The sequence below is a fragment of the Acidovorax sp. GW821-FHT10E04 genome, from assembly GCF_059415185.1.
Map to the genome: position 1 here is coordinate 112234 of NZ_JBWKMT010000008.1, position 54307 is coordinate 166540.

Genomic DNA, 54307 nt, shown 5'->3' on the forward strand with positions numbered 1-54307 from the left:
AGGCTGGCCACGTCGCCCAGCACCGCCTGGACGGCGGGGCCGCCGCCGCCAAAGGGCACATGCAGCACGAAGGTGCCGGAGCGGCGCTTGATGTCCTCCATCACCAGGTGGTTCATCGAGCCGAGGCCGGTGGATGCGTAACTGTATTTGCCGGGCGCCTTGGCGGCCAGGTCGAGAAAGCCGCGCAGGTCCTTGGCCGGCACGGAGGCGGCGGCGCCGATCACCAGCGGAAACCGCAGCGCCAGCGAGACGCCCGCGAAATCCTTGAAGGTGTCGTAGGGCAGCCGGGGCTTGGCGATGGGGTTGATGGCGTGGGTGTCGAAGCTCACCAGCACGGTGTTGCCGTCCGGGGCCGACTTGGCCACGTACTGCGTGGCGATCTGGCTGGCCGCGCCGGGCCGGTTCTCCACGACCACCGGGCGGCCCGCCTTCTCGGCCAGGCGGGGCTGCAGGATGCGCGCCGCGATGTCGGTGCTGCCCCCCGGTGGAAAGGTGATCACCAGCTTGAGGTTGGCATCGTTGCTGGCCAGCGCGGGGCCGCCCAGCCCCAGGGCGGATGCAAGGGCGGCCGCCAGGATCTGGCGGCGGGACGCGGTGCGGGTCATGGAAACTCCTCTTCAAGTGAATCAGCGGCGGGCGCCAAGGCTGGCGCCCGAGGACATGCCGGGGGGCGGGCCTCAGCCCATCCACTGGCTCACGGGCACGGCCGTGTCCTGCAGTTCCTGCGAGACCACATCGACCAGCGCCGGGCCGTCGTGCAGGAGGGCCGCCCTGATGGCGCCCTCGAGGTCGGCGGGGTCCTCCACCTGCCAGGCCTTCACGCCGAAGGCCTCGGCCACGCGCGCATGGTGGGTGCGGTTGAAGTCCACGGAGAAGTAGCGCCCGTCGTAGCCGGTTTTCTGGCTGGCCTTGATCCAGCCATAGACCGCATTGGAGAACACGATCATCTTCAGGGGCACGTTGCGGCGCACGATGGTCTCCAGCTCCCCGCAGGTGAAGCCGAAGCTGCCGTCGCCCATGACGGAAACCACCACCGAGTCCGGCTGCCCGAACGCCGCGCCCACGCCGGCCGACATGGCGAAACCGAGCGCGCCGTGCGCCCGGTTGGTGATGAAGTGGCGCCCTGATTGCGGTGCGTTGAAGTAGGCGGTGAAGTAGGGGCAGGGCGTGCCGGGGTCGGCCACCACGATGGCGCGGGGCGGCAGCAGCCGGTTGAGCACGTCCACCACGCGCTCGGGCTTGATGGGGCGGTCCAGCGATGCCGCCAGCGGTGCGAAGAAGGCCTGCTTGCGGGCGCGTGCCTCGCCGGCCAGCGCCCTGCCATCGGCCGCGTGGGCGGGGCGGCGCCCGATGCGCGCCTGCACCGCGGCGTGCAGCGCCTGCAGGCCGAGCAGGGCATCCCCGACCAGCGCCACGTCGGTGCGGTAGTTGGTGCCGATGGTCATCGCATCCACGTCAAGGTGCAGGATGGTGACCTTGCGGGACGGCATCTGCCAGTGCTCGGTGGTGGTGGAGCCCGCGCGCGCGCCAATGAACAGGACGAGGTCGGCCTGCGCCACCACGGCGCGGGTGGCATCGATCCCGCCATTGGTGCCGACCACGCCCGCGTTCAGCGGGTGCGTGTCGGCCAGGCTGCCCTGGCCGCTCACGCTGGTGCAGACCGGCGCGTTGAGCAGCCTGGCCAGGGCGTCGAGCGCCGCGCTGGCGCCAGCGATCACCACGCCGCCGCCGCAGATGAGCACGGGCGACGTGGCCGCCACGAGGCGGTCGGCGGCCTCGTCCACCGCCGCGGGGTCGGGTGCCGAGCGGTGGGCGGGAAACTGGCCATGCCCTGGCTGCGCCCACACCTCCGCGGGGTCGATGGCATGTTTTTGCACGTCGTAGGGCAGGCAGATGTGGGCCGCGCCGGGGCGGCCCGTGGTCATGGCACGGAAAGCACTGCGCACGGCATGCGGAATCTGGTCCACCCGGTCGATGGTGGTGTTCCATTTGGTCAGGGGGCGGTAGAGCGCCTGCTGGTCGAGTTCGGTCAGCGGGAACTTGCCGCGCGCGCCCACCGACACATCCGAGGTGATGCCCAGCACCGCCACGGAGGACTCGTTGGCCTCCACCAGCCCGGGCAGCAGGTAGGTGGCGCCCCCGCCGCTGGGGCCCTCGCACACACCCACCTTGCCGGTCACGCGGGCGTAGGCGTCGGCCATGTAGCCGGCGCTGCGCTCGTCGCGGGTGAGGATGTGGTCGATGCCGTGGTCCAGGCGCGCCAGAGCGTCATAGAACGGCAGGCTGGTGTCGCCGCACAGGCCGAAGATGTGCTTCACGCCGTTGTGCTGCAGCATGCGCACCATCGCATCGGCGCCATTGAAAGGGGTCGTCATGTCGGAGGGCCTTCGTCGGGTTGGGGTGATTCGCGAGAATTCATTTAAGTATACTTAAATGAATTCTGAAAGAGCGCGTGCACAATACACCCCCATGACAGCCCCCATTGCCAAGATTCGCCGCGAGAGAGGTTCCAGCGTCTACAACACGCTGCGGCACATGGCGATTGCCTACCAGTTCAAACCCGGAGAGCGCCTGAGCGAAATCGAGCTGGCCGAGCGCTTGGGCGTGAGCCGCACGCCCGTGCGCGAGGCCCTGGGACGGCTGGTGACGGAAGGGTTCCTGCAGCCGGCCACGCGGGGCTACATGCGCCGCCCGCTCGACGTGCAGGAAACGCTGGACCTGTATGAAGCGCGCGTGGCGATCGAGCGCGAATGCATGCGGCTGGCGATCGAGCGGGCAACGGACGCCGAGGTGGAAGAGGCCCGTGCCTACCTGGAGGAGAGCCGGCGCGTTCCCGCCGCGGCTGCGGTGCAGCGGCTGGTGGAGCTGGACGAGGGTTTTCACATGCGCATCGCGGACATGGCGGGCAATTCCGAATTGCGGCGCATGCTGCTGAGCCTCAATGAACGCATCCGGTTCATCCGCTGGATTGACATGGAAAACGTCGGGCGCGATTCCACCCAGCATGAGCACCAGGACATCCTGCAAGCCCTGCGCGCGCGGGACCCGGCCCTGAGCGAGCGTCTGCTGTCCGCGCACATCGCATTGCGGCGCGACCAGATCGTGGACGCGATCACGCGGGGGCTGGCGCGCATCTACCTGCCGCAGGAGCAGGCGCAGCCGCCCGGGGCCATGCCGCCCGCGGCCTGAAGGCGGTGAGCCTGCCTATGCGGCCGTGGTCTGCCGCACGGCGTGTTCCCAGTTCGCCATCAGCTCCTGCGCGCGCGCGCTGCCCAGCGTGGGAACGAAGCGGCGGTCGGCGCGCCACAGCTGCGAGAGTTCGTCCGTGCTGCGGTACACGCCGCTCGACAGCCCCGCCAGATAGGCCGCACCGAGGGCCGTGGTTTCGATGACGGCCGGGCGCACCACCGGGATGCCCAGCAGGTCGGCCTGGAACTGCATCAGCAGGTCGTTGATGCAGGCGCCGCCGTCCACGCGCAGCTCGCTGACCGGTGCGCCGCCGGCGACCACGGCATCGCGGCTCATGGCCAGGAGCAGGGCGGCGCTCTGGTAGGCGATGCTTTCCAGCGCCGCGCGGGCGATGTGGCCCAGCGTGGTGCCGCGCGTGAGGCCCGTGATGGTGCCGCGCGAATCGGGCTTCCAGTACGGGGCGCCCAGGCCCGTGAAGGCGGGCACCATCATCACGCCGCCCGAGTCGGGCACGCTCTGCGCCAGCGACTCGACCTCGTTGCTGGTGGAGATGGCGCGCAGGCCGTCGCGCAGCCACTGCACCACGGCGCCGCCCACGAAGACACTGCCCTCCATGGCGTATTCGGGCGCCGTGCCTGCCTGCGCCGCGCTGGTGGTGAGCAGGCCGTTCTGGCTGGTCTGGAACACGCCGCCCGTGTGCATCAGCATGAAGCAGCCGGTGCCGTAGGTGTTCTTGGCCATGCCGGCCGTGAAGCAGGCCTGGCCGAACAGCGCGCTTTGCTGGTCGCCCGCCACGCCGCCGATGCGGATGGAGTGGCCCAGCAGGTCGGGGGCGATGTCGCCAAAGTGGGCGCTCGACGGCAGCACTGCGGGCATCAGCGCCCTGGGAATGCGCAGCAGCGCCAGCAGCTCGTCGTCCCACTGGTTGGTGTGCACATTGAAGAGCATGGTGCGCGAGGCGTTGCTCACGTCCGTCACATGCACCTGGCCATGGGTGAGTTTCCATATCAGCCAGCTGTCCACCGTGCCAAAGGCCAGGTCGCCGCGCTCGGCGGCTTCGCGCGCACCGGGGACATGGTCCAGCAGCCACTGCAGCTTGGTGCCCGAGAAGTAGGCGTCCACCAGCAGCCCGGTCTTGGCCTGGATGGTGGCTGCGTGGCCTTGTTCGCGCAGCTGTGCGCAGGCGGGTTCGGCACGCCGGTCCTGCCAAACGATGGCGTGGTGCACGGGCTGGCCGGTCCTGCGGTTCCACAGCACCGTGGTCTCGCGCTGGTTGGTGATGCCCACCGCGCGCACGGCGCTCGCTGCTATGCCCGCCTTGGCAAGCGCATCGCGTGCCGTGGCCAGCTGGGTGCGCCAGATCTCCAGCGGGTCATGCTCGACCCAGCCGGGCTGTGGGTAGATCTGCGGCAGCTCCAGCTGCGCCTGCGCCACGATGTGGCCGCCTTCGTCAAAAACGATGCTGCGGGAGCTGGAGGTGCCTTGGTCGAGGGCGAGCAGGTAGGTCATGGTGACGAGGGGCTCCGAAATGTATGAATCCACGTAGTGTCCACGGCGGTCGATCAGCGCGCGGCCCAGGCCAGCGGACGCCGAGCAAGGGCCGCCCCGCAGCGAGGGCGTCGTCCCCCACCGGGGGAAGGCGCCGCAGGCGACTCAGGGGGGCCTTCTGTCATGCAGCGACCGTGCAGATGACCTCGGCGTCCTGGAGCAATACGGGAAAGGGCTCGGGCGGTGGCGCATCGGTGAACAGGCGGTCGATCTGCTGCAGCGTGGCCAGCTGCACCATGGCCGGGCGGTTGAACTTGCTGTGGTCGGCCGCCAGCCAGACCTCGCGCGACTGCTCGATGATGGTTTGCGCCACCTTCACCTCGCGGTAGTCGAAGTCGCGCAGCGAGCCGTCGGGCTCGACGCCCGAGATGCCGATGAGCGCGATGTCCACCTTGAACTGGCGGATGAAGTCCACCGCCGCCTCGCCCACGATGCCGCGGTCGCGCGCGCGCACCACGCCGCCGGCCACGATGACCTCGCACTCGGGGTTGCCGCTCAGGATGGCAGCCACGTTCAGGTTGTTGGTGATCACGCGCAGGCCACGGTGGTGCAGCAGCGCCTTGGCGATGGCTTCCGTGGTCGTGCCGATGTTCAGGATCAGCGAGCAGTCGTTGGGCACCTGTTCGGCCACGGCGCGCGCTATGCGTGCCTTGCCTTCGGCATGCAGCGTCTCGCGCTGGGTGTGGGCCAGGTTCTCCACCGTGGAGCTGGGCACGCGCACGCCGCCATGGAAGCGCGTGAGCAGGCCGGACTCGGCCAGGCGCTGCACATCGCGGCGCACGGTCTGCAGCGTCACGCCCAGCGTGTCGGCCAGTTGTTCGACCGTGGCGGACTTGCGCGCGCGGACTTCTTCGAGAAGCAGCAGTTGTCGGGGGTTCGTATTCACGCGAATCAGTGGTCTGAGGATTGGAGATACTTTAAATCGAACAAAAAGGAACCTGTTAAGGGTAAACCTTGATTCAATACGATCAAAAAAGAACAAAAATGAACGCAATCGAAAACGAGGCGTTTTGCTGCGTGCGCGGCAGGGAGCCAGATCCACCCGGCCCTCAGGGGCCCATTAGAAAGGTTGCGTGATGCAGCTGGCACTGGACAGCATCAGCAAGAAGGTTGGTCCGCAGACCTGGCTCCATGACATGAGCCTGGCGCTGCACAGCGGCGCCGTGACGGTGCTGCTGGGCGCCACACAGGCCGGCAAGACCAGCCTCATGCGCATCATGGCCGGGCTGGACACGCCGACCGCGGGCCGCGTGACGGTCGATGGCGTGGATGTGACCGGCATGCCCGTGCGCGACCGCAACGTGGCCATGGTGTACCAGCAGTTCATCAACTACCCCTCGATGAAGGTGGCGGCCAACATTGCATCGCCGCTCAAGCTGCGCGGCGAAAAGAACATCGACGCCCGGGTGCGCGAGATCGCCAGCCGCCTGCACATCGACATGTTCCTGGACCGCTATCCTGCCGAGCTGTCGGGCGGGCAACAGCAGCGCGTGGCGCTGGCCCGCGCCCTGGCCAAGGGTGCGCCCCTGATGCTGCTGGACGAACCCCTGGTGAACCTGGACTACAAGCTGCGCGAAGAGCTGCGTGAAGAACTCACGCAGCTGTTTGCTGCCGGCCAGTCCACGGTGGTCTATGCGACCACCGAGCCGGGCGAGGCCCTGCTGCTGGGCGGCTACACCGCCGTGCTGGACGAGGGGCAGCTGCTGCAGTACGGCCCGACGGCGGAGGTGTTCCATGCGCCCAACTCGCTGCGCGTGGCGCGTGCCTTCAGCGATCCGCCCATGAACCTGATCGCCGCATCGGCAACCCCGCGTGGCGTGCGCCTGGAGGGCGGCGTGGAGCTGGCCGTGCCGCTGCCGCAGGGTGTGGCCACGGCCGCGGGGCTCACCGTGGGCGTGCGCGCCAGCGCGCTGCGCGTACATGCCCGCCCTGATGACATCAGCGTGGGGGGCGTGGTGGAACTGGCCGAGATTTCCGGGTCCGACACTTTCGTGCACGCCACGACGCCCTGGGGTGACCTGGTCGCCCAGCTGACGGGGGTGCATTACTTCGAACTGGGCACGCCCCTCACGCTGCATCTGGACCCGGCGCAGGCCTATGTGTTTGGCGCTGACGGCCGGCTGGCATGGGCGCCCGCGCGCCAGGGAGGGCGCTGAAATGGCTCGCATTAGTCTGGCTCTGGCGCATTCTTACAAGCCCAACCCGCAGCAGGACAGCGATTACGCGCTGCTGCCGCTCAAGATGGAGTTCGAGGACGGCGGTGCCTATGCGCTGCTCGGCCCCTCGGGCTGTGGCAAGACCACCATGCTCAACATCATGTCGGGCCTGCTCGTGCCCTCGCACGGCAAGGTGCTGTTCGATGGCCGCGACGTGACGCGCGCCAGCCCGCAGGAGCGCAACATTGCGCAGGTGTTCCAGTTCCCCGTGATCTACGACACCATGACGGTGGCCGAGAACCTGGCCTTCCCGCTGCGCAACCGCAAGGTGCCCGAAGACCAGATCAGGCAGCGCGTGGGCGTGATCGCCGAGATGCTGGAGATGAGTGGGCAGCTCAACCAGCGCGCGGCCGGCCTCGCGGCCGATGCCAAGCAGAAGATATCGCTGGGCCGTGGCCTGGTGCGCGCCGATGTGGCGGCCGTGCTGTTCGACGAGCCGCTCACGGTGATCGACCCGCACCTCAAGTGGCAGCTGCGCCGCAAGCTCAAGCAGATCCACCACGAACTCAAGCTCACGCTGATCTATGTGACGCACGACCAGGTCGAGGCACTGACCTTTGCCGACCAGGTGGTGGTGATGACGCGCGGCAAGGCGGTGCAGGTGGGCTCGGCCGACGCGCTGTTCGAGCGGCCCGCACACGTGTTTGTGGGCCACTTCATCGGCTCGCCCGGCATGAACTTCCTGCCCGCCCAGCGCGATGGAGCCGCGTTGTCGGTGGCGGGCCACCGCCTGGCCGCGCCGGTGGACCGCGCCCTGCCCGAAGGTATGTTGCAGGTGGGCGTGCGGCCCGAGTACCTGGCCCTGGCCGAGCCCGGCCAAGCCGGTGCGTTGCCCTGCACGGTGGTGCAGGTGCAGGACATCGGTACCTACCTGATGCTGACCGCCAAGGTGGGTGAGCACACGCTCAAGGCGCGCTTCAGCCCGGAAGCACGGCTGCCTTCCGCGGGGGATGCCGTCTGGCTGCAGGTGCTCGGTGAGCACACGTGCTTCTATCAAAACGAGGAGCTGCTGGCATGAGCACCACCACCAAGCCCGTGAACCAGAAGGCCTGGTTCCTGATCCTTCCGGTCATCATCTGCGTGGCTTTCTCGGCCATCCTTCCGTTGATGACGGTGGTGAACTACTCGGTGCAGGACATCATTTCGCCCGAGCGCCGGGTGTTCGTGGGCACCGAGTGGTTCGCCGCCGTGATGCGCGACGAGGAGTTGCACGCCGCGCTGTGGCGCCAGATCACGTTCTCGCTGGCGGTGCTGGCGGTGGAGATCCCGCTGGGCATCCTGCTCGCGCTGTCCATGCCCGCGCAGGGGTGGAAGTCGTCCGCCGTGCTGGTGGTGGTGGCGCTGTCGCTGCTGATTCCCTGGAACGTGGTGGGCACCATCTGGCAGATCTATGGCCGCGCGGATATCGGCCTCATGGGGCGCCTGCTGCAGGAGGCGGGCATCGAGTACAGCTACACCGGCAACGCCGCGCATGCATGGCTCACGGTGCTGCTCATGGACGTGTGGCACTGGACCCCGCTGGTGGCGCTGCTCGCCTTCGCCGGCCTGCGCTCCATCCCGGATGCGTATTACCAGGCCGCCCGCATCGACGGTGCCAGCAAGTTCGCGGTGTTCCGCTACATCCAGCTGCCCAAGATGCGCGGCGTGCTCATGATCGCGGTGCTGCTGCGCTTCATGGACAGCTTCATGATCTACACCGAGCCCTTCGTGCTCACGGGTGGCGGGCCGGGCAATGCCACCACCTTCCTGAGCCAGTACCTGACGACCAAGGCCGTGGGCCAGTTCGACCTGGGCCCCGCTGCAGCGTTCTCGCTGATCTATTTCTTCATCATCCTGCTGCTGTGCTTCATCCTCTACAACTGGATGCAGCGCGTGGGCACCGCCAGCAACGAAGGAGCCGGCCATGAATGAAAAACGCTTCCACAAGCGGTCGGTGTTCCTGATCGCCTACCTGGTCTTCGCCGTGCTGCCCATCTACTGGATGGTCAACATGAGCTTCAAGACCAACGCGGAGATCCTCTCGACGTTCTCGTTCTTTCCCCAGAACTTCACGTGGGACAACTACAAGACCATCTTCACCGACGAGTCCTGGTACTCGGGTTACATCAACAGCCTGATCTACGTGGCCATCAACACGGCGATATCGCTGACCGTGGCGCTGCCGGCGGCCTATGCGTTCTCGCGCTACCAGTTCCTGGGCGACAAGCATGTGTTCTTCTGGCTGCTGACCAACCGCATGACGCCGCCGGCCGTGTTTTTGCTGCCGTTCTTCCAGCTCTACACCACCGTGGGGCTGATGGACACGCACATTGCCGTGGCGCTGGCGCACCTCTTGTTCAACGTGCCGCTGGCGGTGTGGATCCTGGAAGGCTTCATGAGCGGCATTCCGCGCGAGATCGACGAGACGGCCTATATCGATGGCTACAGCTTTCCGCGGTTTTTCATGACGATCTTCTTGCCGCTGATCAAGGCCGGCGTGGGCGTGGCGGCGTTCTTCTGTTTCATGTTCAGCTGGGTGGAGTTGCTGCTGGCGCGCACGCTGACCAGCGTGAATGCCAAGCCCATCGTGGCCACCATGACGCGCACGGTGAGCGCGAGCGGCATGGACTGGGCCACGCTGGCCGCCGCCGGCGTGCTGACCATCGTGCCGGGTGCCATCGTGATCTGGTTTGTTCGGCACTACATCGCGAAGGGTTTCGCGATGGGCCGGGTTTGAGGAGATATCGCCATGTTTGAGTGGATGGCTTGGACGCTGCCCGTGGCGGTGTTCTTCATTTGCATCGTACTGATGCTGATTGGCATGACGGTGTGGGAGATCAAGTCGCCCACGACGATGCGCAAGGGCTTTTTGCCGCTGGAGACGACGCGCGGTGATCGGCTGTTTATTGGGCTGTTGTCAGCGGCCTACGTGAATCTGATTTTTGTGGGCATCAGCGGCAAGCTGGCCCAGTGGTTCAGCCTTCAGGGCGATCCTTCGATCTGGATCAGCTTCGTGCTGTCGATGGCGCTGCTGGCGCTGATCCTGCGCAAGGGGTAGCGCGTTCGCAGGCAGCTTTCATTCCGTTGGTTCCCGTCGCGCGGCTCAACCCTTCCCCGGAGCCGGGCGACCCTTGCATCCAAAAGGGGAGATGACTATGAGGAGACAGGCACTATGAAGACGCGGTACACAGCGCTGGCATTGGCAGTTGCGGTCATGACGGGCCAGGCCGCCATGGCGGGCGAGGCGGAAGCCAAGAAGTGGATTGACAGCGAGTTCCAGCCCTCCACGCTGAGCAAGGACCAGCAGATGGCCGAGATGAAGTGGTTCATCGATGCGGCCAAGAAGCTGCAGGCCAAGGGCGTGAAGGAAATCTCGGTGGTGTCTGAAACCATCACCACCCACGAATACGAATCCAAGACGCTGGCCAAGGCGTTCGAGGAAATCACGGGCATCAAGGTCAAGCACGACCTGATCCAGGAAGGCGACGTGGTCGAGAAGCTGCAGACCTCCATGCAGTCCGGCAAGTCGATCTATGACGGCTGGATCTCGGATTCGGACCTGATCGGTACGCACTACCGCTACGGCAAGATCATGAGCCTGACCGACTACATGGGCGGTGCGGGCAAGGAATTCACCAACCCCGGCATCGACCTCAAGGACTACATCGGTACCAAGTTCACGACCGGCCCGGACGGAAAGATGTACCAGCTGCCCGACCAGCAGTTCGCCAACCTGTACTGGTTCCGCGCCGACCTGTTCGACCGCAAGGACATCAAGGACAAGTTCAAGGCCAAGTACGGCTACGACCTGGGCGTGCCGCTCAACTGGAGCGCCTATGAGGACATCGCCGAGTTCTTCACCAACGACGTGAAGAACATCGACGGCAAGCCCATCTATGGCCACATGGACTACGGCAAGAAGGACCCTTCGCTGGGCTGGCGCTTCACGGATGCATGGCTGTCCATGGCGGGTACGGCGGACATTGGCGCGCCCAACGGCCTGCCGATCGACGAATGGGGCATCCGCGTGGCCGACGACAAGTGCACGCCCGTGGGCGCCTCGGTGGCCCGTGGCGGCGCTACCAACTCGCCTGCTGCGGTCTACGCGCTGACCAAGTACGTGGACTGGATGAAGAAGTACGCGCCCAAGGAAGCCACGGGCATGACCTTCGGCGAAGCCGGCCCCGTGCCCGCCCAGGGCCAGATCGCCCAGCAGATCTTCTGGTACACCGCCTTCACGGCCGACATGACCAAGCCCGGCCTGCCTGTGGTGAATGCCGACGGCACGCCCAAGTGGCGCATGGCCCCCGGCCCGAACGGCCCGTACTGGAAGCAGGGCATGCAGAACGGCTACCAGGACGTGGGCAGCTGGACCTTCTTCAAGGACCACGACGCCAACAAGACCGCCGCTGCCTGGCTCTACGCCCAGTTCGTGACGGCCAAGACCACGTCGCTCAAGAAGACCATCGTGGGCCTGACCCCGATCCGCGAGAGCGACATCCAGTCCAAGGCCATGACCGACATGGCGCCCAAGCTGGGTGGTCTGGTGGAGTTCTATCGCAGTCCCGCCCGCGTGGCATGGTCGCCCACCGGTACCAACGTGCCTGACTACCCCAAGCTGGCACAGCTGTGGTGGAAGAATGTGGCGCAGGCGGTCACAGGTGAGAAGACGCCCCAGGGCGCCATGGACACGCTGGCCGACGAAATGGACCAGGTGATGGCCCGTCTGGAACGTGCCGGCATGGCGCATTGCGCCCCCAAGCTCAATCCGAAGAGCGACAACGCCAAGTGGCTGAGCGACAAGCAGGCGCCTTGGGCCAAGCTGGCCAATGAGAAGCCGAAGGGCCAGACGATTGCGTACGGCACGCTGCTGCAGGCTTGGAAGGACGGCAAGGCGCGTTGAGACCCTGAGGCGGTCGCTTCTTGACGACTGATGCCACCGGCAGCCAGGGCTCACAAGGTCTCTGGCTGCTTTTTTACTCCATGCCGCCCCCCGGAGTTCCTTCCCCTTGGGCGGTTTCTCATCCCGGAAGTGCCAAGAATTCAAGGGTAAACCCTTAATTCTTGTTCCGCCCATGGACAATCACCCCATGACCATCGCCACTGCCCCCCTTCCTACGCGACGCGCCGACCTGCTGGCCCGTCTGGCCCAGCCGCACCACTACGACCTTGCCGTGATTGGTGGCGGGGCGACGGGGCTGGGAGTCGCTCTGGATGCTGCGGCGCGCGGTTTCAGCGTGGTCCTGGTGGACTCGCACGACTTCGCCAAGGGGACCTCGTCCCGTGCCACCAAGCTGGTGCATGGCGGTGTCCGCTACCTGGCCCAGGGCAACATCGCGCTGGTGCGCGAAGCGCTGCACGAGCGCACGACCTTGCTGCACAACGCGCCGCATCTGGCCCAGCCCCTGCCTTTCGTGATGCCCTCGTACCGTTTCTGGGAGACGCCTTTTTATGGCATCGGGCTCATGATGTACGACGCCCTGGCCGGAAAAGCCGGACTGGGTGCCACCCAGTTCCTGGGCCGTGCGCGCACCCTGGAATGCCTGCCCACGGCCCGGACGGAGGGGCTCAAGGGAGGGGTCAAGTACTGGGACGGGCAGTTCGACGATGCCCGGCTGGCCCTGGCGCTGGCGCGGACGGCGGCGGGTCTGGGCGCCCTGGTGGTCAACTACTGTCCTGCGCGGGCCCTGGTCCATGAGGCGGGAAAGGTGGCGGGCCTTGTCTGCGAGGACGCCGACAGCGGCCAGCAGTTCACGGTTCGCGCCCGCACCGTGGTGAATGCCACCGGCGTGTGGGTGGATGCCCTGCGCCAGATGGACGGCGAGGCCATTGGCCGCCCCGTCAAGCCGATCGTGGCGCCAAGCCAGGGTGTGCACATCGTGGTGGATCGCGAGTTCCTTCCCTCCGACCATGCCCTCATGGTGCCCAAGACGGCCGATGGCCGGGTCCTGTTTGCAGTGCCCTGGCTGGGCAAGCTCATTCTGGGGACGACGGACAGCCCGCGCCAGGACATCGTGCGGGAGCCGGAGCCTTTCCACGAGGAAGTCCAGTTCATCCTGGAAGAATCGGCGCGCTACCTCACCCGCGCCCCCAAGATCGGGGACATCCGCAGCATCTGGGTGGGCCTGCGTCCCTTGGTGAAGCCGCAGGACGACGATGGCGACAACACCAAGAAAATCAGCCGCGAGCACACCGTCCTGGCCAGCCGCAGCGGCCTGATCACCGTGACCGGTGGCAAATGGACCACCTACCGCGCCATGGCTGAAGATGTGTTGCAAAAATGCTTCACCACGGGCCTGCTGCCCGAAAAACCCGCGGGCGTGACCAATCATTTGCCCCTGGTGGGAACGCCCCCGGGGCCTGTGCGGCACCGTATCAGCGATGCCCAGGGGCTGCACTCCTATGGCAGCGAAGCGGCGGCCGTTCAGGAAATGCCGGGTGCACAGACGGATCTGGGCGGCGGCCTGACGGAGGCGATGGTGCGGTTCGCGGCGCGGCATGAATACGCCCGCACGGTGGAAGATGTGCTGGCGCGCCGCTGCAGGCTGCTGTTCCTCGATGCCCGCAAGGCCATTGAACTGGCGCCCGCCGTCGCTGACCTCCTGCAGGAGGAACTGGGTTCGGACCCTCGTCTCGGCGACTTTCTGGTGCTGGCGCAACAGTATCTGCACGCCCCTGGCTGATGCGGCGCTTGACTTCCTGGAAGTCCTTTGCAATAATCGAGGGCTTCGCGTTTCCTACGTGAAGTTTCTGCCCAGCGGGAAGTGCTGCAAATGGTTTGCGGTGCGGACGACGGGCCCAAGACTGACTGGCTGATCCGCAGCCCTTGAGAAGTTCTCTGGGGCTGTTGTCTTCTGGTGCAAGTTGGGAATATTGAAATGATCCAGACAGAATCTCGGTTAGAGGTTGCCGACAATACCGGCGCTAAGTCCGTCCTTTGCATCAAGGTGCTGGGTGGTTCCAAGCGTCGCTATGCAAGCGTTGGCGACATCATCAAGGTGAGCATCAAAGAAGCCGCTCCACGTGGCCGCGTCAAAAAAGGCGAGGTTTACAGTGCGGTGGTCGTTCGCACGGCGAAGGGTATTCGCCGTGGCGACGGTTCGCTCGTCAAATTCGATGGCAACGCTGCAGTGTTGCTGAACGCAAAGTTGGAGCCTATCGGCACCCGCATCTTTGGACCCGTGACGCGTGAATTGCGTACCGAGAAGTTCATGAAGATCGTGTCCCTGGCTCCTGAAGTTCTCTAAGGACGCGCCATGAACAAGATTCGCAAGGGCGACGAAGTCATCGTGCTGACCGGCCGTGACAAGGGCAAGCGTGGCACGGTGTCGCTGCGCAAGGATGACTCCCACCTCGTCATCGACGGCATCAACCTCGTCAAGAAGCACGCCAAGCCAAACCCCATGAAGGGTACGACGGGCGGCATCGTTGAAAAGGCCATGCCGATTCACCAGTCCAATGTGGCCATCTTCAATGCCGCGACCGGCAAGGCTGATCGCGTGGGCATCAAGGTGCAGGCTGACGGCACGCGCGTTCGCGTGTTCAAGTCCAGCGGCGCTGAAATCAAGGCGGCCTAAGGGGTAAACATGGCACGACTCCAAGAAATTTACCGCGACAAGATCGCTCCCGAACTGACCAAGCAGTTCGGTTACACCTCGCCGATGCAGGTTCCCCGTCTGACCAAGATCACCCTGAACATGGGCGTGAGCGAGGCAGTCTCGGACAAGAAGGTGATGGACAACGCCGTGGCCGACCTGACCAAGATTGCTGGTCAGAAGCCCGTGGTGACCAAGGCCAAGAAGGCTATCGCCGGTTTCAAGATCCGCGAAGGCCAGGCCATCGGTTGCATGGTCACGCTGCGCGGCGTGCAGATGTATGAGTTCCTGGACCGTTTCGTGACCGTGGCTCTGCCCCGCGTTCGTGACTTCCGTGGTATCTCCGGCCGCGCTTTCGACGGCCGCGGCAACTACAACATCGGCGTCAAGGAACAGATCATTTTCCCTGAAATCGAGTACGACAAGGTGGATGCCTTGCGCGGTCTCAATATCAGCATCACCACGACGGCCAAGTCGGACGAAGAAGCCAAGGCTCTCCTCGCTGGTTTCCGTTTCCCGTTCAAGAACTGAGGCGAAGCATGGCTAAAGTAGCTTTGATCCAGCGCGAACTGAAGCGCGAAAAACTGGCAGCCAAGTACGCAACCAAGTATGCGGAACTGAAGGCAATCGCTGGCGATGCCAAGCGCAGCGACGAAGAGCGCGATGCAGCCCGCCTGGGCCTGCAAAAGCTCCCCCGCAATGCCAACCCGACGCGTCAGCGCAACCGTTGCGAAATCACCGGTCGTCCTCGCGGCACCTTCCGTCAATTCGGTCTGGCTCGCGCCAAGATCCGTGAACTGGCTTTTGCAGGCGACATCCCTGGTGTCACCAAGGCCAGCTGGTAAGCAGGCAGGAGAGATTAAACATGAGCATGAGTGATCCCATCGCTGACTTGCTGACCCGCATCCGTAATGCACAGATGGTCGCCAAGGCCACGGTTCTGGTGCCTTCTTCCAAAGTGAAGATTGCCATCGCCCAGGTGCTGAAGGACGAAGGTTATATCGACGGCTTCCAGGTGAAAACCGAAGCTGGCAAGTCGGAACTCGAAATTGCCCTGAAGTACTACGCAGGCCGTCCCGTGATTGAGCGCATCGAGCGCGTCAGCCGCCCCGGACTGCGTGTCTACAAAGGCCGTGATTCCATTCCACAAGTCATGAACGGTCTGGGTGTGGCAATTGTCACGACGCCCAAGGGCGTGATGACCGATCGCAAGGCGCGCGCTACCGGTGTCGGTGGCGAAGTGCTCTGCTACGTGGCCTAACCCGCGGCATTGAGGAGAAACTGAAATGTCCCGAGTAGGAAAAATGCCCGTGACCATCCCCGCTGGCGTGGATGTGTCCGTGAAAGATGACCAGATCTCTGTCAAGGGTTCTGGTGGCGCCCTCTCGCTCGCACAGAATGTGCTGGTGAAGGTGTCGAGCAATGAAGGCAAGCTGAACTTTGCGCCTGTCAACGACTCCCGCGAAGCCAATGCCATGAGCGGCACGATTCGCCAGTTGGTCAACAACATGGTGGTCGGTGTCAGCAAGGGCTTTGAAAAGAAGCTGAGCCTGGTGGGTGTGGGTTACAAGGCTGCGGCTTCCGGTTCCAAGCTGAACCTGGCTGTGGGCTATTCGCACCCGGTCAATATCGAAATGCCTGCTGGCATTACGGTCGCAACCCCCACGCCCACGGAAGTGGTGATCAAGGGTGCTGACCGCCAGCGTGTGGGGCAAATCGCTGCTGAGATCCGTGCTGTTCGTCCACCCGAGCCCTACAAGGGCAAGGGTATCCGCTATGCGGACGAAAAGATCACGATCAAAGAGACCAAGAAGAAATAAGGAGCTGCAACATGTTGACCAAGAAAGAGCAGCGTCTTCGTCGTTCGCGCCAGACCCGCATCCGCATTGCACAGCAAGGCGTGGCGCGTCTCACCGTGAACCGTACGAACCTCCATATCTACGCCAGTGTGATCTCCGGCGACGGCAGCAAGGTGCTGGCAAGTGCATCGACGGCAGAAGCCGACGTGCGCAAGTCGCTCGGCGGTTCGGGCAAGGGTGGCAATGCCGCTGCAGCCCAGATCATCGGCAAGCGCATCGCTGAAAAAGCGAAGGCTGCGGGTGTCGAGAAGGTTGCATTTGATCGCGCAGGCTTTGCCTACCACGGTCGCGTCAAGGCCCTGGCCGACGCAGCCCGTGAAGCCGGCCTGCAGTTCTAAGCGGAGCGAATAAAAAATGGCTAAATTTCAACCCAAAGTGCAGAGCGAAGGTCAGGACGACGGTCTGCGCGAAAAAATGATCGCGGTCAACCGCGTGACCAAAGTCGTGAAGGGCGGCCGTATCCTCGGCTTCGCCGCACTGACGGTGGTTGGCGACGGTGACGGCCGTGTTGGCATGGGCAAGGGCAAGTCCAAGGAAGTGCCTGCTGCCGTGCAAAAGGCGATGGAAGAAGCCCGTCGCAACATGGTCAAGGTATCGCTCAAGAACGGCACCATCTACCACAACGTGACGGGCCACCATGGCGCTGCTGTCGTGATGATGGCTCCCGCTCCCAAGGGTACCGGCATCATTGCTGGCGGCCCCATGCGCGCCGTTTTCGAAGTGCTGGGCGTGACGGACATCGTGGCCAAGAGCCATGGTTCCTCCAACCCCTACAACATGGTCCGTGCCACTTTTGATGCGCTCGTCAATTCGACCACTCCGTCGAATGTGGCAGCCAAGCGCGGCAAGACGGTCGAAGACATCTTCGCCTGAATCGGAGCCTGAAAATGACAACGCAACAAACCGTCAAGATTCAATTGGTGCGCAGCCCTATCGGCACCAAGGAATCGCACCGCGCCACCGTCCGTGGCCTGGGCCTGCGCAAGCTCAACAGCGTGAGCGAACTGCAGGACTCGCCCGAAGTGCGCGGCATGATTAACAAGATCAGCTATCTGGTCAAAGTCCTCTGAGAGATAGATCATGGAACTCAATAGCATCAAGCCCGCAGACGGTGCCAAGCATGCCAAGCGCCGTGTAGGCCGTGGTATCGGCTCCGGCCTGGGCAAGACCGCTGGCCGTGGTCACAAGGGTCAGAAGTCGCGCGCCGGTGGCTACCACAAGGTGGGCTTCGAAGGCGGTCAAATGCCTCTGCAACGTCGCTTGCCCAAGCGCGGCTTCAAGTCGCACCTGCTCAAGTTCAATGCAGAAGTGACGCTGACGGCGCTCGATCAGCTCGGCCTGGCCGAAGTGGACGTGCTGGCACTCAAGCAAGCTGGCCTCGTGGGCGAGCTGGCCAAGGTGGTCAAGGTCATCAAGAGCGGTTCCCTCACCAAGGCTGTCAAGCTCAATGGCGTGGGCGCTACGGCAGGTGCCAAGGCAGCGATCGAAGCTGCTGGCGGCAGCGTCGCCTGAGTGTGGCTCTGAAGGAAGGCATCTGTGGCTACTAGCGCAGCTCAAATTGCAAAGACCGGCAAGTTCGGCGACCTGCGTCGCCGTCTGGTTTTTCTGTTGCTTGCGCTGGTCGTGTATCGCATAGGGGCTCATATCCCTGTGCCTGGTATCGATCCAGCCCAACTCCAGCAGCTGTTCAGTGGCCAGCAAGGCGGCATCCTGAACCTGTTCAACATGTTCTCGGGTGGTGCGCTGTCGCGTTTCACGGTCTTCGCTCTGGGGATCATGCCGTACATCTCGGCATCGATCATCATGCAGCTGATGACTTACGTGATTCCCACGTTCGAGCAGTTGAAGAAGGAAGGCGAAGCCGGTCGCAGGAAGATCACGCAGTACACCCGCTACGGAACGTTGGGCCTGGCCCTGTTCCAGTCGCTGGGTATTGCCGTCGCGCTGGAAAGCTCCGCAGGCCTGGTGCTGAGCCCTGGTTTCGGGTTCCGCATGACCGCCGTCGTCAGTCTGACCGCCGGCACGATGTTCCTGATGTGGCTGGGTGAGCAGATCACTGAACGTGGTTTGGGCAACGGTATCTCGATCCTGATCTTTGCAGGTATCGCAGCCGGATTGCCCAGCTCCATCGGTGGTCTCCTTGAACTGGTTCGTACGGGTGCCATGAGCATCCTGGCCGCCATCTTCATCGTCCTCGTGGTCGGTCTGGTGACCTACTTCGTGGTGTTTGTGGAGCGTGGTCAGCGCAAGATTCTGGTGAACTACGCCCGTCGGCAGGTAGGTAACAAGGTCTACGGCGGTCAGTCGTCGCACTTGCCCCTCAAGCTGAACATGGCTGGCGTGATTCCTCCGATCTTTGCTTCGTCGATCATCCTGTTGCCCGCCACGGTGGTGAACTGGTTCAGTGCAGGCGAGTCGATGCGCTGGTTGAAGGACATCTCGGGTGCGTTGACTCCTGGTCAGCCCATCTATGTGATGTTCTACGCTGCCGCGATTGTGTTCTTCTGCTTCTTCTATACGGCACTGGTGTTCAACAGCCGTGAGACTGCAGATAACCTGAAGAAGAGCGGTGCGTTCATCCCAGGCATCCGGCCCGGTGAGCAGACGGCCCGTTATATCGACAAGATCCTGGTTCGCCTGACCTTGGCAGGCGCTGTGTACATCACCTTCGTGTGCTTGCTGCCAGAGTTCCTGATCTTGAAGTACAACGTTCCGTTCTACTTTGGTGGGACATCGCTGCTGATCATTGTGGTGGTGACAATGGACTTCATGGCCCAGGTTCAGAACTACATGATGTCGCAACAGTACGAATCGCTGCTCAAGAAAGCGAATTTCAAGGGCAACGCAGGCGGTTGATGATGATGAAGGAAGGCAGTTGGTCGCGTAGCGGCGACTGCCTGCAGAACTGGATATCGGTTGAGTTGGCGCCCCACGATTTTTCGCGGGCACAAATTGTGTTCCGTGCGAAACAGCCGGGACGGATGGAAAAGTTTTAGGAGAATGCAATGAGAGTTTCGGCTTCGGTCAAAAAAATCTGCCGCAACTGCAAGATCATCCGCCGCAAGGGTGTGGTGCGCGTGATCTGCACGGATCTGCGTCACAAGCAGCGCCAAGGTTGATTGGAAAGTATTAGAGGACGCATATGGCACGTATCGCTGGCATTAACATTCCGCCGCACAAGCACGCGGAAATCGGTTTGACCGCCATTTTTGGCATTGGTCGCACCCGCGCTCGCAAGATCTGCGAAGCAACTGGTATCGCTTACTCCAAGAAGATCAAGGATCTGACGGATGGTGATCTGGAAAAAATTCGCGAGCAAATCGAGCAGTTCACCATTGAAGGTGACCTGCGCCGCGAAACCACGATGAACATCAAGCGCTTGATGGACATCGGCTGCTATCGTGGCTTCCGCCATCGCCGCGGTCTGCCAATGCGTGGTCAGCGCACCCGTACCAATGCACGCACTCGCAAGGGTCCGCGCAAGGGTGCAGCTGCACTGAAGAAATAAAGAGATTGAAAGATCATCATGGCTAAGTCTCCTGCCAATAACGCAGCTCAGCGCGTTCGCAAGAAGGTCCGGAAGAATGTTTCGGACGGCATTGCACACGTGCACGCCTCGTTCAACAACACCATCATCACGATCACCGATCGCCAGGGCAATGCCCTGTCGTGGGCATCGTCCGGTGGCCAAGGTTTCAAGGGCTCGCGCAAGTCCACTCCCTTCGCAGCCCAAGTGGCTTCGGAAGTGGCTGGCCGCGCTGCCATCGACCAAGGCATCAAGAACCTTGACGTTGAAATCAAGGGTCCTGGCCCAGGGCGTGAATCCTCGGTGCGTGCTCTGGGCGCCCTGGGCATTCGCATCACGTCCATCTCCGATGTGACCCCCGTGCCTCACAACGGCTGCCGCCCTCAAAAGCGCCGTCGTATCTAATCTCTCTCTAAGCCCACCGCCGCCTGTGAACGCGCAAGCGCCTCAGGCGGCTCCCGCAATGGTTTGCGGTAGATGACACAAAGGAAGCTCAAGTGGCACGTTACCTCGGCCCCAAGGCCAAACTCTCCCGCCGTGAAGGCACGGACCTGTTCCTCAAGAGCGCACGTCGCTCGATTGCCGACAAGTCCAAGTTCGACTCCAAGCCAGGCCAGCACGGCCGCACCTCCGGTGCCCGCACGTCCGACTACGGCCTGCAACTGCGTGAAAAGCAGAAGGTCAAGCGCATGTACGGCGTGCTGGAAAAGCAGTTCCGCCGTTACTTCGAAGCCGCCGAAGGCAAGAAGGGCAATACCGGCGCCAACCTGCTGTTCCTGCTGGAATCCCGTCTCGACAACGTGGTGTACCGCATGGGCTTCGGCTCGACCCGCGCCGAAGCGCGCCAGCTGGTCTCGCACAAGGCGATCACGGTGAACGGCAAGTCCGTGAACATCGCGTCCTACCTCGTGAAGACGGGCGATGTGGTGGCCGTGCGTGAAAAGTCCAAGAAGCAGAACCGCATTGTTGAAGCCCTGCAATTGGCTGCCCAGGTCGGCATGCCTGCGTGGGTGGAAGTGAACGCCGAGAAGGCCGAAGGCATCTTCAAGAAGGTGCCGGACCGTGATGAGTTTGGCGCCGACATCAACGAATCCCTGATCGTTGAGTTGTACTCGCGCTAATCGCTCGGTACATATTTCAAGAAAACCGTCCCTGAACCGCGAGGCATCGCGGTTTAGGCGCTTCACCAGCCTTACCGGTGTAACGAGCTGGGGGTATTGAGAGGAAGTCTGAATGCAAACCAATTTGCTGAAACCCAAGGCGATCAATGTCGAGCAGCTTGGCCACAACCGTGCCAAGGTCGCGCTGGAGCCGTTCGAGCGTGGGTACGGCCACACGCTGGGTAACGCCATTCGGCGTGTCCTGCTCTCGTCCATGGTGGGTTACGCAGCGACGGAAGTCACCATTGCAGGCGTTCTGCATGAGTACTCGTCCATTGACGGCGTTCAGGAAGATGTGGTCAACATCCTGTTGAACCTCAAGGGCGTGGTGTTCAAGCTCCACAACCGTGATGAAGTCACGCTGAGCCTGCGCAAGGATGGCGAAGGTGTGGTTACCGCACGCGATATCCAGACCCCTCACGACGTGGAAATCGTCAACCCTGACCACGTGATCGCGAATCTGTCGGCCGGCGGCAAGCTGGACATGCAGATCAAGGTCGAGAAGGGCCGTGGCTACGTGCCCGGCAGCCTGCGCCGCTATGCCGACGAGTCGACCAAGTCGATTGGCCGGATCGTGCTGGATGCATCGTTCTCCCCTGTGAAGCGCGTGAGCTACACGGTGGAAAGCGCCCGCGTGGAGCAGCGTACCGACCTGGACAAGCTGGTTGTCGAGATCGAGACCAATGGTGCCATCACTGCCGAAGACGCAGTGCGCGCGTCGGCCAAGATCCTGGTGGAACAGCTGGCGGTGTTCGCGCAGCTGGAAGGTGGCGAGCTGGCTGCGTTCGACGCACCGGCAGGCCCGCGCGGCAATGCCACGTTCGATCCGATCCTGTTGCGTCCTGTGGACGAGCTGGAACTGACCGTGCGTTCCGCAAACTGCCTGAAGGCCGAGAACATCTACTACATCGGTGACCTGATCCAGCGCACCGAGAACGAGCTGCTCAAGACGCCTAACCTGGGTCGCAAGTCGCTCAACGAAATCAAGGAAGTGCTCGCATCGCGTGGTCTCACGTTGGGCATGAAGCTTGAGAACTGGCCACCAGCCGGTCTGGACAAGCGTTAAGTTATAATTCTGGGTTCCCCGAATCGCGGGAACCCGGTTTTTGGTTCCCTTGGATGGGAACAGTGCCTCGGGCAGTACCTTACACGGCTGCCTGATTTAATTTTAAATAAGGAAAAAGCACCATGCGTCACGGTCACGGCCTCCGCAAACTCAACCGCACCAGCTCGCACCGCCTTGCGATGCTGCAGAACATGATGAACTCGCTCATCGAGCATGAAGTCATCAAGACCACCGTCCCCAAGGCCAAGGAACTGCGCCGCGTGATCGAACCCATGATCACCCTGGCCAAGGAAGACTCCGTTGCCAACCGCCGCCTGGCCTTCAACCGCCTGCGCGACCGTGACAGCGTGACCAAGCTGTTCAACGACCTGGGCCCCCGCTTCAAGGTGCGTCCTGGTGGCTACACCCGCATCCTCAAGATGGGTTTCCGTGTGGGCGACAATGCACCCATGGCCCTGGTTGAATTGGTGGATCGTGCTGCAGAAACCGAAAATAATTCGGCAGCAGCTGAATAATAGGGTATAATTTATTTCTTATCGCGCGATGGAGCAGTCTGGTAGCTCGTTGGGCTCATAACCCAAAGGTCGGAGGTTCAAATCCTTCTCGCGCAACCAATATGTAGCGGTCTCCGCTCACAGCAAACGCCCACTTGACCGTGGGCGTTTTTGTTTGTGCCCTGCCATTGCAGTGAGCGGCTTTCCTCTTTGGTGGGGTGTGCATTCCAGGAGGCCTCTTCCATGGACGCAGGTTTTCTGTCCCCGGCCCTGCTGGTGGCGCTCATGGCCTATACCGTTGGTGTTGCAAGCCCTGGCCCCAGCAATCTGGCGATCATGGCGGCCGCCATGTCGCATGGACGGAGGCGTGCCATGGCCCTGGCTGCCGGGGTGGTCCTCGGCTCGGTGTTTTGGGGTGTGGCCGCTGCACTGGGCATGTCGGCACTCATGCGCAGCTATTCATGGTCCTTGCTCGTCCTGAAGGTGCTGGGCGGCATCTACATGCTCTGGCTGGCCTGGAAGGCGGCGCATGCCGCATTCACGCCGAATGCCCTGCACGAGGCCTCCGACACCACGGGCGGCGACCACCGCCAGGCTTTTCGGCGCGGCCTGGCGATGCACATGACCAACCCCAAGGCCGTCTTTGTGTGGCTTTCCATCGTCGCTCTCGGCGTGCCCGCCGGCGCCGGACGCAGCCATGCCCTGGCGGTCGTGGCGTGTTGCGCCGGCATCGGAGCTTGTATCTTCATGGGCTATGCCCTGGCATTTTCGACACCGTTGGCACGTGCGGCATACGCCCGCATCCATCGCGCATTCAATGCGCTGCTGGCTGGAGTCTTCGTGTACGCAGGCATCCGGCTGCTGCTGACCCGCTCAGCCGTGAGCTGACGGATCACCGTGCCAGCAGGCAAGTCCGCCCAGACGGCGAAACTCCTGGGTCTTGGTGCCACAGCTGCACGCGGTTGACGGCAGGCTCGGCAGGAGAAGATGGAATTCCTGGGGGCATGGATGATGATCCAGGCCCCGCAGGCAAATCGCCCCTTCAGGCCGGTAGTGCCTGACGCCGGATGAACCGCCCGGCCCGCGCGCCCGTGGCACGACCAGCCGCGGTGTAGCTCAGCACGCCGTTGACCCAAACCTGTTCGATCCCCTCGCTGAACTGCACGGGTTGTTCGTAGCTCGCGGTATCGCGCACGCGCGCCGGGTCGAACACCACGATATCGGCCATGCAGCCGGCTTCCAGCCGCCCCCGCTCGCCGATGCGAAAGCGCTGCGCCGACAGCCCGGTCATCTTGTGGATGGCTTCTTCCAGCCGCAGCAGGCCCTTCTCGCGCCAGTAGCAGGCCAGCACGCGCGGGAAGGCGCCCCACAGGCGGGGGTGCGGCCGCTCGTCATGGGGCAGGCCGTCCGAGCCGATCATGGACAAGGGGTGGGCAATCACGCGCTCCACATCGTCCTCGCGCATCTGGAAGTAGCAGGCGCCGCCGGGCTGCAGCCGGTCGCAGGCTGCCTCTTCGCTCATGCTCCATTCGCGGGCGATGTCCTTGAGGTAGCGACCCACCATTTCGGGATGGGGCTGGCTGCCGGTGATCAGGATGTCGATCACACCGTCGACCAGGTCGGTGCGCAGCACCGTCGAACCCGCGGTGTAGGGGTACACATCCAGGCTGATGGGCTGGCCCTGGGCGAGTGACTCGATCAGCGGCAGCGTCTCGCGCGTGCGGCCCCAGTTCGAGGCGCCGGCGCACTTGTGGTGCGACAGCACCAGCGGCAGGCCGGCCTGGCGCGCCGTGAGCGCGGCCTCCTGCAGCGCCGGCAAAATGCCGGCCAGTTCGTCGCGGATGTGGGTCGCATACACGCCGCCATTGCGCGCGGCCACGCTGGCCAGCTCGGTCAGCTCGGTGAGGTCGGCCGCATAGGCTTCCTTGTAGAACACGCCCGATGACAGGCCCAGCGCGCCCGCGTCCATGGCCTCCTGCATGTCGACCGCCATGGCGGCGCGCTCGCTGGCCGTGGCCGCACGGCCCAGCTCGGGCAGGTGGCGCATGCGCAGGGCCGTGTGGCCCAGCAGCGCGGCCACGTTCACCCCGGGCCGCGCGGCATCCACGGCGCGCGCATAGTCGGCCATGCGCGCGTGGCGGAACTGGTGCTGGCCCAGCAGCGACAGCGGTGCGGCCGGTGCGGCCGTCACCATGGGCGACAGCGAGATGCCGCAGTTGCCCACGATCACCGTGGTCACGCCCTGCGACAGCTTGGGCAGCATGTCGGGCGCATCCAGCGCCGCCGCATCGTCGTGCGTGTGCACGTCGATGAAGCCCGGTGCGATCACGCGGTCCGTGCAGTCCACGGTGCTGACGGCCAGGCCTGACAGCAGCGCCGGGTCGATCGTGCCCGTTGGCGCCAGTGCCACGATGCGCTCCCCGGCCATCAGCAGGTCGCCCGCCCAGCCGGGGCGGTCCGTGCCGTCGATGATCGTTCCGTTCCTCAGCAGGGTCGCTTGCGTTGCTGCCATCAGTGTTCTTTCTTGCCCGGCTTGTTGTGCATGGCCGGTCCATGGTCCATGGCGCCGGCATACTCGGCGCTGTCGAATCCGTGCTTGTGCAGCAGGGCCTTGAATTGCTGCAGGCCCCGCGTGGCTACCGGCCCCAGCTGCTGCGCCAGGCGCACCATCAGGATCTCGATCACCACCAGGTGGGCCAGGTAGGCCTCAGTGCCCACGCGCATCACCGCGTCCTGCGGCACCGACACCGCCAGCACCAGGTCGGCGGTTTCGGCCAGTGGCGTGCCCGGCTGGGTGAGGGCCACCACGGTGGCCCCTTGCGAGCGCGCGAACTTGGCCGCCTCCACCGTGTAGGGCATGCGCCCCACGTGCGAGATGACGAAGGCTACGCCCTCTGGCCCCAGCGTGCTGGCCGAGACCAGTTGCTGGTGCGCGTCGAAGATCGCGTTGGCCGTGAGGCCCAGTCGGAACAGCCGGCTCTGCAGCTCGCTGGCCGTGAAGGTCGACGCCGCACCCACCGAGTAGCAGTCGATGCGCCGCGCCTTGGCGAGTTTGGCGGCCACCTGGTCGATCACGTCCACGTCGATGCGCCGGCCCAGCTCGGTCAGCGAGGAGACGGCCGCATGGATGATCTTGCTGGAGACGTCCTGCGCCGTGTCCTCGGCCAGCACGCTGCGGTGCAGGTAGGAGCCCGAGACCGCGAGGTCCTGCGCCAGCGCCAGCATGAACTCGCGCACCGAGTCGTAGCCGAAGCTGCGGCAGGTGCGCACGATGGTCGGCATGGACACGCCCGCCTGCTGCGCCAACTGCTCCACCGTGGCCGCCACGGCAGCGCGCGGGTCTTCGAGCACGGCACGCACCACGCTGCGCTGCGCATCGGGCAGGCTGTCCTGGCGCTCGCGCAGTTGCTGCAGCAGGCTCGGCGTGGGGCTGGGCGGCTGGGTGGAGGACGAGGGCGAAGGAGGCAGGCTGCTGTTCATGCGCTTCTCCGCGTCTCAGAACCGGGTGCTGATGGCACCCGTGATGGCGCCATCGTCTTCCACCAGCGGCATCCAGCGCCACTTGTCGAAGGTGGTGCAGGGGTGCGAGATGCCCAGCGCCACGCGGTCGCCCACGCGGGGCGCACCGGCGTCGCCGGCTGCGGCATCGAAGCGCAGGTAGGCATGCTGGTCGTTCAACGCGCTCACGCTCCAGCCTGCAGGGGCGGCTGCTGCCGAGCGCTCGCCGCGCCGCGCCAGCTGCACCGGGATGGGCATCTCCAGGTCGTAGGAGATGTCGCGGCGCCCGCAGGTCAGCAGGGCCAGGCCCGGCTCCGGTACCGACTGCACCATGGCCCAGACCGTGAGGGCCGGGCGCAGCGAGGTATCGAGCCCTTCGCGCTGCTCCACGTTCTTGAGGAAGCGCGCGTAGTTGCCATGGTCGTGCGTCACATAGCAGCCCGAGCGCAGCACGCCCTCCACGGGGCGCGACAGGCCCCGGGCCTGCAGCAGCGGCACCACCAGGTCGAACACGGCCGAGCCGCCCGCGGTGAGCAGGATGCGGTCCTGTGCGAACAGGTGCCCTGCATCGCAGGCGCGTGCCACCTCCATCACGCGGCGCACCAGGGCCGTCACCTCGCGGGCGTCGTGCTCGTTGTCGCAGCGCGCCACGCCGCCCTCATAGCATTCGATGCCATCGAACTGCACGGCCTTCGACGCCGCCAGCGCACGCGCCAGGGCCAGTGCCTCGTCCAGCGTGCGGCAGCCGGTGCGCTGGCCGGGGATGCCCATCTCCAGCAGCACGTTGAACACACGGGCACTGCCGCGGCGCTGCTTCCAGTCCTCCACCAGTGCGAGCTGCGCCAGCGAGTCGACAAGGAACCACACCGTGAGATCGGCGTGACGGGCCAGCAGTGCATCGAGCGCATCCAGGTCGGCATCGCAGACCACCTGGTTGGCGATGATGACGCGGCGCGCACCGGCTTGCACCCCCACCGCGACCTGGAAGGCGGTGGCGAAGGTCAGGCCCCAGGCACCGCCCGCCAGCTGCTGGGCAAAGAGCTGGGGCGACATGGTGGTCTTGCCGTGCGGCGCCAGGGCGATGCCCTTGCGCTTGGCGAAATCCTGCATCCAGGCCAGGTTGTGCGCCAGCGCCGTGCGGCTGAGCACTGCCAGCGGGAAGGCCAGGTCGTCGGCCAGCACATTCCAGCCGCGTGCGGCGATCTCGCTGGCGCGGCAGGGCGCCGCCGCGATGGGAAAGCTCTTGCTGGTGGCGTCCAGGGTGAAGTCAGTGGTGGTGTTCGTCATGTCGTCTCGTCATGTTGGAGGGACGCAGCGGGGCTGCGCCGGTCAGATGTCGTCGCGCCAGCAGGCCTTCCAGTGCTCGGTGCCCACGGGGCGCAGGGCCATGTCGGCGCTGGCGCATTCGGCCACCGCATGCGGGCAGCGCGTGCGGAACACGCAGCCCGAGGGCGGATTGGCGGGGCTGGGCAGGTCGCCCTGCAGCAGGGGGATGGTACGCCGCTGCGCCGGGTCGGGGATGGGGGCCGCGGCCAGCAGGGCGCGCGTGTAGGGATGGGCCGGTTGCGCATACAGCGCGCTGGTGGGAGCGATCTCCATCACGCGGCCCAGGTACAACACCACCACGCGGTCGCACAGGTACTCCACCACGTCCAGGTCGTGCGAGATGAACAGCAAGGTCAGGCCCAGCTGCTGCTTGAGGTCGCCCAGCAGGTTCACCACCTGCGCCTGGATCGACACGTCCAGCGCCGACAGCGGCTCGTCCGCCACGATGAAGTTCGGCTGCACTGCCAGCGCGCGCGCAATGCCGATGCGCTGGCGCTGCCCACCCGAGAACTCGTGCGGAAAGCGATCCGCATGCTCGGGCCTGAGGCCCACCTGGGTGAGCAGCTCATGGATGCGCGGCAGGCGTGCCGCACCGCGCGCCTGGCGGTGCGTGTCCAGCGCCTCGCCCAGCACCTCGCGGATGCGCATGCGCGGGTTCAGGCTGGCGTACGGGTCCTGGAAGATGATCTGGATCTTCGAGCGCAGCGGGCGGAACTGGCCCTGGCTCATCCCGGCCAGGTCCTGCCCGCCAGCGTCGCTGCCGTGGTACAGCATCTGGCCCGCCGTCGGGTCCACCAGGCGCGTCAGCAGGCGGCCGATGGTGCTCTTGCCCGAGCCCGACTCGCCCACCAGGCCCAGCGTCTCGCCGCGCCGGATGGCAAAGCTCACGTCGTCCACCGCGCGCACCGGGTGCGGGCCGCTGCCGAAGTACTTGCGCAGGCCGCGCACTTCGATGAGGTTATCGCCCGGGGTCGGGGCCATGGCCACGGCGTTCATGCGCTCACCTCCTGCTGCGCCTGCTCGCCCACACGGATGCAGCGCACCCGCCGGCCGGCCTCGGTGGCACTGCCGTCGGACAGGGCCGGCATGCGCGCATCGCAGGCCGCGATGCGGCGCTCGCAGCGCGGCGCAAAGGCGCAGCCCGGCGGCGGCGCGAGCGGGCTCGACACCTGGCCCGGTATGGCCACCAGGCGCGGGCGCTGCCCGGCCACCGCGACCGCATGGCGCCTGGCCACTCCGGGCAGGCAGGCCAGCAGGCCGCGCGTGTAGGGGTGCTCGGGCTGCGCGAACAGGTCGTGCACCGGGGCCGACTCGACGATGCGGCCGGCGTACATCACGGCCACCGCGTCGGCGTACTGCGCCACCACGCCCAGGTTGTGGGTCACGAACAGCATGCTCATGCCCGTCTCCTTCTGCAGCCGGCCCATGAGGGCCAGGATCTGCGCCTGGATGGTCACGTCCAGCGCAGTGGTCGGCTCGTCGGCGATCAGCAGCGTGGGGTTGCAGGCCATGGCCAGCGCAATCATCACGCGCTGGCGCATGCCGCCCGAGAGCTGGTGCGGGTACTCGTGCACGCGCTGCTTGGCGGCCGGTATCTCCACCAGCTCCAGCATGCGCTGGGCATGGGCCAAGGCAGCGCGGCGGTCGAGCTTGAGGTGCAGGCGCACCGATTCGGCGATCTGCTCGCCCACGGTCAGCACCGGGTTCAGGCTGGTCATGGGCTCCTGGAAGATCATCGCGATCTCGTTGCCGCGCAGCGCCCGGCGCTCGGCCTCGGGCAGGGCCAGCAGGTCCACGCGCCGGCCGTCGCGCCGGGTGAACCAGGCCTGGCCACTGACCTGGGCCTGCGAGGTCTTGGCGTGCAGGCCCATCAGCGTCAGGCTGGTGACGGACTTGCCCGAGCCCGACTCCCCGACCAGCGCCAGCGTCTGGCCCGGGTGGATGGTAAAGGACACGTCGGCCACGCTCTGGATGCGGCCGGCGTCGGTGGCGAACGAGGTGGACAGGCCCTGCACTTCGAGCCGGGCAGCCGTGGGGGTGGTCATGGGGTGGGTGCCTTCGTAACGCGCTCGCCAGGGGCGGGCGCTTGCGTGGGTCGGTGAAAGAAGCTCATGCGGCCTTCTTGAGCTTGGGGTCGAGCAGGTCGCGCACGCCGTCGCCCAGCATCTGCAGCGACAGGGCGGTGAACACGATGGCCAGGCCCGGGTACAGAATCGTCCAGAACGCGCGGTCGGCCGACTCCAGGCTGCCCGCGATCATGGTGCCCCAGGTGGGGATGTCGGGCGGCACGCCCACGCCCAGGAAGGACAGGCCGGCCTCGGCCAGGATGGCATAGGCGAAGATGAAGGTCACCTGCACCAGGATGGGCGAAACCAGGTTGGGCAGGATGTGCTTGAGCAGGATGCGCGGTGTGCGCACGCCCAGGGCGCGCGCCGCGTCCACGAACAGCAGCTCGCGCAGCACCAGGGTGCTGGCCCGCACCACGCGCGCCACGCGCGGCGTGTAGACGATGACCAGCGCCAGCATCACGTTCCACAGCGAGGCGCCCAGGATGGACACCAGGGCGATGCCCAGCAGGATGTCGGGGAAGGACATCATCGCGTCCACCACGCGCATCAGCGGCGCGTCCAGGCGCCGAAAGAAGCCTGCGAACATGCCCAGCAGCGTGCCGAACAGCACGGCCCCCGCCGCGGTGAGCCCGCCGATCAGCAGCGAATAGCGCGCGCCGTGCACGATGCGCAGCATCACGTCGCGCCCCAGCTCGTCGGTGCCGGCCCAGTGCGCGGCGGAGGGCGCGTTCAGGCGCTCGCTGATCGAGATGGCGTTGGGGTCGGCGTCCGACACCCAGGGGAACACCGTGGCCACCACGACCACCAGCGCCAGCACGATGGCCGAGGCCAGCACCACCTTGCGTGCGAACAGCTTGCGCGCCAGCGGCAGCCAGTAGTCCTTGAGATTGCGAATCAGGCCTTGCACCATGTCACTTGCCCTCCAGCCGGATGCGTGGGTCGACCAGCGTGTACAGGAAGTCGATGGCCAGGTTGATGAATACATAGATGGCCGCTATGACCAGCAGCGTGCCCTGGATCACCGGGTAGTCGCGGCGCAGCACGGCACGCACCACCAGGTTGCCCACGCCGGGCAGGTTGAACACCGTCTCGGTCACCACCGTGCCGCCGATCATCAGCGCCAGCGTCAGGCCCAGCACCGTGACGATGGGCACCAGCGCATTGCGCAGCACGTGCTTGACCATCACCGTGCCCTCGGCCAGGCCCTTGGCGCGTGCCGTGCGCACGTAGTCCTCACCCAGGATGTCGAGCATCGAGGCGCGCGTGAAGCGGATGATCAGCGCCGAGTTCAGCAGCCCCAGCACCAGCGCCGGCAGCAGCAGGTGCGACAGGCGCTCGGCCAGCGGCGAGGCCGGGTCGCCATAACCCGAGGCCGGGAACCAGCCGAGCTTGACCGCGAACAGCTGGATCAGGATCAGCCCGAGCCAGAAGCTAGGCACGCTGGCGCCCAGCATGGCCACGCCGCTCAGGGCCTGGTCACCGGGGCTGCCGCGCCAGATGGCGGCCGCCATGCCGCAGGGGATGCCGATCAGCGCCGCGATGCCCACCGCGAACAGGGCCAGGAACAGCGTGGGCTCGGCGCGCTCGAGCAGCGCCTGCGCCACCGGGCGCTGCAGAAAGATGGACTGGCCCAGGTTGCCCTGCAGCAGCTCGCCCACCCAGAGCACGAACTGCGTGGGCAGGGGCTTGTCCAGCCCGTACTGCACGCGCGCCGCGGCGATGTCCTCGGCCGTGGCCTGCTCGCCCAGCAGCAGCGCCACCGGGTCGCCCGAGGCCAGGCGCGTGAGCGCGAACACCAGCACCGCGACAAGGGCCAGCACCACCAGGGCGCCGCCCAGGCGGGTCATCAGAAAACGCATGGCAACGAACCTTCGTGCAGTGGGGGCTTACTTGGCCAGGCCCGTGTTCCAGAAGAACGGCCAGATCGCCGGCGTGTAGCCTTCCAGCTTGGCCGAGCGCGCCGAGAGGCCGTTGAACTTGCCGACCTCGATGAAGGGCACTTCGTCGTACACCACCTGCTGCACGGCACCCCACAGCGGGCCGCGCTTGGCGACATTGGTCTCCTGGTTGAAGGCCGTGAGCGTGGCCTTCTTGGCGGGCGAATCCCACCAGCCCGGCGCGCCGTCACCGAGCTGCGGCGGCGAGAGCATGGGCTCGGGGAACAGGCCCGAGTGCGTGAAGTACACGTCCCACAGCTTGGCATCGTTGCGCCGCTGCACCAGCGTGGCCCAGTCCACCACCTGCAGTTCGGTCTTGAAGCCGGCCTTCTTGAGCTGCTCGGCCATCACCAGCGCCATGTTGTAGTGGAACTCGTACTGCCGGCTGGCCATGATGCGCACCGGCTGGCCGTTGTAGCCGGCTTTGGCCGCCTGGTCCTTGGCAGCCTGCGGGTTGCGCTCGTTGTACAGCTTGCCGCCCGCATCCGAGTAGTAGGGCGTGCCCTTGGGGAAGAAGTTGGGCTCCACCACGAAGAAGCGGTTGTCGCCAAAGCCCGCAGCCAGCAGCTCGCCCGAGCCCACGGCCGTCTGCACCGCGCGGCGCAGCGGTTGCGCGGCGAGCACGCCTTCCTTGGTGTTGAAGACGATGTAAGGGAAGCCGAAGTTCTTGGTCACGATGGGCACCACGGCCGGGGCACCCTTGTCGATGCGGCCGGCCGCTTCCACGGGCAGCAGGTCGGCGTACTGGAACTGGCCCGACAGGGCGCCCTCCACGCGGGTGTTGGCATTGGGCACGGGCACGAAGCGCAGTTCGTCGAGCAGGGCCTCGCGGCGGCCGGCATAGCCGCTCGGGGCCTCCTTGCGGGCGCTGTAGGTGTCGTGGCGCACCAGCACCGTGAACTGGTCGGGGCGGCGCTCCTTGAACTTGTAGGGGCCGGTGCCGATGAAATCCTTGAGCTGCGGCGCGATGCTCTCCTTGGCCATGATGGCGGCCATGCCGCTAGGCAGCGCCAGCTGGGCCAGCAGCGGTGCATAGGGCGCCTTGAGCTTGAGCTCCACCGACAGCGGGCCCTTGGCAGTGAGCGAGGCCACCTCCTTGCCCACGGCCTTGCCACGCGGCGACAGTTCCATCCAGCGCTGCAGCGAGGCCACCACGTCGTCGGCATTCAGGTCGCGGCCGTTGTGCAGCTTCACTTCCTTGCGCAGGGCGATGGTGTAGGTCAGGCCGTCCTTGGACACAGAGGGCAGGCCCTCGGCCAGCATGGGCGCCACGGCCCAGTTCGCATCGAAGGTGTACAGCGGCTCGTAGACGTGCTGCATGATGGTGCCGACCAGGTCGGCCGTGCTCACCATGGGGTCCAGCCCCTGGGGCTCGCCGACCATGGCCAGGTTGGCGGCGCCCCCCTTGGCGGGGGCGGCCAGGGCGGGCTGGCCCGACCCCAGGGCCACGAGCACGGCAGCACTTGCTGCCAGGCCCAGAACGCTGCGCCTGGCGGCCTGAACAGGCCTTCCGGGCGTCAACCAATCACGGATGGATGAGGATTGCATCGTGGCTCCATAAGTAATAACATTACATTTTTAATCGTAGATGACTCGTTTGTGAAAGTCAAACGGGTTTTTTCCGACGATTTATGTAAATTCATTACACAAGGAGCTTGCATGAGCCATGTAGAACTGCTGGGCCAGTCCCCCATCGCATCCGACCGCCAGGCGCGTCCCCTGTCGCCCGCCACGCGCGCTGGCGACTTCGTCTTCGTCTCGGGCCAGGTGCCCACGGACGACCAGGGCCAGGTCATCGTCGGCGGCATCGAGGCCCAGACGCGCCAGGTGTTCCAGCGCGTCAAGGACGCCCTGGCCCTGGCCGACTGCACCCTGGCCGACGTGGCCAAGGTCAGCGTCTGGCTGGCCGATGCGCGCGACTTTGGCAGCTTCAACCGCGTCTACATGGAGTGCTTCGGCGAGCACCGGCCGGCCCGCTCCACGGTGGAGTCGCGCCTCATGATCGACGCCAAGGTCGAGATCGACGTCACCGCCTACAAGCCCCGTGCCTGAGCGTTCCACCACCTCCGTGGGCAAGACCTTCGACGTGGCCGCGCTGGGCGAGGCCATGGTCGAGTTCAACCAGTTCCACCCCGGCCAGCCGCAGTACCTGCGCGGCTTCGGCGGCGACACCAGCAATGCCGCCATTGCGGCGGCACGGGCCGGCGCGCGCGTGGCCTATCTCACGCGCATCGGGCAGGACAGCTTCGGCCAGGCGCTCACCGCGCTGTGGCGCGCCGAGGGCGTGGACACCCGCGCCGTGCAGAGCGACGGCGAGCACCCCACCGGCATCTACTTCGTCTCGCATGGAGCGGCCGGGCACGAGTTCAGCTACCTGCGCGCAGGGTCGGCCGCGAGCCGCATGGCGCCGCAGTGGCTGGCCGGCGAGCCCACGGCCGTGCTGCAGGCCGCGCGCATCCTGCACCTGTCGGGCATCTCGCTGGCCATCTCGCCGCAGGCCTGCGACACCGCCTTCGAGGCCATGCGCCTGGCGCGCGAGGCTGGCACCCTGGTGGCCTTCGACTCCAACCTGCGCCTGAAGCTCTGGCCGCTGGCGCGGGCCCAGGCCTGCATCGCGCATGCGGTCTCGCTGTGCGACATCTTCCTGCCCAGCCTGGAGGACATGCAGGCCCTGACCGGCATGTCCGATCCCGAGGCCATCGTCGACTGGGGCCATGCGCGTGGCGCGGCCACCGTGGTGCTCAAGCTCGGTGCCGAGGGCGCACTGGCCAGCGACGGCCGGCGCAGGGAACGCATCGCAGGCCTGCGCGTCACGCCCGTGGACGCCACGGGCGCGGGCGACTGCTTCTGCGGCAACCTGCTCGCCCGCATGGCCCAGGGCGACGACGTGTTCGTGGCAGCGCGCTACGCCAACGCGGCGGCCGCGCTGGCCGTGCAGGGCTATGGTGCTGTGGCACCGTTGCCGTACGCGCGCCAGGTGCAGGTGACGGCTTGATGTAAGGGGAGCGTGGCAATAGTCGCAGCGTCAGGAAACTGGCGCGACCTGGGCGAGTGCCCCCGCGCAAGGGCCGCCCCGCCCCGCCGCGCTGGGGGCGTCCCCCTCTGGGGGCGTCCCCCTCTGGGGGGAAGACGCGAAGCGGCTCAGGGGGGCTACCCCATTACGCTGCGAACAGGTCGGAGCGGGCGGCCTTGGTGATGGCGGCCACACAGGGGTGGCTGATGCGCCGCTCCACCGAGATCGCAAAGAACTCCTCGATCAGCTCCGACGAGCGGCCGATCACCTCCACCCCGAACTGGGCCTGGGTCTCCTCTTCCAGCACCGTGGGCGAGGTGAACACCCCGCGCCCCTCGCGCCCGAAGGCGTTCATCAGCGCGCTGTCGTCGAACTCTCCCACCAGGCGCGGCTGCAGCTGGTGCTTGTTGAACCAGTGATCGAGCTGCTGGCGCACCGAGGACATGGGCCCCTGGATCAGCATCGGCGCGCCATGCAGGCACCTGGGGAAAGGCCCTTGCAGTTGGCTGCGCAGGGCCGGTGCGCAGAAGAAGCTCATGGAGCTGGTGCCCAGGCCGTGGTTGAAGGCCTTGACGCCGATCTTCTTGGACACCGGCTCGTCCGCCAGCACCAGGTCCAGCCGGTTCAGGCTCAGCTGCGCCACCAGCTCGGGGAACTTGCCCTCGTGGCAGGTCATGTGCACCTGCTCGGCCAGGCCCAGGGCAGGCTCCAGCAGGTGGTAGGCGACCGATTTGGCCACCGAATCCGCCACGCCCACGCGGAACTCCAGCGGGCGCGACTGCCCGCGCGCCAGGCGGATGGACTTTTCCAGCTCGTCGCCCAGCGCGAAGATCTGCTCCGCATAGCCCAGCGCCACGCGGCCTTCGCTGGTCAGCTCCAGCCCCCGGCCGCGCTTCTTGAACAGGTCGTGGCCCAGCCATTCCTCGAGCTGCTTGATCTGGCCCGACAGCGTCTGCGGCGTGGTGTTGAGCTGCTCGCCGGCGCGCATGATGCCGCCCGCCTTGGCCGTGGTCCAGAAGTAGCGCAGGTGCTTGAAGTTCATGCCGTCTCCTTGATACTTCGTAAAAATCGAAGTAAAAATCTCGATAAATCGAATATACGCGAAGTGTCAAGATCCCTACAGTACGTTCATGGACAGATCGCGGAACGCCCCTTCGGGCACCGAACCCTGGCCATACACCGTTCACAAGGAGTCAAAGATGCGGATCACCACCAGAGGACAACTCGCAGTCTCGGCCATGACCGATCTGGCCCTGCGCCAGAAAATGCGGCCCGTGGCCCTGTCGACGATCAGCGCGCGCCAGGGCACCTCGCTGTCTTACCTGGAGCAGCTGTTCAGTGCGCTGCGGCGCGCCGGGCTCGTGGACAGCACGCGCGGCCCCGGAGGCGGCTATACCCTCGCGCGCAACACGGACGAGATTTCCGTGGCCGAGATCATCCTGGCGGTCGAGAACCTGAAGGCCGATGACATCCAGAACATGGCGCCCGGCCAGGCCGCGCAGGTGAAGTCGATGACGGGTGAGCTGTGGTCCACCTTCAACGCCCGGGTGATGGAATACCTGCAGTCGGTCACCCTGCAGGACCTCGTTGCCCAGCAGCTGGAGAAGGGCGTGGTCCCGCAAGAGGCCGCGCCCGCGGCCCCGCGGCCCAAGCTGAGCGCCAAGCCCCGCCCCCTGATGGCGCGGGTCGGGGTGCCCAACTCGGTCTTTGCCCTCGGCACGATCCCGTTGCTGCAGCGCCGCTGAGGGGGCGGCGCGCCGCCTCGGCGCGGCGCTCCTGGTGCGCCCGAAGCGCCGCCGTGGCTACAGCTGGTGGGCGAGCTGCTTGATGCCGCGAATGAGCATCTCCACGGAGATGGCCACCAGGATCAGCCCCATGAGGCGCTCGAAGGCCATGACCACGCGTTCGCCCAGCAGGCGCTGGATGCGCTCGGCCATCAGGAGCACGACCGCGCACACCGCCATGGTCACGCACAGCGCGCCCACCCATTCCAGCCGCCGCTCGGGCGCCTGGGCCACGAGCAGCATCACCGTGGCCATGGCCGACGGCCCCGCCAGCGCGGGGATGGCCAGCGGCACGATCAGGGGTTCTCCGGGCAGCTCGGTCTGCGGCCCGGTGTCCGGCGGGAAGATCATGCGCAGCGCGATCAGGAACAGCACGACCGCGCCCGCGATCTGCAGCGACAGGTCGCTCAGGTTCATGACCTGCAGGAACTGGGCGCCGAAGAACAGGAACACCAGCAGCAGCGCGAATGCGATCAGCACCTCCCGCAGGATCACGCGGGCGCGGCGCTCGGGGGCCACTCCGCGCAGGGCATTGGCGAAGATGGGGATGTTGCCCAGCGGATCCGTGATCAGCAGGAGCAGGATGGTGGCGGACGCGAAGGTGTAGCTCACGCGGCGTACACCCCATCGAGCGACCGGAAACCCTTGATCTCGATCGGGTTGCCGCTCGGGTCGTGGAAGAACATGGTCCATTGCTCGCCGGGCTGGCCCTCGAAGCGCACCTGCGGCTCCAGCACGAAGGCCGTGCCTGCCGCCTTCAGCCGCGCGGCCAGCGCATGCCACCCGGGCAGCTCCAGGATGGCGCCGAAGTGCGGCATGGGCACCATGTGGTTTCCCACGTGGCCGGTGGGGGCGCTGGCGAAAGGCGCTCCCAGGTGCAGGGAGATCTGGTGGCCAAAGAAGTCGAAGTCCACCCAGGTGTCGGTGCTTCGGCCCTCCTGGCACCCCAGCACGCCGCCGTAGAAGCGGCGCGCGGCGTCCAGGTCGGTGACGTGAAAGGCGAGGTGAAAGAGGCTGCGCATGCGCACAGGATAGCAGCGGGATTTGCGCCGCGCACGGGTTCCGGCGCCGCCGTCCCCGCGCCACAATGCCGCATCTTCCCCAACTGCACCGCGCTTGCCGCGCGCACACCGCCATGCCTGCTCCTTTCCCCGACTACCAGCGCTACGAGACGCTGAACATCACCCGCCGCGGCGCCGATGGCGCGGTGCTGGACATCCAGATGCGCGCGCTGAACGGCAAGCTGCCCACGGCGGGCCATGTGGGCCACCGCGAGCTGTGCGGGGTCTGGCGCGACGTGAGCGACGACGACAGCGTGCGCTGCGCCGTGCTGCGCGGCGAAGGCGCGGGCTTCTCGGGAGGGGGCGACCTGGCCATGGTGCAGGACATGACCGAGGATTTCGAGTTGCGCTGCCGCATCTGGAAGGAAGCGCGCGACCTGGTCTACAACATCGTGCACTGCGACAAGCCCATCGTCTCGGCCATCCACGGCCCGGCCGTGGGCGCGGGCCTGGTGGCGGGCCTGCTGGCCGACATCTCCATCGCGGCGCGTGGCGCGAAGATCGTGGACGGCCACACCCGCCTGGGCGTGGCGGCCGGCGACCACGCGGCCATCGTGTGGCCGCTGCTGTGCAGCATGGCCAAGGCCAAGTACTACCTGCTGTTGTGCGACCCGGTGAGCGGCGAGGAGGCCGAGCGCATCGGCCTCGTATCGCTGGCCGTGGACGAGGCCGAGCTGCTGCCGCGCGCCTACGAGGTGGCCGACCGGCTGGCGGCCGGCTCGCAGACCGCCATCCGCTGGACCAAGCATGCGCTCAACCAGTGGCTGCGCCAGGCGGGCCCGATGTTCGAAACCTCGCTGGCGCTCGAGTTCATGGGCTTTGGCGGCCCCGACGCCCGCGAGGGCGTGGCGTCCCTGCGCGAGAAGCGCGCCCCCAAGTTCTGACCACCAACTGCACGCGACGCGCAGTGCCCGCGCCCCTCCGGTCCCGTCCGCACCAACATCCACAGCCGCGTGAAACTGGTGCAGCCCCCTCCGGGGGAAGCCGCGCAGCGGCTCAGGGGGCTTCGCTCAAGCTTCACTTCCTCGCCAGCATGTCGGCGGTGTTCGTCTTGCGGTCGGCGTTCACGCGCTGCACGTGCGGGCGTTCGGCCATGCGCGCGAGGTAGTCGCGCACGGGCAGCGCGGCCAGGTAGTCGCGGCCATAGATGATCTTGGTGGCCGAGCTCACCAGTGGCAGGTGAACGATGGCCGCGCAATCGGCCATGGTGAACGTGTCGCCCGCCACGTAAGGGCTGAATTTCGCCAGCTGGCCGAACGCCGCGATGTTCTTCTCCAGCTGCGCGCCCACCTTGTCGCGGGCGGCCTCGCTCACGCTGCCGCCAAAGAAGGCCTGGGGGTACAGGTTGCGCGCCACCAGCTCCAGGTGCAGTTCCAGGAACGTGATCAGCTCGCGCACCTTGGCGGCCTGATAGGGGTCCGCGGGCAGCAGGGCGGGCTGGGGGTGGGCCATCTCGATGTAGTCGGCGATCACGGCCGATTCGCACAGTGGCCCGTGGGGGGTGCGCAGGTAGGGCACCTTGCCCAGCGGGCTGGCGCTGCGGTCGGTCTCGCCGACCCAGGCCAGCTCCTCGGTGAAGGGCAGGCCCTTTTCGAGCAGGGCGAGCTTGGCCTTGTTGTAGTAGTTGCTGGCGGAAAAGCCGCAGAGTGTGAGCATGGTGGAGTCTCCTTTGTAGTTGTGGATGACAGGCGCATGGTAGGCGGGCGCTCCTGCCGCGTCCGTCGCGCAGATGACCCTGATCAAGGCGGCCGGGGCCGGGCCACCTACAATCACCCTGCCATGCCTTCCTCCCTGCAAACCATCCGCGGCCTTCGCTGGCTCGCCCGCCTTGTGCTGGCGTGGTTTGTCCTGTCCATCGGCGTGGCCGTGGCCTCGCCCCTGGTCAACCCCCAGGCGATGGAGCTGATCTGCTCGGGTTCGGGCGCGATCAAGCTGCTGGTCAAGACCGACGATGGCATGCAGGAGATGTCCAGCCACACGCTGGATTGCCCCCTGTGCGCGCATGTCGGCGCTCCGCCTCCCGTGTCCCAGGCCCGGCTGCCCGTGGTCCACCCCCTGGCGCACGCCCTGCGCCCCATCCCCGCCGCGCACATCGCTGCGCGCACCGCCGCGCCGCTGCCGCCGCGCGGGCCCCCCGCTTTCTCCTGAAATTGCTATTTGTTTGATAGCTGTTTGCGCTTGATGGATAAGCGCTGACGGCCTATTTGGCTTGAAATTCAGGAGTTCCCATGCGCAAAAGCCGCATGGCGCTGGCCGTGGCCGGCGCCTTTCCCCTTGCCCTGTCCTGGGCCGTGCCCGCGTGGGCCCAGACCGCTGACAGCAGCACGCCCGTCAAGGAGCTGGGCGTGGTCACCATCACCGGCGGCCAGCCCACGTCGCTGCCCACGCAGATTCCCACCACCATCGAGGGCGTGACGCGCGAGCAGATCGAGCACTCGATCAACGCCACCGACAGCGAAGACGCGCTCAAGTACCTGCCCAGCCTGCTGGTGCGCAAGCGCTACATCGGCGACTACAACCACGCCGTGCTGTCCACCCGCGCCTCGGGCACGGGCAACCCGGCGCGGTCCATGGTGTTCGCCGACGGCATCCTGCTGAGCAATTACCTGGGCAACGGCCCCACCAACGCGCCGCGCTGGATGCTGGTCACGCCCGAGGAGATCGAGCGCGTGGACGTGCTCTACGGCCCGTTCTCCGCCGCCTACGCCGGCAACTCGGTGGGCGCGGTGGTGGACTATGTGACGCGCATGCCGACAAAGTTCGAGGCGCATGCGCAGGTGAGCTACCAGCACCAGCCGTTCGATCTGTACGGCACCAGCGCCACCTACGCGGGCAAGCAGGTCAGCGCCTCGGTGGGCAACAAGAATGGCGACTGGTCGTGGTTCCTCAACTTCAACAAGACCGACAGCGAGGGCCAGCCGCTCACCTTCCCCACGCGCCTCGTGTCTGCAGGCGCCGTGGGCCATGCAGGCACGCCGGTGACGGGTGCCGTGCTGGGCGACAACCGCGGCAACCAGCCCTGGTACCTGCTGGGCACGGCCACGCAGTACCACACGCAGCAAGACCACATCAAGGCCAAGATCGCCTACGACGTCTCGCCCACCGTGCGCGCGGCCTACACCCTGGGCTGGTGGCACAACGAATCCGAAGGGCGCCCCGCCAGCTACCTGCGCGACGCCAACGGCAATGCGGTGTACGGCGGCACGGTCAACATCAACGGCCGCTCGTACACGCTGGCGCCCACCGACTTCAATGTGTCCAACGAGAACCTCACGCACTTCATGCACGGGCTCTCGGTCAAGAGCCACACGCAGGGCACGTTCGACTGGGAAGTGGCCGCCAGCCTGTACGACTACCAGACCGACACCCTGCGTGCCGCGACGGTGGCGATGCCCACCGCGTTGCATGGCGGCGCGGGCCGCATCGTCAACAGCAAGGGCACGGGCTGGAACACGCTGGCGGCCAAAGGCACCTGGCGGCCAGAGGGCGTCCAGGGCGCGCACATCGTGGACTTCGGCCTGCAGCGCGACAGCTACCAGCTGCGCACGGTGGAGAACGCCACGGCGAACTGGATCAACGGTGCTGCGGGCGCCCGCAACCAGGCGTTCAACGGCGACACACAGCTGCTGGGCCTGTGGGCGCAAGACACCTGGAAGATCGCGCCCCAATGGAAGGCCGTCCTGGGCGCCCGCGCCGAACGCTGGAGCGCCAGCCACGGCCAGACCGGCAACGCCACCACCACGGTGAACCACCCCAGGCGCAACGAGACGTACTTCTCGCCCAAGGCCGCCGTGGCCTGGCAGGCCAGCGACCTGTGGGTGCTGAAAGCCTCCACCGGCCGCGCGGTGCGCATGCCCACCGTGGCCGAGCTGTACCAGGGGGGCATCAGCGGCAGCGGCACGCTCATCAACAACGACCCGAACCTGAAACCCGAAAAGAGCTGGACCACCGAGCTCACGGCCGAGCGCGATATGGGCAATGGGCTGCTGCGCCTGACCGCGTTCTTCGAGCGCACCAGGGACGCGCTGTATTCGCAGACCAACGTGCTCGTCACGCCCAACGTGACCAACGTGCAGAACGTGGACGCCATCCGCACCAAGGGCATCGAGCTGTCGTACCAGGCCGCCAATGTGCTCCTGCGTGGGCTCGACCTCGGGTCAAGCCTGACCTGGACGGACTCCAGGATCACCCGCAACGACAAGTTTCCCGCCAGCGTGGGCAAGTGGCAGCCGCGCATCCCCGAGTGGCGCGCGAGTGCCGTGGCCACGTACCGGCCGGACGACAAATGGTCGTACACCCTGGGCGCGCGCTACAGCGGCAGGCAGTACAGCACGCTGGACAACACCGATGTGAACGGTTTTGCCTACCAGGGCGCGAGCCGCTACTTCACCACCGACGTGCGCGTGCGCTACCAGATCACCAAGCAGGTGAGCGCCGCCGTGGGCATCGACAACCTCAACAACTACCAGTTCTGGAACTTCCACCCCTACCCGCAGCGCACCTACATGGCAGAACTAAAGATAGCCCCCTGAGCGGCTTCGCCGCATCCCCCAAGGGGGACGCCTCCAGCGGCCCGGCGAAGCCGGTTCCGCGGCGGCGCTCGCCTCGGGCGCGCCAGTGTTGAATGCAATGCATCGTTGAAATGAAAGGTCTGAATATGAAATCAAATACTATGAAAAATATAGCGGCTACCGCTTTACTGTTAAGCGCTGCAGGCATTTTGGGCTCTGCATCCGCCCATGTGGTGCTCGAATACCAGGTGGCCCCGGCGGGCGCCAGCTACAAGGCGAGCTTCAAGGTCGGCCACGGCTGCGGCGCGTCGCCCACGCGGCAGATCGCGGTGGACATCCCGGCCGGCATGCGCGGCGCGCGCCCCATGCCCAAGCCGGGCTGGACGCTCGATGTGCAACGCGACAAGCTGGCCCAGCCGTACACCAGCCACGGCCGCAGCATCACCGAGGACGTGGTGCGCATCACCTGGACGGCCAAGACCCCGGAGGACATGCTGCAAAGCGCGCACTACGATGAGTTCGTGCTCGTGGCCCAGGCGCCCGAGCAGGCGGGCACCGTGTACTGGCCCGTGCGCCAGGCCTGCGCCGAAGGCCGGAACGACTGGACTGACGTGCCCAAGGCGGGCCAGAAACTTTCGGACCTGAAGTCCCCTGCGGCGGCGCTGGAGATTCTGCCCACGGGCGGCGGCGTTGCCCACCATCATTGACAGTCAGGCCCACGGGCTTGTTCCATCCAATTTTCCTTCTGATATCCGAAAGACATCCATCATGAAAAAACTGCTTCGCACCGCCGCCCTCGTTTCCACACTGGCCGCGACCCTGGCCAGCGCCCCTGCTGCGTGGGCACAGACCGCCGCCGTCAAGGTCGAAGGCGCCTGGGCGCGCGCCAGCGTGCAGGGCCAGAAGGGCACCGGAGCATTCATGCAGCTGACCGCCCGGGACGGCGCTCGCCTGGTGCGCGCCGAGTCGCCCGCTGCGGGCGTCACCGAAGTGCACGAGATGAAAATGGAAGGCGACGTGATGAAGATGCGCGCCGTGCCCGCGCTGGACCTGCCCGCGGGCAAGACCGTGGAGCTCAAGCCCGGTGGCTACCACGTCATGCTGCTGGACCTGAAGGCCCCGCTGGCCAAGGACAGCTCGGTGCCCATCACGCTGGTGTTCCAGGACGCCAAGGGCGCGGAGAGCAAGCTGGAGCTGAGCGTGCCCGTGGGCACGTCGGCGCCCGGCGGCGCCAAGGCGCATGAGCACAAACACTGAGGATTTGGCCTGCGCCACTGCCTTCGCGGCCGCAACGCATTGGAGTAAGCTGTGACCCCACCACAGACCCACCTCTTGCGGAGCGGCCATGAGCGACACATCGAATTTCGGTTTCGGCAAACTTGTTCCCGGTTTTGACTTTCTGCAGAGCCTGGCCAAGGGGGCGTCCAGCAGCATTCCGCAGTTGCCCAACCTGAGCAACTGGGTAGCGCCCACCATCAGCGTGGAAGAGCTCGAAAAGCGCATCGACGAACTCAAGGCCGTGCAGTTCTGGCTGGAGCAGAACTCGCGCGCGCTGGCCGCCACCATCCAGGCGCTGGAGGTGCAAAAGATGACCCTGGCCACGCTCAAGGGCATGAACTTCAGCATGGGTGACGTGGCCAATGCCTTCAAGCTCAAGACCGCCGACACCGTGATGAGCGGCGTGCAGAAAGCCGCCGACACGGTGAGCGGCGCGGCCGGCGCCGTCGCTGGTGCCGCCGCCCGCGTCACGGGCCGCGCGAGCCCCGCCGAAGAAGCAGAAGAAGACGAAGGCGAGGACGCCGAGCCCGCCGCCCAGCCCGCCAAGGCCAAGGCGAAGGGCAGCAAGGCGGCATCGGCCGCCGCCGCGCCCACCGTGGTGGACCCGATGCAGTGGTGGGGTGCGCTCACCGGCCAGTTCCAGCAGATCGCCGCCAACGCCATGAAGGACGCGGCCAAGCAGACCGCCATCGACACCACCAAGAACATGGCCACGGGCCTCGCCAAGGAAGCCCTCAAGACGGCCACCGGCATGGCCACCCAGTTCGCCGCCAAGGGCATGCAGACCATGCAGGGCGGCGCCAAGCGTGCCGCGGCGGCGGGCACCGCCAGGAAGACCGCCGCCACCAAGAAGCCCGCGGCCCGCAAGACCACGGCGAAACCCGCCGCCAAAAAAACCGGCAGCAGCACCCGCAGCCCGGCGGCCCGCAAGCGGGCGGGCTGACGCCAACGCGGGCGGGTGGCAACCCGTGGGGGCCCGACACCCCGCCACCGCCCCTGGCACGGAGATCCACACCATGAAGCTTTTCCCTTCCGGCCACGCCACCCATCCCCAGTGGCGCATGGCCGCCGCGCTGGTTCTGGCGCAGTTGCGCGCCCAGATGGCGCTGTCCGAATACGCCTCGGCGCCCACGCTGGGCTTGCTCTACATCACCGACCACTACGCCAGCGAGGCCCAGGCGCTGCTCGACCACCTCAGTGGCGAACTGCCCGAGGTCACGGACTGGAGCGGCACCGTGGGCGTGGGCGTATCGGCCAACAATGCCGAGTACTTTGACGAGCCCGCGCTGTCGGTGATGCTGCTCGATGTACCCGCCGACCAGTACCGCGTGTTCTCGGGCGTGGCACCGTTGCCCAACCACCCGCGCCACCCGGCCAGCGGCTTCGTCGCGCACACCGCGCTGGTGCATGCCGATGGCCAGACGCCCGAGCTGGCCGAACTGCTGGCGGAGATGGCGGCCCGCACCGATACGGGCTATCTCTTTGGGGGCCTGAGCGCAAGCCGCGGCGCGAGCGTGCAGTTCGCCGTGGGGGGCGATGGGAACATGGCCGGGCAGGGCGCGGCGGGCGGCGTGTTCGATGGCGGCCTGTCGGGCGTGGCGTTTGGCGCCGGCGTGGCGCTGGTGTCGCGCGTCACGCAGGGTTGCCAGCCCGTGGGGGCGCTGCGCACCATCACCGACGCGCAGGAGAACGTGGTGCTGCAGCTCGACGGCGAACCCGCGCTGGACGTGCTGCTGGAGACGCTGGACGTCACGCTCGACGGAGATCCCCAGCCCGCCCTGCGCAAGGTGCGCGCCACGCTGGCGGGCCTGGTCAGCGCGGGCGAGCAGCCCCAGGGCCAGCGCCGCACGGGCCACTTCGGCACCGACACGCGGGTGCGGCACATCGTGGGGCTGGACGGCGCCCGCCGGGGCGTGGCGCTGGCCGACAAGGTCGAGGCCGGCATGCACCTGGCGTTCTGCCAGCGCAACGTGGCCGCGGCGCGCGCCGACCTCATGCGCATCTGCGCCGAGATCCGCGAGGAACTGTCGCCAGAGGAGCTGGAGCCCGTGCCGCTGGTCTCGGATGCCGCGGCGGGCGCGGCCGCCGGGCCCGCCGCGGGCGGCCAGGGCAGCCTCGCCCCGCAGGCGGGCCGGCGCATCTGCGGCGCGATCTACGTGAGCTGCTCGGGCCGTGGCGGCCCGCATTTTGGCGGCCCCAGCGCCGAACTGCAGATCGTGCGCCACGCGCTGGGCGATGTGCCGCTGGCCGGTTTTTTTGCGGGCGGCGAGATTGCCCACCACCATCTGTACGGCTACACCGGCGTGTTGACCGTGTTTGTGGACGGCGAGCCCTCACAGTCCTGATGTAGAAGAGGGGGCGGGCTGGTGCGGCAGCCCCCGCAATCGCCAACGCCGGTCAGCCCGCGCCGTTCTCGTCGGACTCGGCTTTTTCCTCGGGCGTCAGCCGCGTGGCCAGGATCTTGTCGATGGTCTTGCCGTCCATGTCCACCACTTCGAGCTTCCAGTTCTCCCACTGCACCGTGTCGGTCACCTTGGGCAGGCGGCCGGTCAGCAGCATGATCATGCCGCTGAGCGTGTGGTAGCGGCCGCGCTCCTCCTCGGGCACGGTGTCCAGGTTCAGGCGGTCCTTCAGCTCGGGCACGGGAATGTGGCCGTCCAGCAGCCAGCTGCCGTCCTCGCGCTGCAGCGCCCACGAGGTCTCGGGGTCGCGCGGCTGGAACTCGCCGGTGATGGCCTCGATCAGGTCCTGCAGCGTCACGATGCCCTGCACCTCGCCGTACTCGTCGATGACAAAAGCCATGTGCACGTCCGACAGCCGGAAGTTGTCCAGCAGCTCCATCCCCGTGATGGTTTCGGGCACGTACAGCGCGGTCTGCAGCGTCTGCTGGGTCAGGCCGTGGGCGCGGTCGCGCAGCGTGCGCGACAGCCACTGGCGCGCGTTGAGCACGCCCAGGATGTTGTCCATGCCGCCGCGCACCACGGGAAAGCGGGCATGGTCGGATTCTTCGATGCGCTGCAGGTTGTCTTCGAACGGCGCATCGATGTCCAGGCACACCACGTCGCCGCGCGGCACCATGAGCGAGCCGATCTGGCGGTCATCGAGCCGGAACACGTTGCGCACCATGGTGTGCTCGTGCGACTCGATCACGCCGGCCGTGGTGCCTTCCACCAGCATGGCGTGGATCTCTTCCTCGGTCACGGGGCTGCCGCTGGTTTCCTTCACGCCCAGGAGGCGCAGCAGCGTGCGCGTGGACGTGGACAGCAGCAGCACGAACGGCTTGGTGGCCAGCGCCAGGAAGTTGATGGGCCGCGCGACGAGCCGGGCGAAGGTCTCGGGGTACGACTGGCCGATGCGCTTGGGCACGAGCTCGCCCACGACGATGGAGAAGTACGTGATCAGCACCACCACCAGCCCCGTGGCCGCATAACCGCCATAGGGCAGCGGCACGCCCAGCGACTCCAGCCAGGACGCGAGCGGCGCGGCCAGCGCGGCCTCGCCCACGATACCGTTGAGGACGCCGATCGACGTGATGCCGATCTGGATGGTGGAGAGGAAGCGGGTGGGGTCCTCGCCCAGCTTCACGGCGGCGGCGGCGCCGCTATCGCCCTCATCGATCAGCTTCTGCAGCCGGGCTTTGCGGGCCGTGACCAGGGCGATCTCGGACATGGCAAACAGGCCGTTGAGGAGGATGAGGGCGAACAGTATTGCTATTTCCATACAAAGGGCGCCTTGCACGCCCTTGGGTGTTGATGAGTATGGGATTGTAAGGACGGGGGCGCGGCGGGTTTCCCAAGGGCCACGGCGCCTGCGCGCGCGGCACCCGATGGTGCAGGGCGCGCAGGCCGCAGGGCAGGCCTGGCGCGGGGTCCGTGGCGGCCCGTGCGCCGCGTGCTCAGCCGCCTTCGGTGGGCAGCCCGGTCGCGTCCCACTCGGGCAGCCCGCCGCGCAGCCAGTACACGGACTTGAAGCCCTTGGCCGCCGCCACCTTGGCCGCCTTGTAGGACTTCCAGCATTCGGCGCCGTTGCAGGCAAAGATCACGGGCTTGGCCTTGTCCAGGCTGGGAATCTTGTCGAGCGCCTGGAAATCGTCCTGGGCCGCGTTGAACGCCACGTCCTTGAGGCTCTTTTCCACATAGGCGGCAAACACGGCGCCCCGGATGCGCCGGGTCTTGAATTCCTTTTCGGTGCGCGTGTCCACCAGCGTCGCGCCCTGGGCCTGCAGGCTCTGCGCCTCGCGCGCGGTGATGCGGTTCACCCCGGGCAGGCTGGTGGGCGTGAAGAGGCCGAGCTCCGCAACGCGCCGGTACTCCGCGGCCTCGGGGCGCACGGCGACCGGGGGCAGGCCGGTGGCGGACGAGGCCCCGCCAAACCACTGGGCCAGCTTGCCGCGCGCATCAGCGGGCAGGTCCTTCTTCACCACGATGGAAAACCCGCCCGGCACCGGCTGCGAGGTGGCCAGCACGCGCGCGGTGCCCGGGTGCGCGGCGGACCATTCCGCCCACTCGTCCTCCCGCACCACGGTGGCGTCGGCCGTGCCCAGCGTCAGGGCCGTGAGTCCCGCCTGGGGAAACTTCTCGTACTGCACGGCCCGCAGGTCCTGGAACGACAGGCCCGCCTCGTTGAGCATGCCGCGCGCCATGTAGGTATAGAGCGAATCCTGCTGGGGCAGGTAGAGCCTGCGGCCCTTCATCGCCGGCACCGCGTCGATCTGCGGCAGGCCGACCAGCAGGTACCTGTCCGATTTCTGCGTCGCGCCCACCAGTTCATAGCCGCGCTGCAGGGCGGAAGCGGCCACCTGGGCGGGGCCGATGAAGATGTCGTGGCTGGCGCTGCGCGTGGCGCGCATCACGTCGGCCAGTTCGTCGCTGGTGGCCAGGGCCACCGTCTGGCCGGCCGCCTTGGAGAGCCCGGACTCGGCGGCCGTGCGCAGGATGGAGTGGGCCGCCTTGCGGGCCGTGGGCTCCACCGCCACCATGGCGGTGAGCTGGGCCTGCGCCACGGCACAGGCCGCGCACGCGAAAAGCAGCACCGCGAGCTTGCCGCCCATGGGTCTCCAGTCAGTGTTCATGGCGCGCGCCCTCTCTCAAAAGAAAGGGCGAATATGCCCACGCCCTCCGTATCTGCGTACGAATGTTTCCGATGTTTTGTATTTGTTACGTTTACTAACGCCATGTCGCGCGCGGTGCGCAGGGGCTGCCGCACAGAATGCGGCCTAGGCTGAAAGCCGGGGGCCTGCCCACCGCTGTCGCGAGCCTGCCTGTTCAATCATTATTTTGGAGACCGTTTCCATGAAAGATTCCATGACATTGCCGCGCCGCCACATGCTGGCCGGAAGCGCCGCTGCCTTGAGCGCGCTGGGCCTGGCCGGATGGACCGGCAGCGCCAGGGCGCAGCAGGCCGCCAGCCCCGCCAAGCCGCTGCCCGCGTACGCGGGATGGAAGTCTTCCGATGCGCTCATCGTGCACAGCAGCAGCACGCTGGAAACCCGGCGCTCGGCTTTCGGCACCAGTGTCATCACGCCCTCCAACCAGCTGTATGTGCGCAACAACCTGCCTGCGCCCGACGCGGCCATCCTGGACAACCGGGACGCCTGGACGGTGTCGGTCGAAGGCGTGAAGAACCCGCGCAGCCTCACCCTGGCCGAGCTCAAGACCCTGGGCGTGGAAACCGTGGCCACCGTGCTGCAGTGCTCGGGCAACGGGCGTGGCTTCTTCCCCAGCAAGCCCAGCGGCACGCCCTGGGCCGTGGGCGCGGCGGGGTGCGTCGTGTGGAGCGGCGTGCCGCTGCGCAATGTGGTGGCGGCGCTGGGCGGGCTCGCCGATGGCGCGGCCTACCTCACGGGCACGGGGGGTGAGAAGCTGCCCGAGGGCGTGGACCCGCTGTCCGTGCTGGTGGAGCGCTCCGTGCCCATCAAGGCCACCGAGGACGCGCTGCTGGCCTGGGAAATGAATGGCGAGCCCATCTCGCTGGCGCACGGCGGCCCGCTGCGGCTGGTGGTGCCGGGCTACCAGGGCGTGAACAACATCAAGTACGTCAAGCGCGTGGCCTTCACCGGCGCACAGTCGCAGGCGCGCATCATGTCGCACGGCTACCGCATGTCGCCCCCCGGCTCCAAGGCCAGCCCCGACCAGCCGTCGGTGTGGGAGATGGGCGTCAAGTCCTGGATCAATGGCCCCCTGCCCGAGAAGGGCCCCCTCAAGGCCGGCCAGGTGCAGGTGCATGGCGTGGCCTTTGGCGGCACGCAGGCCATCAAGGGCGTGGAGGTCTCGGTGGACGGCGGCAAGACCTGGCAGGCCGCGCGGCTCATCGGCCCCGATCTGGGCAAGTTCGCGTGGCGCCAGTTCGTGCTGCCGGTCACGCTGGCGGCGGGCACGCACGTGCTGGCCAGCCGCGCCACCGATGCCGCAGGCAATGTGCAGGCCGAGCAGCGCGAGGAAAACCTGGGCGGCTACAACAACGCGAGCTGGCGCGACCATGCGGTCACGGTGACCGCAGCGTGACCGGGCGCCCCCCTGAGACGCTGCGCGCCTTCCCCCCTGGAGGGGAGCGCGCCCCCCGGACTGGCCGTGCCAGATCCGCGGTGGCACTGGTGCTGGGGCGCATCGGTTTCCAGCATTTGCGCGTGCCTGCGCTCGCGGCCATGTCGAGCGTGCTGCTGCTGTGGACGGGTGCCGGCTGGGCGGCGGATGCCGCCGAGCTGGCGCGGGGCAAGGAGCTGTTCATCAAGATCCAGCCTGCTTGCGCCGTGTGCCACACGCTGCAGGCCGCCGGTGCCGAGGGGCAGGTGGGCCCGGTGCTGGATGAGCTCAAGCCCGATGCGGGCCGCGTGCTGCGCGCGCTCAAGGCGGGCATCGGCGTGATGCCTTCGTATGCCGAACGCATGAGCGAGAAGGACATGCAGGCCGTGGCGCAGTTCGTGGCGCACGCCACGGGCGCTGCCAGGTAGGCCGGGCGCTGGCCCGTGGTGGCAGCGCCGCCTGCGCGGCGGTGCTGCAACCCCGCTGTGCTCCCGTTCAGGCCGTGGTGCGCGATGGCACCAGCGCCTTGTCGGGAGCGCACCCCTGCAGACCCTGGAATGCAAAGTCCACCTCGGGCACCCGGCCGCTCACGATGTCGGCCAGGGCCTTGCCCGAGCCGCAGGCGTGGGTCCAGCCCAGCGTGCCGTGGCCCGTGTTGAGGAAGAGGTTGGCCACCTTGGTGGCGCCGATCAGCGGCACGTTGCTGGGTGTGGCGGGGCGCAGGCCGGTCCAGAACTGGGCCTGGCTGGCATCGCCCGCGCCGGGGAACAGCTGCTCCACGCGGCGCACGATGGCGTCGCAGCGCACCTGGTTCAGGTGGCGGTCGTAGCCGTTCAATTCGGCCGTGCCGGCGATGCGCAGGCGGTCGCCACCCCGTTCGCTGGTGTAGCGCGAGAACACGAGCTTGAACTCGTCGTCCGTGAGGCTCACCTGGTGCGCCTTGCCCGCATCCTTGACCGGCATGGTCACCGAATAGCCCTTGGCCGGGTAGATAGGCAGCTGGATGCCCAGCGGCTGCGCGAGCAGTGGGCTGAACGAGCCCATGGCCAGCACAAACGCATCGCCGCGCACGCGCTCGAAGCGGCCTTCGGCATTGGTCACTTCCACGTGGTCGATGCGGCCACCTGCCTCGCGCAGCGCGGTGATGTGGTGGCCCATGCGGAACTGCACGCCCGCCTCTTCACACAGCTTGGCCAGCTCGCGTGTGAACTGGTTGGCGTCGCCGGATTCGTCTTCGGCCGTGTAGGTGGCTCCGGCCAGCTGCTGGCGGATATGGGCCAGGGCAGGCTCGATGCGCACGGCCTCGTCGGCGCTGATCACCTGGCGCTCGCAGCCCAGCGCGCGCATCTGTTCGGCCGGGCCCAGAGCGCCGTCGAATTCCTTTTGGTTGGTATAGAAGTGCAGGATGCCTTGTGTGCGCTGGTCGTACTGGATGCCGGTGGCCGCACGCAACTGCTGCAGCGTGTCGCGGCTGTAGGTGCCCAGGCGCACGATCTGCTCGATGTTGTGGCGCGTGCGCGCCGGCGTGCAGTTGCGCAAGAAGTCCAGGCCCCAGAGCCACTGCCGCATGTCGGCGCGCAGGCGGAACAGCAGTGGAGCATCCTCCTTGCCCAGCCACTGCAGCACCTTGAGCGGCGCGCTCGGGTTGGCCCAGGGCTCCGCGTGGCTCACCGAGATCTGGCCGCCGTTGGCGAAGCTGGTCTCGGCGCCGGGCGCACCCTGGCGGTCGATGACGGTCACCTCGTGGCCGCGCTGTTGCAGGAAATAAGCCGAAGTCACGCCGAGCAAGCCGGCGCCCAAAACGATCACGCGCATGATTTTCAAAGCCTTTCTGGGCTCTGGCGCTAGAACAACATGCGCTGGCAGCTATGAATTCAATAGCGTGCAGCTGGCGCATGAATGCCCAAGCTGCCGCTCCCCCTGTCCTTGGTACCTGAGAGATTCACCGCGCGGCCCACATGGCGCGCGGTTTGCTCCTTCGGTGCGCTTCGCGTTGCGCGAAGCGGCTCTCCAGACGGCTTTGATGAATGGTGCAGTACGGGACCTGAGCGTGTATGGGAGTTTGCGCCTTCGGTGAAGCGGGCGGGCCGCTGACTCTCCTGCGGGGGCCATTCTAGGAGCCCGCATCGCGCAAAAACCGCTTTGTCCGCGCTAATGAACCGCAATCGTTGCTGATGCTGCGGGCACGGGGTTGGCCATAATCCGCCGGAACCTTCGCCTTTCTCTGCAGGACGCCTTGATGCCCGATACCGCCTTTGATCCGCTGACCAGCGCGGCCGTGCTCACCATGGCCCGCCTGGGGCGCACGCCCCGTCCGCTCGACCTGCCCGCCGCATTGCGTCCCCAGAACGCTGCCCAGGCCTATGCCGTGCAGGACGCCGTGGTGCGCGAGCGCGGCGAGATCGCGGGCTGGAAGGTGGGCGCGGCGTCGCCGCAGGCGCTGCCTGCGCGGGCGGCCCTGGCGCGCGATTCGGTGTTTGCGATGGCCGGCGGGGGCGCGGTGCGCCTGTCCTGCGCGGGCTTCGCCGTGCTGGGTGTGGAGGCGGAACTGGTGTACGAACTGGGTGCCGATCTGCCTGCCCGTGCGCAGCCCTACAGCGAGGCCGAGGTGCTGTCCGCCGTGGCGTCGGTGCGGGCGGCCATCGAGGTCTGCGACACGCGTTACGCCGCCTGGGCGCAGCAAGGCGAGTGGAGCCGGCTGGCCGACCAGGCCTGCCATGGCGCACTCATCGTGGGGTCGGGAGCGGAGAGCGCGCAGTCGGTGCAGCCGATGCGGCAGCCCGTGGTGCTGTCGGTGAATGGCGCGCAGGCCGTGCGGCACGCTGGCTGGGGCAACCCGGCGGGCGATCCCTTGCGCCTGCTCGCCTGGCTGGCCAATGGCGGCGCGCACAGCCTGGGTGGGCTGCGCGCGGGACAGTGGGTGACCACCGGGTCCTGCACCGGCACCGTGATGGTGGCGCCGGGCACGGTGGTGGTGGCTGAGTTTCCCGGCCTGGGGCGCGCCGAACTTCACCTGGGCTGAACGGCGGCGCCCTGCGCGGCGCGCGCGCCGGGCGTGGGGTCAGTTGCGGCGCGGGTTGTCGGGCTGCTGGTCGCGTCGGTTCGGTACGCCGTCGCCGTCCCGGTCGCGGTCATGGCGGTTGGAGACGCCATCGCCGTCACGGTCCCAGCCGCCACGCTGAAACTCCCAGCGGCCTTCGCGTTCCACCCAGTGCGGCTGGCGATACTGGTGGCCGGCGCGGGCCTGCACCCAGTGGCCGCGCACCCATTGGTAGCGGTTGCCACGCCATTCCCAGTGGCCTTCTTCCCACACCTGGCCCCGGCGGGGGCGGGGCACGGCTTCATGGCGCGGGGGAGGGGGCGCGGGCCTCACCTGGTACTGCGTGGCGTGGTAGCTGCGCTCCGGCTGGCCCGATTGGACGATGACGGTGCCCTGCGTGGCGGCATGCGCCTGCGGGAGGGTCCACAGCGCCATCAAGGCGATGGAGGCTGCGGTGAATGTCTTGCGGGTCATGAAGGTCATGGGATTCTCCTGATGTTCCTTGCGGAAGCGGTCACTGCATGGTGGCGGCACGGGCAGCCGGGCCGCGTAGGCGCCATGCGGGGGTGTGCGTAGGCGGCGAGGGCCAGTTCCTGGCGCGCCCGCCGCCCTCGGGGGGCGGGCGGCGCTCAGGCCCCGTCAATTGCGATAGGGGTTGTCCGGGCGGCGGTCGTGGCGGTTCGGCACGCCGTCGCCGTCGCGGTCGCGGTCGTGGCGGTTGGACACGCCGTCGCGGTCCCTGTCATGGTCGCGGTCGTAGCGGTTGGGAATGCCATCGCCATCGCGGTCGCGGTCATAGCGATTGGGGATGCCGTCGCCATCGCGGTCCCAGCCGCCGGGGCGCATTTCCCAGCGGCCCCCATGCTCCACCCAGCGGGGCTCGCGGTAGTAGTAGCCCGGGCGGGCCTTCACCCAGTGGCCCTGGATCCAGACGTGGCGGTGGCCGCGCCAGTCCCAGTACCCAGGCACCCACACCATGTCGCGGCGGGGGCGGGGCACCACTTCGTAGCGCGGTGGCGGGGGTGGGCCGTACTGCACCATCACCGGCGCGGGCGGCGCCTGGTAGTGGTGGGGCTGCCCCGACTGGATGACGACGGTGGCGCTGGTCTGTGCCTGCGCCACGGTCGCGGCGCCCAGCGACAGCAGGGCGATGGAAGCAGCGGCGAGTGCATTGCGGGCCATGATGGTCTCCTCAAAATGATTCCTTGCGGAACCGGAGACTTCATGGTGCAGATGCTGCGTCAAGACGGTGTAGGCGAATTGCGAAGTCTTGTGAAGTTGTGTTTCCCGTGGCGGCAAAGGCGGGGATTTTCGTGATTTCTTTCACGCCGGGGCGTGCAGGCGGCCGTCCGGTGCAGGCCCGCGCATGTCAACGCCACCACACCAGGGCCGCCACCACCAGCAAGGCAAACCAGGCAGGGTGCCTGCCCTCGGTGGCATAGAACACCAGCATTCCGCTGACCAAGGTGGCCAGCCCGGCCACGTCAGCCACCCAGGCCCCCAGGTTGGCATCCCCGGGTACGGTCCCCAGGCGCCACAGCAGGGCGCTCAGGGCCCAGCCCAGCACGGTGGCCAGGTGCCAGGTGCCCCACAGGATGCGCACCTGCCGCTCGTGCAGCACGGGCCTGCCGCCGGTG

Annotated in this window: 61 protein-coding genes, 1 tRNA gene and 1 riboswitch (2 of these 63 running past the window's edge); of the genes, 40 read left to right on the forward strand and 22 right to left on the reverse strand. The window is 66.7% G+C overall.

Translation table 11 applies throughout. From position 1 onward, the window contains the following. Together AC07OC_RS23140 and AC07OC_RS23145 are read right to left on the reverse strand one after the other, a co-directional pair. Positions 1-605 carry the 5' portion of a tripartite tricarboxylate transporter substrate binding protein gene (locus AC07OC_RS23140; RefSeq protein WP_492807920.1) on the reverse strand. The gene continues 373 nt to the left of window position 1, outside the view, so the window shows 605 of its 978 coding nt (coding positions 1-605); the start codon lies at positions 603-605; its stop codon lies beyond the left edge, outside the window. A gap of 72 nt (positions 606-677) precedes the next feature. Beyond that, the gene (locus AC07OC_RS23145; RefSeq protein WP_218341242.1) at positions 678-2375 is read right to left on the reverse strand and encodes a thiamine pyrophosphate-binding protein; all 1698 of its coding nucleotides are present in this window, start codon (positions 2373-2375) and stop codon (positions 678-680) included. 94 nt (positions 2376-2469) lie between these two features. On the opposite strand from AC07OC_RS23145, the gene AC07OC_RS23150 reads away from it, so the two are divergent. Further along, a complete protein-coding gene (locus tag AC07OC_RS23150; protein WP_218341243.1) occupies positions 2470-3189 on the forward strand; it encodes a GntR family transcriptional regulator in 720 nt (239 codons plus the stop codon). A gap of 15 nt (positions 3190-3204) precedes the next feature. On the opposite strand, the gene glpK is transcribed toward AC07OC_RS23150, so the two are convergent. Together glpK and AC07OC_RS23160 are read right to left on the reverse strand one after the other, a co-directional pair. After that, positions 3205-4698, reverse strand: coding sequence for a glycerol kinase GlpK (gene glpK, locus AC07OC_RS23155; protein WP_218341244.1), 1494 nt, complete (start codon positions 4696-4698; stop codon positions 3205-3207). Positions 4699-4858: 160 nt separating this feature from the next. Further along, a complete protein-coding gene (locus AC07OC_RS23160; protein WP_218296821.1) occupies positions 4859-5623 on the reverse strand; it encodes a DeoR/GlpR family DNA-binding transcription regulator in 765 nt (254 codons plus the stop codon). Positions 5624-5813: 190 nt separating this feature from the next. Here AC07OC_RS23160 and AC07OC_RS23165 point away from each other — a divergent pair, with 190 nt between their 5' ends. The 26 genes from AC07OC_RS23165 to AC07OC_RS23290 all read left to right on the forward strand — a co-directional run bounded on the left by AC07OC_RS23165 (position 5814) and on the right by AC07OC_RS23290 (position 23520). Continuing rightward, positions 5814-6893: an ABC transporter ATP-binding protein gene (locus AC07OC_RS23165; RefSeq protein WP_218296822.1), complete on the forward strand. Its 1080-nt coding sequence runs from the start codon at positions 5814-5816 to the stop codon at positions 6891-6893. A gap of 1 nt (position 6894) precedes the next feature. Then, the gene (locus AC07OC_RS23170; protein WP_218341245.1) at positions 6895-7971 is read left to right on the forward strand and encodes an ABC transporter ATP-binding protein; all 1077 of its coding nucleotides are present in this window, start codon (positions 6895-6897) and stop codon (positions 7969-7971) included. Next, on the forward strand, positions 7968-8864 hold the full coding sequence (locus AC07OC_RS23175) for a carbohydrate ABC transporter permease (protein ID WP_218296824.1): 897 nt from the start codon (positions 7968-7970) through the stop codon (positions 8862-8864). The genes AC07OC_RS23170 and AC07OC_RS23175 overlap by 4 nt, the downstream gene beginning before the upstream one ends. After that, the gene (locus AC07OC_RS23180; protein WP_218296825.1) at positions 8857-9669 is read left to right on the forward strand and encodes a carbohydrate ABC transporter permease; all 813 of its coding nucleotides are present in this window, start codon (positions 8857-8859) and stop codon (positions 9667-9669) included. The genes AC07OC_RS23175 and AC07OC_RS23180 overlap by 8 nt, the downstream gene beginning before the upstream one ends. Positions 9670-9681: 12 nt before the next feature. Continuing rightward, positions 9682-9990, forward strand: a complete 309-nt coding sequence (locus AC07OC_RS23185; protein WP_218296826.1) for a DUF2160 domain-containing protein — start codon at positions 9682-9684, stop codon at positions 9988-9990. 114 nt (positions 9991-10104) lie between these two features. Then, positions 10105-11835, forward strand: coding sequence for an ABC transporter substrate-binding protein (locus tag AC07OC_RS23190; protein ID WP_218296827.1), 1731 nt, complete (start codon positions 10105-10107; stop codon positions 11833-11835). A gap of 187 nt (positions 11836-12022) precedes the next feature. Continuing rightward, complete coding sequence (locus tag AC07OC_RS23195) at positions 12023-13615, forward strand: glycerol-3-phosphate dehydrogenase/oxidase (protein WP_218341246.1); 1593 nt, start codon at positions 12023-12025, stop codon at positions 13613-13615. A 195-nt stretch (positions 13616-13810) separates the two neighbouring features. Beyond that, positions 13811-14179, forward strand: coding sequence for a 50S ribosomal protein L14 (gene rplN, locus AC07OC_RS23200; protein WP_007861702.1), 369 nt, complete (start codon positions 13811-13813; stop codon positions 14177-14179). A gap of 9 nt (positions 14180-14188) precedes the next feature. Further along, positions 14189-14509 (forward strand): 50S ribosomal protein L24, encoded by a 321-nt coding sequence (gene rplX / locus AC07OC_RS23205; protein ID WP_184860255.1) that lies wholly within the window; start codon positions 14189-14191, stop codon positions 14507-14509. A gap of 9 nt (positions 14510-14518) precedes the next feature. Beyond that, complete coding sequence (rplE, locus tag AC07OC_RS23210) at positions 14519-15058, forward strand: 50S ribosomal protein L5 (RefSeq protein WP_005793632.1); 540 nt, start codon at positions 14519-14521, stop codon at positions 15056-15058. 8 nt (positions 15059-15066) lie between these two features. Then, positions 15067-15372, forward strand: coding sequence for a 30S ribosomal protein S14 (rpsN, locus tag AC07OC_RS23215; protein WP_007861712.1), 306 nt, complete (start codon positions 15067-15069; stop codon positions 15370-15372). 20 nt (positions 15373-15392) lie between these two features. Further along, complete coding sequence (rpsH, locus tag AC07OC_RS23220; RefSeq protein WP_008906523.1) at positions 15393-15788, forward strand: 30S ribosomal protein S8; 396 nt, start codon at positions 15393-15395, stop codon at positions 15786-15788. A gap of 25 nt (positions 15789-15813) precedes the next feature. Further along, complete coding sequence (gene rplF / locus AC07OC_RS23225) at positions 15814-16347, forward strand: 50S ribosomal protein L6 (RefSeq protein ID WP_218341247.1); 534 nt, start codon at positions 15814-15816, stop codon at positions 16345-16347. An 11-nt stretch (positions 16348-16358) separates the two neighbouring features. Beyond that, a complete protein-coding gene (gene rplR / locus AC07OC_RS23230; RefSeq protein ID WP_005793639.1) occupies positions 16359-16724 on the forward strand; it encodes a 50S ribosomal protein L18 in 366 nt (121 codons plus the stop codon). A gap of 16 nt (positions 16725-16740) precedes the next feature. Then, entirely contained in the window at positions 16741-17259 is a 519-nt protein-coding gene (rpsE, locus tag AC07OC_RS23235; RefSeq protein ID WP_218296830.1) for a 30S ribosomal protein S5, read from the forward strand. A gap of 14 nt (positions 17260-17273) precedes the next feature. Next, entirely contained in the window at positions 17274-17456 is a 183-nt protein-coding gene (gene rpmD, locus AC07OC_RS23240) for a 50S ribosomal protein L30 (RefSeq protein WP_007861725.1), read from the forward strand. A 10-nt stretch (positions 17457-17466) separates the two neighbouring features. After that, complete coding sequence (gene rplO / locus AC07OC_RS23245) at positions 17467-17898, forward strand: 50S ribosomal protein L15 (RefSeq protein ID WP_055395677.1); 432 nt, start codon at positions 17467-17469, stop codon at positions 17896-17898. A gap of 24 nt (positions 17899-17922) precedes the next feature. Then, a complete protein-coding gene (gene secY, locus AC07OC_RS23250; protein ID WP_218296831.1) occupies positions 17923-19242 on the forward strand; it encodes a preprotein translocase subunit SecY in 1320 nt (439 codons plus the stop codon). Between the two features lie 149 nt (positions 19243-19391). Beyond that, positions 19392-19505, forward strand: coding sequence for a 50S ribosomal protein L36 (gene rpmJ / locus AC07OC_RS23255; protein ID WP_005793651.1), 114 nt, complete (start codon positions 19392-19394; stop codon positions 19503-19505). A 23-nt stretch (positions 19506-19528) separates the two neighbouring features. After that, positions 19529-19894 carry a 30S ribosomal protein S13 gene (gene rpsM / locus AC07OC_RS23260; protein ID WP_008906516.1) on the forward strand — a complete coding sequence of 122 codons (366 nt, stop codon included), beginning with the start codon at positions 19529-19531 and terminating at the stop codon, positions 19892-19894. An 18-nt stretch (positions 19895-19912) separates the two neighbouring features. Continuing rightward, positions 19913-20317, forward strand: coding sequence for a 30S ribosomal protein S11 (gene rpsK / locus AC07OC_RS23265; protein ID WP_005793662.1), 405 nt, complete (start codon positions 19913-19915; stop codon positions 20315-20317). Positions 20318-20409: 92 nt separating this feature from the next. Continuing rightward, positions 20410-21033 carry a 30S ribosomal protein S4 gene (gene rpsD, locus AC07OC_RS23270; protein ID WP_218296832.1) on the forward strand — a complete coding sequence of 208 codons (624 nt, stop codon included), beginning with the start codon at positions 20410-20412 and terminating at the stop codon, positions 21031-21033. Between the two features lie 112 nt (positions 21034-21145). After that, on the forward strand, positions 21146-22138 hold the full coding sequence (locus AC07OC_RS23275) for a DNA-directed RNA polymerase subunit alpha (protein WP_008906514.1): 993 nt from the start codon (positions 21146-21148) through the stop codon (positions 22136-22138). A gap of 122 nt (positions 22139-22260) precedes the next feature. Then, positions 22261-22653, forward strand: a complete 393-nt coding sequence (rplQ, locus tag AC07OC_RS23280) for a 50S ribosomal protein L17 (protein WP_008906513.1) — start codon at positions 22261-22263, stop codon at positions 22651-22653. A 22-nt stretch (positions 22654-22675) separates the two neighbouring features. Then, a tRNA-Met gene (locus tag AC07OC_RS23285) sits at positions 22676-22752 on the forward strand. 123 nt (positions 22753-22875) lie between these two features. Beyond that, on the forward strand, positions 22876-23520 hold the full coding sequence (locus AC07OC_RS23290; RefSeq protein WP_218296833.1) for a LysE family translocator: 645 nt from the start codon (positions 22876-22878) through the stop codon (positions 23518-23520). Positions 23521-23674: 154 nt separating this feature from the next. Here AC07OC_RS23290 and AC07OC_RS23295 read toward each other — a convergent pair whose 3' ends face one another. From AC07OC_RS23295 to AC07OC_RS23330, 8 genes are all read right to left on the reverse strand, one after another. Further along, the gene (locus AC07OC_RS23295; RefSeq protein ID WP_494602351.1) at positions 23675-25144 is read right to left on the reverse strand and encodes an N-acyl-D-amino-acid deacylase family protein; all 1470 of its coding nucleotides are present in this window, start codon (positions 25142-25144) and stop codon (positions 23675-23677) included. Then, on the reverse strand, positions 25144-26112 hold the full coding sequence (locus tag AC07OC_RS23300) for a MurR/RpiR family transcriptional regulator (RefSeq protein ID WP_494602352.1): 969 nt from the start codon (positions 26110-26112) through the stop codon (positions 25144-25146). The genes AC07OC_RS23295 and AC07OC_RS23300 overlap by 1 nt, the downstream gene beginning before the upstream one ends. Before the next feature lie 15 nt (positions 26113-26127). Beyond that, complete coding sequence (locus tag AC07OC_RS23305) at positions 26128-27417, reverse strand: amino acid deaminase (RefSeq protein ID WP_218296836.1); 1290 nt, start codon at positions 27415-27417, stop codon at positions 26128-26130. 42 nt (positions 27418-27459) lie between these two features. After that, on the reverse strand, positions 27460-28452 hold the full coding sequence (locus tag AC07OC_RS23310; protein ID WP_494602354.1) for an ABC transporter ATP-binding protein: 993 nt from the start codon (positions 28450-28452) through the stop codon (positions 27460-27462). Next, complete coding sequence (locus AC07OC_RS23315; protein ID WP_494602356.1) at positions 28449-29501, reverse strand: ABC transporter ATP-binding protein; 1053 nt, start codon at positions 29499-29501, stop codon at positions 28449-28451. The genes AC07OC_RS23310 and AC07OC_RS23315 overlap by 4 nt, the downstream gene beginning before the upstream one ends. 64 nt (positions 29502-29565) lie before the next feature. Then, positions 29566-30435, reverse strand: a complete 870-nt coding sequence (locus tag AC07OC_RS23320) for an ABC transporter permease (protein WP_218341252.1) — start codon at positions 30433-30435, stop codon at positions 29566-29568. 1 nt (position 30436) lies between these two features. Continuing rightward, a complete protein-coding gene (locus tag AC07OC_RS23325) occupies positions 30437-31384 on the reverse strand; it encodes an ABC transporter permease (protein WP_007849607.1) in 948 nt (315 codons plus the stop codon). Between the two features lie 27 nt (positions 31385-31411). After that, a complete protein-coding gene (locus AC07OC_RS23330; RefSeq protein WP_492807945.1) occupies positions 31412-33010 on the reverse strand; it encodes an ABC transporter substrate-binding protein in 1599 nt (532 codons plus the stop codon). Between the two features lie 111 nt (positions 33011-33121). On the opposite strand from AC07OC_RS23330, the gene AC07OC_RS23335 reads away from it, so the two are divergent. Both AC07OC_RS23335 and AC07OC_RS23340 read left to right on the forward strand, forming a co-directional pair. Next, a complete protein-coding gene (locus tag AC07OC_RS23335; RefSeq protein ID WP_007849612.1) occupies positions 33122-33514 on the forward strand; it encodes a RidA family protein in 393 nt (130 codons plus the stop codon). After that, positions 33507-34457 (forward strand): sugar kinase, encoded by a 951-nt coding sequence (locus tag AC07OC_RS23340; RefSeq protein WP_492807947.1) that lies wholly within the window; start codon positions 33507-33509, stop codon positions 34455-34457. Before AC07OC_RS23335 ends, AC07OC_RS23340 begins: the two co-directional genes overlap by 8 nt. Positions 34458-34620: 163 nt before the next feature. Here the strand turns inward: AC07OC_RS23340 and nhaR are convergent, their stop codons facing one another. Then, a complete protein-coding gene (gene nhaR / locus AC07OC_RS23345; protein ID WP_494602359.1) occupies positions 34621-35517 on the reverse strand; it encodes a transcriptional activator NhaR in 897 nt (298 codons plus the stop codon). A gap of 157 nt (positions 35518-35674) precedes the next feature. On the opposite strand from nhaR, the gene AC07OC_RS23350 reads away from it, so the two are divergent. Further along, positions 35675-36220 (forward strand): Rrf2 family transcriptional regulator, encoded by a 546-nt coding sequence (locus AC07OC_RS23350; protein ID WP_218296843.1) that lies wholly within the window; start codon positions 35675-35677, stop codon positions 36218-36220. Between the two features lie 57 nt (positions 36221-36277). On the opposite strand, the gene AC07OC_RS23355 is transcribed toward AC07OC_RS23350, so the two are convergent. Both AC07OC_RS23355 and AC07OC_RS23360 read right to left on the reverse strand, forming a co-directional pair. Then, positions 36278-36871 carry a MarC family protein gene (locus tag AC07OC_RS23355; protein ID WP_369643559.1) on the reverse strand — a complete coding sequence of 198 codons (594 nt, stop codon included), beginning with the start codon at positions 36869-36871 and terminating at the stop codon, positions 36278-36280. Continuing rightward, positions 36868-37281, reverse strand: coding sequence for a VOC family protein (locus tag AC07OC_RS23360; RefSeq protein WP_492807949.1), 414 nt, complete (start codon positions 37279-37281; stop codon positions 36868-36870). The genes AC07OC_RS23355 and AC07OC_RS23360 overlap by 4 nt, the downstream gene beginning before the upstream one ends. Positions 37282-37394: 113 nt before the next feature. Between AC07OC_RS23360 and AC07OC_RS23365 the strand changes: the two genes are divergently transcribed. Further along, on the forward strand, positions 37395-38204 hold the full coding sequence (locus AC07OC_RS23365; RefSeq protein WP_369643558.1) for an enoyl-CoA hydratase/isomerase family protein: 810 nt from the start codon (positions 37395-37397) through the stop codon (positions 38202-38204). Positions 38205-38337: 133 nt separating this feature from the next. Here the strand turns inward: AC07OC_RS23365 and AC07OC_RS23370 are convergent, their stop codons facing one another. Then, on the reverse strand, positions 38338-38976 hold the full coding sequence (locus AC07OC_RS23370; protein ID WP_218296847.1) for a glutathione S-transferase: 639 nt from the start codon (positions 38974-38976) through the stop codon (positions 38338-38340). A 123-nt stretch (positions 38977-39099) separates the two neighbouring features. Between AC07OC_RS23370 and AC07OC_RS23375 the strand changes: the two genes are divergently transcribed. The 6 genes from AC07OC_RS23375 to AC07OC_RS23400 all read left to right on the forward strand — a co-directional run bounded on the left by AC07OC_RS23375 (position 39100) and on the right by AC07OC_RS23400 (position 45454). Then, positions 39100-39468, forward strand: coding sequence for a DUF2946 family protein (locus AC07OC_RS23375; RefSeq protein WP_218341257.1), 369 nt, complete (start codon positions 39100-39102; stop codon positions 39466-39468). An 80-nt stretch (positions 39469-39548) separates the two neighbouring features. Then, positions 39549-41852, forward strand: coding sequence for a TonB-dependent receptor (locus AC07OC_RS23380; protein ID WP_492807951.1), 2304 nt, complete (start codon positions 39549-39551; stop codon positions 41850-41852). Between the two features lie 125 nt (positions 41853-41977). Continuing rightward, positions 41978-42538, forward strand: coding sequence for a YcnI family copper-binding membrane protein (locus AC07OC_RS23385; protein WP_218296850.1), 561 nt, complete (start codon positions 41978-41980; stop codon positions 42536-42538). 61 nt (positions 42539-42599) lie between these two features. Further along, positions 42600-43088, forward strand: a complete 489-nt coding sequence (locus AC07OC_RS23390; RefSeq protein WP_218296851.1) for a copper chaperone PCu(A)C — start codon at positions 42600-42602, stop codon at positions 43086-43088. Positions 43089-43176: 88 nt separating this feature from the next. Beyond that, entirely contained in the window at positions 43177-44052 is an 876-nt protein-coding gene (locus AC07OC_RS23395) for a PhaM family polyhydroxyalkanoate granule multifunctional regulatory protein (RefSeq protein ID WP_492807953.1), read from the forward strand. Positions 44053-44125: 73 nt separating this feature from the next. Beyond that, complete coding sequence (locus tag AC07OC_RS23400; RefSeq protein WP_492807955.1) at positions 44126-45454, forward strand: FIST signal transduction protein; 1329 nt, start codon at positions 44126-44128, stop codon at positions 45452-45454. A 52-nt stretch (positions 45455-45506) separates the two neighbouring features. Here the strand turns inward: AC07OC_RS23400 and AC07OC_RS23405 are convergent, their stop codons facing one another. Both AC07OC_RS23405 and AC07OC_RS23410 read right to left on the reverse strand, forming a co-directional pair. Further along, on the reverse strand, positions 45507-46829 hold the full coding sequence (locus AC07OC_RS23405; RefSeq protein WP_218296854.1) for a hemolysin family protein: 1323 nt from the start codon (positions 46827-46829) through the stop codon (positions 45507-45509). A 175-nt stretch (positions 46830-47004) separates the two neighbouring features. Then, positions 47005-48180: a rhodanese-like domain-containing protein gene (locus AC07OC_RS23410; protein WP_255591614.1), complete on the reverse strand. Its 1176-nt coding sequence runs from the start codon at positions 48178-48180 to the stop codon at positions 47005-47007. A 220-nt stretch (positions 48181-48400) separates the two neighbouring features. Here AC07OC_RS23410 and sorT point away from each other — a divergent pair, with 220 nt between their 5' ends. Continuing rightward, the gene (sorT, locus tag AC07OC_RS23415; protein WP_218296855.1) at positions 48401-49612 is read left to right on the forward strand and encodes a SorT family sulfite dehydrogenase catalytic subunit; all 1212 of its coding nucleotides are present in this window, start codon (positions 48401-48403) and stop codon (positions 49610-49612) included. A gap of 140 nt (positions 49613-49752) precedes the next feature. Next, positions 49753-50058, forward strand: coding sequence for a SorU family sulfite dehydrogenase c-type cytochrome subunit (gene sorU, locus AC07OC_RS23420; RefSeq protein WP_304505101.1), 306 nt, complete (start codon positions 49753-49755; stop codon positions 50056-50058). 67 nt (positions 50059-50125) lie between these two features. On the opposite strand, the gene AC07OC_RS23425 is transcribed toward sorU, so the two are convergent. After that, a complete protein-coding gene (locus tag AC07OC_RS23425; protein ID WP_494602363.1) occupies positions 50126-51445 on the reverse strand; it encodes a D-amino acid dehydrogenase in 1320 nt (439 codons plus the stop codon). Positions 51446-51540: 95 nt separating this feature from the next. Beyond that, a riboswitch (glycine riboswitch) is annotated at positions 51541-51654 on the reverse strand. A 215-nt stretch (positions 51655-51869) separates the two neighbouring features. On the opposite strand from AC07OC_RS23425, the gene AC07OC_RS23430 reads away from it, so the two are divergent. Then, positions 51870-52652 (forward strand): 2-keto-4-pentenoate hydratase, encoded by a 783-nt coding sequence (locus AC07OC_RS23430; protein WP_218341264.1) that lies wholly within the window; start codon positions 51870-51872, stop codon positions 52650-52652. A 39-nt stretch (positions 52653-52691) separates the two neighbouring features. On the opposite strand, the gene AC07OC_RS23435 is transcribed toward AC07OC_RS23430, so the two are convergent. From AC07OC_RS23435 to AC07OC_RS23445, 3 genes are all read right to left on the reverse strand, one after another. Then, positions 52692-53144 (reverse strand): thrombospondin type 3 repeat-containing protein, encoded by a 453-nt coding sequence (locus AC07OC_RS23435; RefSeq protein WP_218341312.1) that lies wholly within the window; start codon positions 53142-53144, stop codon positions 52692-52694. 165 nt (positions 53145-53309) lie between these two features. Next, positions 53310-53852: a YXWGXW repeat-containing protein gene (locus AC07OC_RS23440; protein ID WP_218296858.1), complete on the reverse strand. Its 543-nt coding sequence runs from the start codon at positions 53850-53852 to the stop codon at positions 53310-53312. Between the two features lie 187 nt (positions 53853-54039). Beyond that, a protein-coding gene (locus AC07OC_RS23445; RefSeq protein WP_255591615.1) for a hypothetical protein crosses the window boundary here: on the reverse strand, positions 54040-54307 show its 3' portion. Its footprint extends 116 nt past the window's final position; the window shows 268 of its 384 coding nt (coding positions 117-384); its start codon lies off the right edge, out of view; the stop codon is at positions 54040-54042.

Bases quoted from the DNA above. Each gene is read 5' to 3' on its own strand.
- rpsK (WP_005793662.1), top strand. From the start codon at position 19,913: ATGGCTAAGTCTCCTGCCAATAACGCAGCTCAGCGCGTTCGCAAGAAG.
- rpmJ (WP_005793651.1), top strand. From the start codon at position 19,392: ATGAGAGTTTCGGCTTCGGTCAAAAAAATCTGCCGCAACTGCAAGATC.
- AC07OC_RS23150 (WP_218341243.1), top strand. From the start codon at position 2,470: ATGACAGCCCCCATTGCCAAGATTCGCCGCGAGAGAGGTTCCAGCGTC.
- AC07OC_RS23290 (WP_218296833.1), top strand. From the start codon at position 22,876: ATGGACGCAGGTTTTCTGTCCCCGGCCCTGCTGGTGGCGCTCATGGCC.
- AC07OC_RS23175 (WP_218296824.1), top strand. From the start codon at position 7,968: ATGAGCACCACCACCAAGCCCGTGAACCAGAAGGCCTGGTTCCTGATC.
- rpsE (WP_218296830.1), top strand. From the start codon at position 16,741: ATGGCTAAATTTCAACCCAAAGTGCAGAGCGAAGGTCAGGACGACGGT.
- rplN (WP_007861702.1), top strand. From the start codon at position 13,811: ATGATCCAGACAGAATCTCGGTTAGAGGTTGCCGACAATACCGGCGCT.
- AC07OC_RS23385 (WP_218296850.1), top strand. From the start codon at position 41,978: ATGAAATCAAATACTATGAAAAATATAGCGGCTACCGCTTTACTGTTA.
- glpK (WP_218341244.1), bottom strand. From the start codon at position 4,698: ATGACCTACCTGCTCGCCCTCGACCAAGGCACCTCCAGCTCCCGCAGC.
- AC07OC_RS23180 (WP_218296825.1), top strand. From the start codon at position 8,857: ATGAATGAAAAACGCTTCCACAAGCGGTCGGTGTTCCTGATCGCCTAC.
- rplO (WP_055395677.1), top strand. From the start codon at position 17,467: ATGGAACTCAATAGCATCAAGCCCGCAGACGGTGCCAAGCATGCCAAG.
- AC07OC_RS23405 (WP_218296854.1), bottom strand. From the start codon at position 46,829: ATGGAAATAGCAATACTGTTCGCCCTCATCCTCCTCAACGGCCTGTTT.
- AC07OC_RS23360 (WP_492807949.1), bottom strand. From the start codon at position 37,281: ATGCGCAGCCTCTTTCACCTCGCCTTTCACGTCACCGACCTGGACGCC.
- AC07OC_RS23440 (WP_218296858.1), bottom strand. From the start codon at position 53,852: ATGGCCCGCAATGCACTCGCCGCTGCTTCCATCGCCCTGCTGTCGCTG.
- rplQ (WP_008906513.1), top strand. From the start codon at position 22,261: ATGCGTCACGGTCACGGCCTCCGCAAACTCAACCGCACCAGCTCGCAC.
- AC07OC_RS23350 (WP_218296843.1), top strand. From the start codon at position 35,675: ATGCGGATCACCACCAGAGGACAACTCGCAGTCTCGGCCATGACCGAT.
- AC07OC_RS23275 (WP_008906514.1), top strand. From the start codon at position 21,146: ATGCAAACCAATTTGCTGAAACCCAAGGCGATCAATGTCGAGCAGCTT.
- AC07OC_RS23190 (WP_218296827.1), top strand. From the start codon at position 10,105: ATGAAGACGCGGTACACAGCGCTGGCATTGGCAGTTGCGGTCATGACG.
- rpsN (WP_007861712.1), top strand. From the start codon at position 15,067: ATGGCTAAAGTAGCTTTGATCCAGCGCGAACTGAAGCGCGAAAAACTG.
- AC07OC_RS23195 (WP_218341246.1), top strand. From the start codon at position 12,023: ATGACCATCGCCACTGCCCCCCTTCCTACGCGACGCGCCGACCTGCTG.
- AC07OC_RS23430 (WP_218341264.1), top strand. From the start codon at position 51,870: ATGCCCGATACCGCCTTTGATCCGCTGACCAGCGCGGCCGTGCTCACC.
- sorU (WP_304505101.1), top strand. From the start codon at position 49,753: ATGTCGAGCGTGCTGCTGCTGTGGACGGGTGCCGGCTGGGCGGCGGAT.
- rpmD (WP_007861725.1), top strand. From the start codon at position 17,274: ATGACAACGCAACAAACCGTCAAGATTCAATTGGTGCGCAGCCCTATC.
- AC07OC_RS23305 (WP_218296836.1), bottom strand. From the start codon at position 27,417: ATGACGAACACCACCACTGACTTCACCCTGGACGCCACCAGCAAGAGC.
- AC07OC_RS23315 (WP_494602356.1), bottom strand. From the start codon at position 29,501: ATGACCACCCCCACGGCTGCCCGGCTCGAAGTGCAGGGCCTGTCCACC.
- AC07OC_RS23435 (WP_218341312.1), bottom strand. From the start codon at position 53,144: ATGACCCGCAAGACATTCACCGCAGCCTCCATCGCCTTGATGGCGCTG.
- sorT (WP_218296855.1), top strand. From the start codon at position 48,401: ATGAAAGATTCCATGACATTGCCGCGCCGCCACATGCTGGCCGGAAGC.
- AC07OC_RS23370 (WP_218296847.1), bottom strand. From the start codon at position 38,976: ATGCTCACACTCTGCGGCTTTTCCGCCAGCAACTACTACAACAAGGCC.
- AC07OC_RS23320 (WP_218341252.1), bottom strand. From the start codon at position 30,435: ATGGTGCAAGGCCTGATTCGCAATCTCAAGGACTACTGGCTGCCGCTG.
- nhaR (WP_494602359.1), bottom strand. From the start codon at position 35,517: ATGAACTTCAAGCACCTGCGCTACTTCTGGACCACGGCCAAGGCGGGC.
- rpsH (WP_008906523.1), top strand. From the start codon at position 15,393: ATGAGCATGAGTGATCCCATCGCTGACTTGCTGACCCGCATCCGTAAT.
- AC07OC_RS23295 (WP_494602351.1), bottom strand. From the start codon at position 25,144: ATGGCAGCAACGCAAGCGACCCTGCTGAGGAACGGAACGATCATCGAC.
- AC07OC_RS23325 (WP_007849607.1), bottom strand. From the start codon at position 31,384: ATGCGTTTTCTGATGACCCGCCTGGGCGGCGCCCTGGTGGTGCTGGCC.
- AC07OC_RS23390 (WP_218296851.1), top strand. From the start codon at position 42,600: ATGAAAAAACTGCTTCGCACCGCCGCCCTCGTTTCCACACTGGCCGCG.
- AC07OC_RS23310 (WP_494602354.1), bottom strand. From the start codon at position 28,452: ATGAACGCCGTGGCCATGGCCCCGACCCCGGGCGATAACCTCATCGAA.
- AC07OC_RS23365 (WP_369643558.1), top strand. From the start codon at position 37,395: ATGCCTGCTCCTTTCCCCGACTACCAGCGCTACGAGACGCTGAACATC.
- rplF (WP_218341247.1), top strand. From the start codon at position 15,814: ATGTCCCGAGTAGGAAAAATGCCCGTGACCATCCCCGCTGGCGTGGAT.
- AC07OC_RS23300 (WP_494602352.1), bottom strand. From the start codon at position 26,112: ATGAACAGCAGCCTGCCTCCTTCGCCCTCGTCCTCCACCCAGCCGCCC.
- AC07OC_RS23395 (WP_492807953.1), top strand. From the start codon at position 43,177: ATGAGCGACACATCGAATTTCGGTTTCGGCAAACTTGTTCCCGGTTTT.
- AC07OC_RS23185 (WP_218296826.1), top strand. From the start codon at position 9,682: ATGTTTGAGTGGATGGCTTGGACGCTGCCCGTGGCGGTGTTCTTCATT.
- AC07OC_RS23330 (WP_492807945.1), bottom strand. From the start codon at position 33,010: ATGCAATCCTCATCCATCCGTGATTGGTTGACGCCCGGAAGGCCTGTT.
- AC07OC_RS23335 (WP_007849612.1), top strand. From the start codon at position 33,122: ATGAGCCATGTAGAACTGCTGGGCCAGTCCCCCATCGCATCCGACCGC.
- rplR (WP_005793639.1), top strand. From the start codon at position 16,359: ATGTTGACCAAGAAAGAGCAGCGTCTTCGTCGTTCGCGCCAGACCCGC.
- AC07OC_RS23410 (WP_255591614.1), bottom strand. From the start codon at position 48,180: ATGAACACTGACTGGAGACCCATGGGCGGCAAGCTCGCGGTGCTGCTT.
- AC07OC_RS23425 (WP_494602363.1), bottom strand. From the start codon at position 51,445: ATGCGCGTGATCGTTTTGGGCGCCGGCTTGCTCGGCGTGACTTCGGCT.
- AC07OC_RS23400 (WP_492807955.1), top strand. From the start codon at position 44,126: ATGAAGCTTTTCCCTTCCGGCCACGCCACCCATCCCCAGTGGCGCATG.
- AC07OC_RS23170 (WP_218341245.1), top strand. From the start codon at position 6,895: ATGGCTCGCATTAGTCTGGCTCTGGCGCATTCTTACAAGCCCAACCCG.
- AC07OC_RS23375 (WP_218341257.1), top strand. From the start codon at position 39,100: ATGCCTTCCTCCCTGCAAACCATCCGCGGCCTTCGCTGGCTCGCCCGC.
- AC07OC_RS23145 (WP_218341242.1), bottom strand. From the start codon at position 2,375: ATGACGACCCCTTTCAATGGCGCCGATGCGATGGTGCGCATGCTGCAG.
- rplE (WP_005793632.1), top strand. From the start codon at position 14,519: ATGGCACGACTCCAAGAAATTTACCGCGACAAGATCGCTCCCGAACTG.
- rplX (WP_184860255.1), top strand. From the start codon at position 14,189: ATGAACAAGATTCGCAAGGGCGACGAAGTCATCGTGCTGACCGGCCGT.
- AC07OC_RS23165 (WP_218296822.1), top strand. From the start codon at position 5,814: ATGCAGCTGGCACTGGACAGCATCAGCAAGAAGGTTGGTCCGCAGACC.
- AC07OC_RS23380 (WP_492807951.1), top strand. From the start codon at position 39,549: ATGCGCAAAAGCCGCATGGCGCTGGCCGTGGCCGGCGCCTTTCCCCTT.
- rpsM (WP_008906516.1), top strand. From the start codon at position 19,529: ATGGCACGTATCGCTGGCATTAACATTCCGCCGCACAAGCACGCGGAA.